Source organism: Pseudoalteromonas sp. OFAV1 (assembly GCF_021532595.1).
Classification (GTDB): domain Bacteria; phylum Pseudomonadota; class Gammaproteobacteria; order Enterobacterales; family Alteromonadaceae; genus Pseudoalteromonas; species Pseudoalteromonas lipolytica_C.
Genome location: NZ_JAKGBG010000009.1, coordinates 1 through 57,671, shown reverse-complemented (window position 1 = coordinate 57,671; position 57,671 = coordinate 1). Strand labels below are relative to the sequence as shown.

40 protein-coding genes and 1 pseudogene (1 of these 41 running past the window's edge) are annotated in these 57,671 nt (G+C 40.5%); 27 read left to right on the top strand and 14 right to left on the bottom strand.

What is annotated here, in order from left to right; translation table 11 throughout:
- The 4 genes in view from recC to L1267_RS07300 are tightly spaced (each overlapping or abutting the next) and all read left to right on the top strand, a layout consistent with a single transcriptional unit that may run on beyond the window.
- Positions 1 to 1,232: the final stretch of an exodeoxyribonuclease V subunit gamma gene (recC, locus tag L1267_RS07315; protein WP_235382478.1), read on the top strand. Its footprint begins 2,113 nt before the window's first position; only the last 1,232 of its 3,345 coding nucleotides appear in the window; the start codon falls outside the window, past its left edge; it ends in the stop codon at positions 1,230 to 1,232.
- Positions 1,219 to 4,794: an exodeoxyribonuclease V subunit beta gene (gene recB, locus L1267_RS07310; RefSeq protein WP_235382477.1), complete on the top strand. Its 3,576-nt coding sequence runs from the start codon at positions 1,219 to 1,221 to the stop codon at positions 4,792 to 4,794. The genes recC and recB overlap by 14 nt, the downstream gene beginning before the upstream one ends.
- Entirely contained in the window at positions 4,791 to 6,875 is a 2,085-nt protein-coding gene (gene recD, locus L1267_RS07305) for an exodeoxyribonuclease V subunit alpha (RefSeq protein ID WP_235382476.1), read from the top strand. The genes recB and recD overlap by 4 nt, the downstream gene beginning before the upstream one ends.
- Positions 6,862 to 7,317 carry a GNAT family N-acetyltransferase gene (locus L1267_RS07300; protein ID WP_235382475.1) on the top strand — a complete coding sequence of 152 codons (456 nt, stop codon included), beginning with the start codon at positions 6,862 to 6,864 and terminating at the stop codon, positions 7,315 to 7,317. Before recD ends, L1267_RS07300 begins: the two co-directional genes overlap by 14 nt.
- On the opposite strand, the gene L1267_RS07295 is transcribed toward L1267_RS07300, so the two are convergent.
- Positions 7,314 to 7,943, bottom strand: a complete 630-nt coding sequence (locus L1267_RS07295; RefSeq protein ID WP_062565213.1) for a trimeric intracellular cation channel family protein — start codon at positions 7,941 to 7,943, stop codon at positions 7,314 to 7,316. The genes L1267_RS07300 and L1267_RS07295 overlap by 4 nt on opposite strands.
- A 116-nt stretch (positions 7,944 to 8,059) precedes the next feature.
- Positions 8,060 to 9,349 carry an amidohydrolase gene (locus L1267_RS07290; protein ID WP_138557150.1) on the bottom strand — a complete coding sequence of 430 codons (1,290 nt, stop codon included), beginning with the start codon at positions 9,347 to 9,349 and terminating at the stop codon, positions 8,060 to 8,062.
- A gap of 56 nt (positions 9,350 to 9,405) precedes the next feature.
- Between L1267_RS07290 and L1267_RS07285 the strand changes: the two genes are divergently transcribed.
- The 6 genes and pseudogenes from L1267_RS07285 to L1267_RS07260 all read left to right on the top strand — a co-directional run bounded on the left by L1267_RS07285 (position 9,406) and on the right by L1267_RS07260 (position 15,450).
- Positions 9,406 to 10,068 (top strand): Crp/Fnr family transcriptional regulator, encoded by a 663-nt coding sequence (locus L1267_RS07285; RefSeq protein ID WP_235382474.1) that lies wholly within the window; start codon positions 9,406 to 9,408, stop codon positions 10,066 to 10,068.
- Positions 10,069 to 10,122: 54 nt separating this feature from the next.
- The gene (locus L1267_RS07280) at positions 10,123 to 10,527 is read left to right on the top strand and encodes a hypothetical protein (RefSeq protein ID WP_235382473.1); all 405 of its coding nucleotides are present in this window, start codon (positions 10,123 to 10,125) and stop codon (positions 10,525 to 10,527) included.
- Between the two features lie 105 nt (positions 10,528 to 10,632).
- A complete protein-coding gene (locus L1267_RS07275) occupies positions 10,633 to 11,136 on the top strand; it encodes an Mpo1 family 2-hydroxy fatty acid dioxygenase (RefSeq protein ID WP_235382472.1) in 504 nt (167 codons plus the stop codon).
- Between the two features lie 21 nt (positions 11,137 to 11,157).
- A complete protein-coding gene (locus tag L1267_RS07270) occupies positions 11,158 to 11,946 on the top strand; it encodes an SDR family oxidoreductase (RefSeq protein WP_138557155.1) in 789 nt (262 codons plus the stop codon).
- 177 nt (positions 11,947 to 12,123) lie between these two features.
- Positions 12,124 to 13,125 (top strand): annotated as a pseudogene (locus tag L1267_RS07265) (branched-chain amino acid aminotransferase); the annotation flags it as partial.
- A gap of 171 nt (positions 13,126 to 13,296) precedes the next feature.
- Entirely contained in the window at positions 13,297 to 15,450 is a 2,154-nt protein-coding gene (locus tag L1267_RS07260) for a prolyl oligopeptidase family serine peptidase (protein WP_235382470.1), read from the top strand.
- Between the two features lie 63 nt (positions 15,451 to 15,513).
- Here L1267_RS07260 and L1267_RS07255 read toward each other — a convergent pair whose 3' ends face one another.
- Both L1267_RS07255 and L1267_RS07250 read right to left on the bottom strand, forming a co-directional pair.
- Positions 15,514 to 16,605 (bottom strand): DUF481 domain-containing protein, encoded by a 1,092-nt coding sequence (locus L1267_RS07255; protein WP_235382469.1) that lies wholly within the window; start codon positions 16,603 to 16,605, stop codon positions 15,514 to 15,516.
- Positions 16,606 to 16,831: 226 nt separating this feature from the next.
- The gene (locus L1267_RS07250) at positions 16,832 to 18,127 is read right to left on the bottom strand and encodes an anti-phage deoxyguanosine triphosphatase (protein ID WP_235382468.1); all 1,296 of its coding nucleotides are present in this window, start codon (positions 18,125 to 18,127) and stop codon (positions 16,832 to 16,834) included.
- Between the two features lie 215 nt (positions 18,128 to 18,342).
- Between L1267_RS07250 and L1267_RS07245 the strand changes: the two genes are divergently transcribed.
- The 4 genes from L1267_RS07245 to L1267_RS07230 all read left to right on the top strand — a co-directional run bounded on the left by L1267_RS07245 (position 18,343) and on the right by L1267_RS07230 (position 21,589).
- Complete coding sequence (locus L1267_RS07245) at positions 18,343 to 19,161, top strand: glucosaminidase domain-containing protein (protein ID WP_235382467.1); 819 nt, start codon at positions 18,343 to 18,345, stop codon at positions 19,159 to 19,161.
- Positions 19,154 to 19,822: a DUF2987 domain-containing protein gene (locus tag L1267_RS07240; protein ID WP_138558903.1), complete on the top strand. Its 669-nt coding sequence runs from the start codon at positions 19,154 to 19,156 to the stop codon at positions 19,820 to 19,822. The genes L1267_RS07245 and L1267_RS07240 overlap by 8 nt, the downstream gene beginning before the upstream one ends.
- A gap of 528 nt (positions 19,823 to 20,350) precedes the next feature.
- Positions 20,351 to 21,259: a polyphosphate kinase 2 gene (ppk2, locus tag L1267_RS07235; protein ID WP_138558902.1), complete on the top strand. Its 909-nt coding sequence runs from the start codon at positions 20,351 to 20,353 to the stop codon at positions 21,257 to 21,259.
- A gap of 15 nt (positions 21,260 to 21,274) precedes the next feature.
- On the top strand, positions 21,275 to 21,589 hold the full coding sequence (locus tag L1267_RS07230; RefSeq protein ID WP_135924994.1) for a hypothetical protein: 315 nt from the start codon (positions 21,275 to 21,277) through the stop codon (positions 21,587 to 21,589).
- A 371-nt stretch (positions 21,590 to 21,960) separates the two neighbouring features.
- On the opposite strand, the gene L1267_RS07225 is transcribed toward L1267_RS07230, so the two are convergent.
- Both L1267_RS07225 and cspD read right to left on the bottom strand, forming a co-directional pair.
- Positions 21,961 to 24,183: an NADP-dependent isocitrate dehydrogenase gene (locus L1267_RS07225; protein ID WP_138558901.1), complete on the bottom strand. Its 2,223-nt coding sequence runs from the start codon at positions 24,181 to 24,183 to the stop codon at positions 21,961 to 21,963.
- A 487-nt stretch (positions 24,184 to 24,670) separates the two neighbouring features.
- Complete coding sequence (gene cspD, locus L1267_RS07220) at positions 24,671 to 24,886, bottom strand: cold shock domain-containing protein CspD (RefSeq protein ID WP_036968098.1); 216 nt, start codon at positions 24,884 to 24,886, stop codon at positions 24,671 to 24,673.
- A 208-nt stretch (positions 24,887 to 25,094) separates the two neighbouring features.
- On the opposite strand from cspD, the gene clpS reads away from it, so the two are divergent.
- The gene (gene clpS / locus L1267_RS07215; protein WP_171040478.1) at positions 25,095 to 25,403 is read left to right on the top strand and encodes an ATP-dependent Clp protease adapter ClpS; all 309 of its coding nucleotides are present in this window, start codon (positions 25,095 to 25,097) and stop codon (positions 25,401 to 25,403) included.
- 72 nt (positions 25,404 to 25,475) lie between these two features.
- Positions 25,476 to 27,740: an ATP-dependent Clp protease ATP-binding subunit ClpA gene (clpA, locus tag L1267_RS07210; protein ID WP_235382466.1), complete on the top strand. Its 2,265-nt coding sequence runs from the start codon at positions 25,476 to 25,478 to the stop codon at positions 27,738 to 27,740.
- Positions 27,741 to 27,915: 175 nt separating this feature from the next.
- On the opposite strand, the gene infA is transcribed toward clpA, so the two are convergent.
- From infA to trxB, 4 genes are all read right to left on the bottom strand, one after another.
- Positions 27,916 to 28,134, bottom strand: a complete 219-nt coding sequence (infA, locus tag L1267_RS07205; protein WP_002962494.1) for a translation initiation factor IF-1 — start codon at positions 28,132 to 28,134, stop codon at positions 27,916 to 27,918.
- A 90-nt stretch (positions 28,135 to 28,224) separates the two neighbouring features.
- Positions 28,225 to 28,929 (bottom strand): arginyltransferase, encoded by a 705-nt coding sequence (locus L1267_RS07200; RefSeq protein WP_135924983.1) that lies wholly within the window; start codon positions 28,927 to 28,929, stop codon positions 28,225 to 28,227.
- On the bottom strand, positions 28,922 to 29,638 hold the full coding sequence (gene aat / locus L1267_RS07195; RefSeq protein WP_135924981.1) for a leucyl/phenylalanyl-tRNA--protein transferase: 717 nt from the start codon (positions 29,636 to 29,638) through the stop codon (positions 28,922 to 28,924). Before aat ends, L1267_RS07200 begins: the two co-directional genes overlap by 8 nt.
- A gap of 104 nt (positions 29,639 to 29,742) precedes the next feature.
- The gene (trxB, locus tag L1267_RS07190; RefSeq protein ID WP_135924978.1) at positions 29,743 to 30,693 is read right to left on the bottom strand and encodes a thioredoxin-disulfide reductase; all 951 of its coding nucleotides are present in this window, start codon (positions 30,691 to 30,693) and stop codon (positions 29,743 to 29,745) included.
- A gap of 288 nt (positions 30,694 to 30,981) precedes the next feature.
- On the opposite strand from trxB, the gene pssA reads away from it, so the two are divergent.
- On the top strand, positions 30,982 to 32,307 hold the full coding sequence (gene pssA, locus L1267_RS07185; RefSeq protein WP_235382465.1) for a CDP-diacylglycerol--serine O-phosphatidyltransferase: 1,326 nt from the start codon (positions 30,982 to 30,984) through the stop codon (positions 32,305 to 32,307).
- A 59-nt stretch (positions 32,308 to 32,366) separates the two neighbouring features.
- Here the strand turns inward: pssA and L1267_RS07180 are convergent, their stop codons facing one another.
- Positions 32,367 to 33,110, bottom strand: coding sequence for a YciK family oxidoreductase (locus L1267_RS07180; RefSeq protein WP_135924973.1), 744 nt, complete (start codon positions 33,108 to 33,110; stop codon positions 32,367 to 32,369).
- Positions 33,111 to 33,338: 228 nt separating this feature from the next.
- Here L1267_RS07180 and L1267_RS07175 point away from each other — a divergent pair, with 228 nt between their 5' ends.
- Together L1267_RS07175 and sohB are read left to right on the top strand one after the other, a co-directional pair.
- Positions 33,339 to 35,771 carry a VolA/Pla-1 family phospholipase gene (locus L1267_RS07175; protein ID WP_235382464.1) on the top strand — a complete coding sequence of 811 codons (2,433 nt, stop codon included), beginning with the start codon at positions 33,339 to 33,341 and terminating at the stop codon, positions 35,769 to 35,771.
- Between the two features lie 114 nt (positions 35,772 to 35,885).
- Positions 35,886 to 36,902, top strand: coding sequence for a protease SohB (gene sohB / locus L1267_RS07170; protein WP_235382463.1), 1,017 nt, complete (start codon positions 35,886 to 35,888; stop codon positions 36,900 to 36,902).
- Positions 36,903 to 36,983: 81 nt separating this feature from the next.
- On the opposite strand, the gene L1267_RS07165 is transcribed toward sohB, so the two are convergent.
- The gene (locus L1267_RS07165) at positions 36,984 to 38,315 is read right to left on the bottom strand and encodes a dicarboxylate/amino acid:cation symporter (protein ID WP_135924966.1); all 1,332 of its coding nucleotides are present in this window, start codon (positions 38,313 to 38,315) and stop codon (positions 36,984 to 36,986) included.
- 193 nt (positions 38,316 to 38,508) lie between these two features.
- On the opposite strand from L1267_RS07165, the gene L1267_RS07160 reads away from it, so the two are divergent.
- Together L1267_RS07160 and topA are read left to right on the top strand one after the other, a co-directional pair.
- Positions 38,509 to 41,835, top strand: coding sequence for a hypothetical protein (locus tag L1267_RS07160; protein ID WP_235382462.1), 3,327 nt, complete (start codon positions 38,509 to 38,511; stop codon positions 41,833 to 41,835).
- Between the two features lie 303 nt (positions 41,836 to 42,138).
- Positions 42,139 to 44,805, top strand: coding sequence for a type I DNA topoisomerase (gene topA, locus L1267_RS07155; RefSeq protein ID WP_138558714.1), 2,667 nt, complete (start codon positions 42,139 to 42,141; stop codon positions 44,803 to 44,805).
- A gap of 84 nt (positions 44,806 to 44,889) precedes the next feature.
- Here the strand turns inward: topA and L1267_RS07150 are convergent, their stop codons facing one another.
- Positions 44,890 to 45,132, bottom strand: a complete 243-nt coding sequence (locus L1267_RS07150; RefSeq protein ID WP_135924959.1) for a hypothetical protein — start codon at positions 45,130 to 45,132, stop codon at positions 44,890 to 44,892.
- A 238-nt stretch (positions 45,133 to 45,370) separates the two neighbouring features.
- Here L1267_RS07150 and L1267_RS07145 point away from each other — a divergent pair, with 238 nt between their 5' ends.
- Positions 45,371 to 45,919 carry a TIGR00645 family protein gene (locus L1267_RS07145; protein ID WP_135924956.1) on the top strand — a complete coding sequence of 183 codons (549 nt, stop codon included), beginning with the start codon at positions 45,371 to 45,373 and terminating at the stop codon, positions 45,917 to 45,919.
- A gap of 60 nt (positions 45,920 to 45,979) precedes the next feature.
- Here L1267_RS07145 and L1267_RS07140 read toward each other — a convergent pair whose 3' ends face one another.
- Complete coding sequence (locus tag L1267_RS07140; protein ID WP_235382461.1) at positions 45,980 to 47,605, bottom strand: alpha-glucosidase family protein; 1,626 nt, start codon at positions 47,603 to 47,605, stop codon at positions 45,980 to 45,982.
- A 675-nt stretch (positions 47,606 to 48,280) separates the two neighbouring features.
- On the opposite strand from L1267_RS07140, the gene L1267_RS07135 reads away from it, so the two are divergent.
- The 5 genes from L1267_RS07135 to L1267_RS07115 all read left to right on the top strand — a co-directional run.
- On the top strand, positions 48,281 to 51,070 hold the full coding sequence (locus L1267_RS07135; protein WP_235382460.1) for a TonB-dependent receptor: 2,790 nt from the start codon (positions 48,281 to 48,283) through the stop codon (positions 51,068 to 51,070).
- A 104-nt stretch (positions 51,071 to 51,174) separates the two neighbouring features.
- Positions 51,175 to 52,671 carry a tryptophan halogenase family protein gene (locus L1267_RS07130; protein ID WP_235382459.1) on the top strand — a complete coding sequence of 499 codons (1,497 nt, stop codon included), beginning with the start codon at positions 51,175 to 51,177 and terminating at the stop codon, positions 52,669 to 52,671.
- A 2-nt stretch (positions 52,672 to 52,673) separates the two neighbouring features.
- Positions 52,674 to 54,524, top strand: coding sequence for a glycoside hydrolase family 13 protein (locus L1267_RS07125; protein ID WP_235382458.1), 1,851 nt, complete (start codon positions 52,674 to 52,676; stop codon positions 54,522 to 54,524).
- Positions 54,525 to 54,618: 94 nt separating this feature from the next.
- Positions 54,619 to 56,493 carry an alpha-amylase family glycosyl hydrolase gene (locus L1267_RS07120; RefSeq protein WP_442960555.1) on the top strand — a complete coding sequence of 625 codons (1,875 nt, stop codon included), beginning with the start codon at positions 54,619 to 54,621 and terminating at the stop codon, positions 56,491 to 56,493.
- The coding region (locus tag L1267_RS07115) for an MFS transporter (protein WP_235382456.1) at positions 56,486 to 57,671 on the top strand (1,186 nt) is incomplete at its 3' end. The genes L1267_RS07120 and L1267_RS07115, both read left to right, overlap by 8 nt.

Here is a 57,671-nt window from a genome sequence, read left to right as displayed (position 1 = left end):
ATCGTTACCTGTTTTTAGAAGCGATTTTAAGTGCCCGTGAGAATCTATACATCAGTTATATTGGCCGCTCTTGCTTTGATAACCAACCAAGAATGCCCTCAACTTTAGTGAGCGAGCTTTTAGAATACATAGCCCGTAGTTTTGAATTTGCTGATCAAGACACTCACTTAAAGCTACCAGAGGCGCTGATTAATTATCAGCACTTACAGCCATTTAACCCAGCTTATTATCTGACCACTAACAAAGAAGGTAATAAAATCCAAACTGATGACGAGCAAAAAGCAAACAAACCTTTAGCCACACGATTACACAGCTATAACCCTGTGTGGATGCCAACTCAAGCTGTTAACCCTGAGCCACAGCAAGCGCTTAGTGTTCAGCCAGAAAGCAGTGTTGAGTTAACTCAGTTTATTCGCAGTATTTGCCAGCCGCACGAGAGCTTTTATCAACAAAGTTTGGGTTTACGCTTACCGCAATTTAACGATATTGCTAAAGATGAAGAGCCATTTAGTTTAGATGCATTACGCCGCTACTTTTACCTTGACGAAATTCTCGAGGCTAGCATTCAAGAGTTACCGCTTAACAAAGCGCAAATAATGCAGCGCGGTGAATTACCCCAAGCCCATGTTGGCGACCTTGTGTTTGAAAGTATGCAGCACCGAGTTGATGCGCTTGCAGGGCAAGTGAAAGCGCATATTCAAGGTGATGAAGCATTACCCGTTGAAGTAAATATTAAAATAGCCAACACCACTTTAGAAGGTTGGTTAAATCATATTTATGGTCAAAAACAGGTGTTTTATCGCACCGCCAGTATTAAAGCAAAAGATGTAATTCGTGGCTTTGTGCATCATTTAGCGGCGCAAATAATGGGGCAACCTGTTGAAACCCTCATTCTTGGTTTAGACAAGCAAATTAGTTTTTCACCCTTGTCAGAAGACGATGCCCGCAAGTATTTAAACGATTGGTTTTTGCTTTATGAAACGCTTTTAACTCGTCCTGTGGCGTTCTTTCCGGTCAGTGGTTACGAGTACATAAAAACAGACAAAGACATGGTTAAAGCAAACAATAAATTCACGCCGCAATACATAGGCATAGGTGAAGGTGAGAACCCATACATTCGCTTAACCATAAAAAGCCTTAAAGACTGTGAAGAAGAGTTTATAAAATGGAGCGAGCTGCTGTTATCGCCACTCGTTGAATTAGCACAGGAGGCCGATCATGCAAACGCTTAATCCAATGAGTATGGCGCTGTGTGGGCAAAGCCTTATTGAAGCCAGTGCCGGTACAGGTAAAACCTATACAATCACAGGTTTGTATTTACGGTATTTGTTGGGCTTACAAAAAGCGACCGGGGAAGATGAAGCATTAAATACGCCGCTTAGTGTTGAGCAAATCCTAGTGGTGACCTTCACTGAGGCCGCCACCCAAGAAATTAAAGACCGTGTGCGAGCGCGTATAATCAATGCCAGAGATGCTCTGCTTGGCAAAGAGCCCGATGATGAGCTGATTGAGCAAGTAATTGACGAGGTAACTGACAAACACGCCGCATTTGATTTGCTAGACGCCGCGGCAAAGTCGATGGATGAAGCTGCCATATTCACCATTCATGGCTTTTGTCAGCGAATGCTGAAACAACATGCTTTTGAATCAGGGGTGGCGTTTAACTTAGAGTTTATTTTAGATGAGCGTGAGCTTATTCAAGAAACCCTTAATGACTTTTGGCGTGCCTTTGTTTACCCACAATCAAAAGAGCGTACGCAAGCAATTACCGATATTTTCCCAGTGCCTGCATCACTGTATTCACAGGTAGTGAGTTTACTCAATAAACAAGGGGCAACAATCACCCCCGAGTATGACCTTGATGAAATATGGCAAGCACGCGATAACTTTGTGGCAAAAGTCCCGGCATTTAAAAAGGCGTGCCGTGAGAGTGAGTTTATTAATGCTGTAAAAGCGTCTGATTTAAGTGGCTCAAAAACCCCAGGGCGAAAAAACAGCCTTGCAGCGCTTGAAGAATACTTAAACAATGACGAGTTGTTTTTTGTATTTGGTACCAATAAATACTCGTTTGAAGTGTGGAGCACAGAGAATTTAAGCGACCCTGCAAATTATAAGAAAAACGGTAGCTTACTCATTCACGAAATGTTGGCTCAGTTTGATGAAATGGCTAAACTCAGTAGCCTTATCAATAACGGATTGAATATTGCGATAGTGCAATACGCAGCTAAATGGGTGGCAAATGCATTAGTCAAACGTAAGCAAGAACAAGGTGTTATTACTCCAGATGACTTACTGAGTAACTTGCATCAGGCGCTTTTAAGTGAGCAAGGCCAAGCATTAAGTGAAAAAATTGCCGCCTTGTTTCCGGTTGCCATGATTGACGAATTCCAAGACACCGACCCAGTTCAATATGGCATTTTTAGCCGTATTTATGGCATTAAAAACACCACCCTTGCCATGATAGGTGATCCAAAACAGGCTATTTATGGCTTCCGTGGTGCTGATATTTTTACTTATATTGGCGCAAAACAAGCCGTTGAAAAAGACAAGCAATACACCCTAGATACCAACTACCGCTCAAGTGAAGGGGTTGTTGATAGCGTAAACCGCTTATTTTCTAAAAATGACAATAGCTTTATTTATAACGACGCAATCCCATTTCAAAAGGTTAATGCGAAGGGAAAACGGCAAGACAAAGCGTTTTTAATAAACGGTGAAATGCCAAGTGCATTTGAATTTTCGGTTTTTGTTGATGAATACGCCGAAGCCAACAACAAGCCAACCAGCAAAGGGGTGGCTCAACAAGCATTGGCTTTGCAATATACGAAAAAAATCACCGAGCTACTCAAGCAAGCTGATGCAGGCGCTGCAACCATTGCAGGAAAGCCTCTCACCGCCGCCGATATCTGTGTGTTAGTGCGTGACCGAAACGAAGCACAGTTGATGAAAAACGCACTAGCAGAAGCCGCCATTGCCAGCGTGTATTTGTCCCGTGACAGTGTGTTTAACCAAGAGCTTAGTCATCATTTACTGAACTTTTTAACGGCATTGCATGGACAGTATGATGAGACATTACTGCGCGGTGTACTTGCCGGCCCGTTGTTTTGTTTAAGCTACAACCGTATTTATGAGCTTCACGAAAATGAAAGTGCATGGCAAGAACATCTAAACTTTTTTGCTCAACTTGCCCACATTTGGCATAAACAAGGCGCTATGGCGATGCTTGAGCGTTTATTAAGCCATAATCAGCTCGCAGCGCGTTGGCAAGGCTTAGGCTACAACGTTGAACGCTGGCTCACCGATTTCCGTCATTTAGGGGAAATCTTGCAGCAAAAGCAAATTGAGCTTGAGGGCACCCACAGATTGCTGCGTTGGTTTGCGCAAAAAGTCAGTCAACAAGATGGCGAAGCGGTGCAAGTACGCCTAGAAAGCGATGCTAATTTGGTGAAAATTGTCACCATGCACGCCTCAAAAGGCTTAGAGTACCCGATTGTATTCATGCCGTTTGCCTGTGGCTATCGCGAAAGCAAAGAAGCCCTTTACCATAAAGACGGTAAGCTGATTTATGACCTTGCTAAAAGTGACGAGGCAATGCAAAAAGCAGAGCAAGAGCGCTTAGCTGAAGATTTACGCTTACTTTATGTGGCGCTGACCCGTGCCGTGCATTTTTGTTCTGTGGGTATGTATAACATTTCGCAAGGTCGTAGTGCTCGCCCTGGTATTCAAAGTACCAGCATTGGCCATGTATTATTTGCAGGGTTAGAGATCAAATCGGGCGATGAATGGCGCGCGTTGTTACAACAATTTTGTGAAGGCTCAGCGCACATGAACTATGAGGCGTTTAGCCAAGCAGATGAGCTTGAAAAGTTAACATTTGCTGGAGCTGACAGTGAGCAAGAATATCAAGTTAATACTGTAAAAGCAGACATTCAGCGTGATTGGCGCTCAACCAGTTTTAGTAGCTTAACGCTGAAAAAGCATACTGACCATATTGAGCTTGGTCGCAGTGATGAAGACCACGAAAAAGATGAGTTTTTAGCCCAAAATGCCAATGCTTTAACACCTTACAGCTTCCCTAAAGGGGCTAAGCCGGGTAGTTGTTTGCATGAAATATTTGAGCAATTGGACTTTACCGACCCTTATGCGTTAAAGCGCCCGGCCAGCGAACAAGATGACCATGCACTTGATAAAGTGATCAAAAAGTTATTCGAAAAATACCATATTGATGATAGCTGGCAGGAAATGACCGAGCAGTGGATCCTTGCTGCGCTGAATTGCCCATTGAACGATAAAGGGCTTAGTTTATCAGTACTTGAGCCTGATACCTGTTTAGTCGAAATGGAATTTAATTTACCGCTGTTATCGCTCTCAAGCGATAAGCTTAACCAAGTGTTGGTAAAACATTTTAACTTACCTGGGCAGCTCGACTTTAGTGAGGTACAAGGCTTACTAAAAGGCTTTATAGATTTAATATTTTGCTGGCAGGGTAAGTATTATATTCTTGATTATAAATCGAACTTTTTAGGCAACAGTGCGGCTGATTACCACCATGAGCAACTAGAACAAGCCATGACCAGTCATCAGTATCATTTGCAGTATTTAATTTATACCGTAGCACTGCACCGTTTATTAAAACAACGTATTCAAGATTACGATAGCGACACGCATTTAGGCGGTGTTTACTACACCTTCTTACGTGGTATGAGCGAAGGGCAAGGGGTGTATTTTAATCAGCTAACAAAACAGCAAATAACTGAGCTTGATAGCTTATTCGCACAAGGAGCCATGCTATGAGTCAAATGACATTCGGCTTTGATGACCATGAGCCAAACGAGCCAGTGAATAAGCAACCACAGCAGCCAGTACAACATACTGAGAGTAACTCAGTGTTACCTGCCACAGAACTTAAAACGCAGCCTTTACTGAGTTATTTGCTGGAGGCAAAACGTATTTGCTTGGTTGATGTTAAACTCGCTGAGCTATTGACTGGCACAGAAACAGTAGCAGGTTCACAATCGTTGATAGAGAATAACGATGCAGCGCACAGTGAGGTTTTTTACCTGATTTTATTGCTTGCGGCAGCGCAGCAAAGTCAGCACAGCTGTTTAGAGCTCGCGAATATAAACTGGCAAAATCCGTTTGAAATTAAACAGCAAAGCTTAGCTGATGCCAGCATCGCAGCCCCTGATGTTTTAACACCGTTTGCGGCAGAATTTGGCCTTACTGAGGCTGTTAATAAACTAATGAATGCTGAGTGTGTCGGGGACGACAAGCCACTGCTATTGTTTGCGAATAAACTTTACTTTGCCCGCTTGGCAGAATACGAAACCACTCTGGCATCGCGTTTACATCATTTAGCAACGAAAGAGCTCACACTTGATGAAGCCGCATTAACGGCATTACTTGAGGTGTATTTTCCTAGCAGTGAACATACACCCTACCCAAGCGATCCTATTAAAACATTAAACTGGCAAAAAGTAGCCTGTGCGATTGCTGCAACAAAAGGTTTTAGTGTGATCACCGGTGGCCCGGGTACCGGTAAAACCACCACGGTAACTAAGCTACTGGCCATATTACAATCCTTGTATGCCAGTGCACCGCTAACAATAAAGCTGGTTGCACCGACAGGTAAAGCGGCAGCTCGTTTAACCGAGTCGATTTTAGGGGCAAAGCAAAAGCTTAGTATGATCCCTGATAATATCGCGCCGCTTATCCCTGAGAGCGCACAAACGATTCACCGTTTACTGGGCGTTATTCCGCATACCAATAAGTTTCGCCATAATAAGCGTAACCCACTGCATTTAGATGTACTGATCATTGATGAAGCATCGATGGTTGATTTGTCACTTATGGCAAAACTCATCGAGGCATTACCGAGCCATGCAAGGCTTATTTTACTGGGTGATAAAGACCAATTAGCCTCGGTTGATACGGGCAGTATTCTTAGCGACCTCTGCCAAGGCTTAGAGCTTGGCAAAATGCCAGATTACAGCAGTGAAAGAGCAGCGCAGCTTAATCGCGTTTGTTTTAATAATCAGAGCGAGATACCTGCGGCGAGCAGTCATTTTGTACTTAACGATTGTATTGCGTTTTTACAGCAAAGTTATCGTTTTGATGGCAGCAGCGGCATTGGTCAATTAGCACAAGCTGTAAATACCAATAACACAGGCTTACTGGGCTATGTAGAGCAAACGATTAATCAAGGTGGCTTTAAAGACCTTAAACTTAATTACAGCGTAATTAGTAAACCGATTGAGCAATTTGTGCAACAAGCGGCGTTGCAATACCACGATTATTTGCAACTTATACAGCAAGGGGCAAGTGTTGCCAGTGTGCATAAAGCATTTGCGCATTATCAGTTACTAGCAGCCGTCAGAGAGGGTGATTACGGTGTAAATAGTCTTAATCAACGTATTGAAAAAGCACTGGCTCAACAAGGTTTAATCTCGCCATATCAAAGGCATTACGTGGGTATGCCAATTATGATCAGCCAAAACGACTACCAGCTAAAACTGTTTAATGGCGACATCGGTATTTTAATGCACGATGAGCAAGGTCAGTTAAAAGCCATGTTTGTTGATGAACAAGAAAATATTCGTGCCTTTTCGCCCGCACGTTTACCTGCTCACGATAAAGTGTATGCCATGACAATTCATAAGTCGCAAGGCTCTGAATTTGCTTACACAGCAATGATTTTACCGCCAATAAAACAGGCTAATCAGGGCATTAACAGACAATTGGTTTACACGGGGATCACCCGCGCGAAAACCACATTTGAGTTGGTGGCCGATAAAAATGTATTGCTCATGGCAATGAATAAATCTGTTACTCGTGCTTCAGGTTTATACGATAGGTTAAAACATGAAGCTAGTTAAAGTAACGAGTGACCAACTCAACGATTTAATGGGTTGGTTTAACTCAGAGGCTGAACTGCGTATTTGGTCTGGGCCATTTTTTAATTACCCATTTGATACGCAAAGCTTTAGAAAAGATTTAAACCTAGATGCGCTGAATTCCTTCGCGTTGAGTAATGACGAAGGCCGCATGTTAGGGTTTGGGCAATATTATTTACGTGAAGGTCGTTGCCATTTAGGGCGGCTAGTTATCGCGCCAAGTGAACGTGGTAAAGGTCTAGCAAAAGTGTTGATAAATTTACTAGGAGAGCAGGGCAAACAGCAATTGAACTGCGATAGTTTGTCGTTGTTTGTGTATAGCCATAATACCCTTGCTAAAACAGCCTATGAAAAACTGGGTTTTATACAAACCCAGTATCCAGCGGACATGCCACTCGATGGCTGTATTTATATGACTTGCTAAGAGCGTTTAAAGCTGCTTTTACGAAACAGGTTAGGTTGCCAACCAAAGTGTATGGCGCCTAATCTTAAACATACCGTCACAGCAAATGCGCCAAGAATGCACCAAATATAACTCACCTCTAGGGTGAATAAAGCCGCGTAAGTTAACCCGCCAGATAAGCAAGCGGTTGAATAAAGTTCTTCGCCCATTACTAAAGGCACTTCTCGGCAGATCACATCACGCATCAGGCCACCAAAAATACCTGTGGTCATACCCATGGTGATGGCTACAACCATATCTGCGCCGCCAATCAGAGCCTTTTCGATACCAATAATGTTGAAAATAGCCATCCCTACGGCATCCATTAATAACATGGTGGTGTTACTTAAATCGGGTAAGTGACGAATAGATAAAATAGAGGCGAATATGGCAATGTAAGTTGCGTACAAATAATCGGGCTGGGCTATCCAAAATACTGGTTTGTTGAGCAATATGTCTCGAAGTGTGCCACCACCCAGAGCTGTGACTGTGGCAACAACCACCACACCAAAACCACCGACACTTTTTTCATGGCCCAGCAAGGTGCCAGAAATAGCAAAAAACGCTACACCGATAATGCTTAAAAAATGAAAGTATTCTGATGTCATGGGGCTTCCTTACCTGTTTATAGTAACTAAACCCTAGCAAAATGAACTTTATTGATGCTGAACAGCTAAGAAAATAGGGCGGGTAGTGATGTCACCCGCCGGTAAGAAAATTATTATTATTTTAGGTAATCAACCACTAATTGCGTCATTGCATTTACGCCAAGCTGTAAAGCTTTTTCGTCTGCAAAAAAGTGTGGTGAATGGTTACTAGGTGCTGTAACTGCATCTTGACCTTTTGGTGTAACACCTAAGAAAAAGAACATGCCTGGTGTTTCTAAGGCGTAGTAACTAAAGTCTTCGGCACCTGTGATAAGTGGCGTTGTGATCAGGTTTTCTTTGCCAACCACACCAGCAAGAGTTGGTGTCATTTTCTTGGTTAATTCAACATTGTTCACTGTTACTGGGTAACCATGATCAATGTGAACATGTGCTTCTGCGCCACCTGATTCAGCTACCATCTCAGCGGTTTTAGCTAAACGTTTTTTAATGTCAGCACGCATTTCTTGGTCAAAGGTACGGATTGTGCCAACCATTTCAACTTGATCAGGGATGATGTTGTTACGCACACCGCCATTAATGGCACCAAATGAAACTACCGATGGCGCTTTGGTCACATCAACTTGGCGTGAAGCGATGGTTTGTGTTGCCATAATGATTTGTGATGACGCCACAATTGGGTCAACCCCATTCCAAGGGCGTGAGCCGTGAGTTTGGCGGCCTTTTACTGTGATTGTAAACTTGTCGGCGCTGGCCATTAGCGGCCCTTCACGAAAACCAATTTGTCCGGTATTAAGTGAGCTGGTTACGTGTAAACCAAATACGGCTTCTGGCTTTTCTTTAAATAAGCCTTCTTTAAGCATCAGCTCAGCACCACCTTCTTCGCCATCAGGAGCACCTTCTTCAGCAGGTTGGAAGACAAACAGAATATCACCCGCTAATTGGTCTTTAATTTTTACTAAAGACTCAGCTGCTGCCATTAAAATAGCCACATGGTTATCATGACCACAGGCATGCATTACGCCAACGGTATTACCTTTGTACTCTGTTGTTTGCGTTGACGCGAAAGGTAAGTCTACTTGCTCTTTTACAGGTAGTGCATCCATATCAGCACGCAGCGCAATAAGCGGACCTTTTTTGCCCCCTTTAAGTTTGGCAACCACACCGGTATGAGCCACACCTGTTTGAACCTCAAGGCCTAACGAACGTAAATGCTTAGCTACGTATTTGGCTGTTTCAAACTCACGGTTACTAAGCTCTGGATATTGGTGTAAATGACGGCGCCATTTAATGACCTTTTCGCTGACGCTTTTATTGGCAGACTTAAGTTCAGTATTAATATCACTAGCAAATGCAGGGGTCGAAATCGCACTGAGAAGTAGGCTGGTCGAAAGTAGTTTGTTTAACATCCCATATCCTTTTATTATTAGTTACTAATTATTTAATCAATGTAAAGTATAACCACTTGAATGAACAAGACCTTTCGGTAATTAACCAAGACAAATGGTTTAAAAATCGCACACAATTATTTAAAGACAAGCTAGTTAAACATGCTAAATTAATCACCTTAAAGGCAGGTGATGCATTGTTTTTGCGTGGTGATGAAAATACCGGTCTGTATTGTGTTATTAATGGCGTGCTTAGAGTTTCTGGGGTTAATAGCCAAGGCAAAGAAGCGGTGCTTAGTTTTGTAACCAGTGCGATGTGGTTCGGTGAGGTTGCTTTGTTTGATGGCGGTCGACGCACCCACGATGTGTATGCACAAACTGCGGTACGGCTACTACACGTGCCTGAGCGGGCATTAACTCAGTTATTACAAGAGCATCCCGCTTATTGGCATGATTTTGGGCTGTTGCTTACCGATAAAGTGCGAAGCCTGTTTGACTCCTTAGAAGATCACGCACTCCTTACAGCAAAGCAAAAGGTGAGTAAGCGGTTATGTATGCTTTATCAGTCGTCACTCCAAAGCTGTTTGCCGCTTACCCAGCAACAACTTGCCGATATGACCTATTTAACACGGCAAACCATTAATCAAATATTACAATCCCTACAAGCTGATTCAATTATTAATCTTAAATATCAATCAATTGAAGTAATTGACATCGATAAATTACAATCTCAATGCTAGTTTGGAACTAAAATTGCTACAAAGTTGTAATCAAGCTTAAACGGAAGACAACTTGTGGCAATAACATTTCATAATCAATATAACCCTTATCACGCTTCGGCTGCTGCTAAGCTGTCGCAAACAACCCGCCTCGATGATATGAAGGCCATGCATACGCCTGCATCTTCAGCACAGCAACTTTTACAAAAGCAGTCTGAGCCCAGTTCTTTTTTAGCACAGGCGCAAGAAGCCTTGGTTTATCAGCGACTCGGGGTTGATAAAGAGAAAATTGACGAAATAAAAGCGCAAATAGAAAAACTTGCCGAACAAATGCAGCAACAAGGTGCCGACACCAAAGCGCTGCAAGAAAAAATGAATGAGCTGCAAGCGATGCTTGATGAAGAATATCAAAAAGGACGCGAACGCATGGATATGCAACCAGAAGCTGAAAAAGGCAAAGTTATTGATGCGCTGGTTTAATGTGTGAGTTTAATATAGCCATTTTGAAATGTCGGTTAGTTGACATTCTTGACGGTGAATTTTCTGCTAATCTGAATTTTGAACACAGTTTTGGCAGGAAAAATAATGAAAACATTAAAACAACAACTGACAAATTACGCTCTCTATCACCGCTCTAAACGTAATATTTACACCCATTTTATTGGCATCCCATTAATTGTATTTGCGATTATTTGTTTATTGCAACGAGTCACGCTTATTTCAGAGCCTGCTGTTATCTCCTTGGCAACCGTGGTGATTGTACTTAGCTGTCTTTATTACTTGATGCTAAGTTTATCAATGGGGTTAATTATGGCTGTATGCTTAAGTTTGTTGAGCATTGCCGCTGAGCCCGTGGTGTCACTTGACGTGGAATTATGGCTAGCGGTAAGTATTGGTAGTTTTGTTGTAGGTTGGGTATTTCAGTTTGTTGGCCATTATTTTGAAGGTAAAAAGCCAGCCTTTGTTGATGATTTAATTGGTTTAGTAATAGGGCCTTTATTTGTATTAGCTGAGTTATTGATTATGCTTGGTTTTTATAAAGATATTGCTGAACATATCGAACAACATGCAGGCCCTAACAAAGCATAACAACAATAAAAAGGAACACATATGCAATTAAATGGTAAAACAGTTTGGGTAACTGGGGCATCTTCTGGAATTGGTGAAGCACTTTGTGAGCAATTAGCTGCAAAGGGCGCAGTGCTGATATTGTCTGCTCGTAATGAAGAAAAACTCAACGCTCTAAATACAAGGCTCGGTGGCAATCATCATGTGGTTGCCCTAGATTTGGCAAAACCCGAAGCCTTACTTGAAGATATGCCCGCAGTGATTGAGCGAATTGGCCGCATTGATGTGCTTATCAATAACGGTGGGGTGTCGCAGCGTAGTTTATTTTTAGAGAATGAATTTACGGTTTATCGCCAACTGATGGAAGTGAACTATTTTGGTTTAATAGCTTTAACCAAAGCGGTAGTACCGCAAATGGTTGAACAGGGTATGGGCATGGTCGTTTCAATTAGCAGTGTAGCGGGTAAAGTCGGTTCAAAGTTCAGAACAGGTTATTCGGGTTCTAAATACGCGGTAGTGGGTTTTATGGATTGCTTAAGAGCAGAGTTAGCCGACAAAAATATAAAATGTTTAACCATTTGCCCAGGTTCAATTAAAACTGCAATTGCGCATAATTCGTTAGATGGCCAAGGTAAACCGCAAAATAAGCCAGAGGAATCAATCGAAAACGGCATGGATGTGGCAAAAGCGGCTGCAAAAATGATTAAAGCCATTGAAGCCGAGAAAGATGAAGTTGTTATTGGTGAAGGAATAAGTGGTTTAGCACCTACTATAAAGCGTTTTTTCCCGGGCTTTTTTAATCGCCTCACAGCAAAAATGAACTACAGGTAATTTCGCTTAGTAAGTGTATAAATAATTATCATTAAACAATGCGCACATGAGTTGCGCATTTTTTATACCAGGCGAACGTTTTTTTATCGTTTTTATCGAGAAAAGGCACTAGTTTGCTATGGTTAAACAGGGATGGATTAGCATACAATGGGGCAAAAGTAGTCCAAACAAGAGAGAACAACAATGGCCGCATTTGGTACTGTATTTATGCCACAAATGATCCAAGCACGTTTTGCTGATAACTCATGGAGTGAAAGCGCGCTGGTCCCATCTGATAAAATCGAATTACATGCGGGTGCACACGTATTACATTACTCAAGCACCTGTTTTGAAGGATTAAAAGCGTTTCGTCACGAAGATGGCTCGGTCTATATCTTTCGTATGGATGCTAACATTGCTCGTATGAAGCAAAGCTCTAAATTACTAAACTTACCTGACTTTGACGAAAGCATGCTTGAGCAAATGATCAAAGACATTGTTAAAGAGTATGCAGACGAAACACCAGCACCGCCGGGGTCTATGTATATTCGCCCAACTCACATTGGTACAGAAGCCGCAATTGGTAAAGCCGCTGCGCCGTCAATGAGTTCCTTGCTTTATGTATTACTTTCGCCAGTGGGTGATTACTTTGCAGGTGGTGCTACAGCACTGCGTGTATTACTTGAAGAAGACGGCATGCGCTGTGCACCTCACATGGGTATGGTTAAAAGTGGTGGTAACTATGCAAGTGCATTAGGTCCAATCTTACAAGCTCGCTCTGAGCATCAAGCTGACCAAATTTTATTCTGCCCAGGTGGCGATGTTCAAGAAACCGGTGCTGCGAACTTTATTCTAATCGATGGTGATGAAATCATCACAAAAGCTCTTGATAGCACATTCTTACACGGTGTGACCCGTAATAGTATTTTAACGATTGCGAAAGATTTAGGTATGACCGTATCTGAGCGTAACTTTACTGTGTCTGAGCTACTTGAAAGAGTTGCTAAGCCGGGCACTGAAGCTGCATTATCAGGTACCGCTGCGGTACTGACGTCGGTTGGCACGCTTATTCATAACGACCAAGAGTTTAAAGTGGGGTCGGGTGAACCAGGTGAAAAAGTCGCTAAATTACGCCAAGCATTGAATGATATTCAATGGGGCAAATCAGCAGATACTCATGGCTGGTTAACAAAAGTATAATTACGCAAACAGTGTTTACTATTGCGAAAAATTAAAGGCCACGCTATTGCGTGGTTTTTTGTTTTTACATTGGTTTACAGCGCTTCCTGTGTTTGACCGCAAATAACTAGACATTCTTTTGTATTAACTTTACTTTCATTTTGTTAACAATAACTAAAAAGTAAAATTATTATGATTAAAAAAGCGCTTGCTTGTGCAATTGTGGTTGCACTGACGGGGTGTGGTGAATCTATCCCAACAAAAACAGAACAAACTATAAAAACTGCAGAGGTTAAAGCTGCTGTGAATTATCCAGAAACGAAAAAAGGCAATGTTGTTGATGAGTACTTCGGCCAGAAGGTAGCCGATCCGTATCGTTGGCTAGAAGACGACATGAGCGAAGAAACGGCGCAATGGGTAAAAGCCGAAAATGACGTTACCTTTTCTTATCTTAAAAATATTCCTTATCGCGATGAGCTTAAAACCACTCTTGAAAAGCTGATGAACTATGAAAAAGTCACAGCGCCATTTAAAGAGGGTGAGTACACTTACTTTTATAAAAACGATGGCTTGCAAAATCAGTATGTGGTTTACCGTAAAAAAGGTGACTCTGAAGCTGAAGTGTTTTTAGATCCAAATACTTTCAGCGCCGATGGCACAACCTCAATGTCGGGCTTAACTTTTACTGAAGATGGAAGTTTAGCTGCTTATCAAATTTCTGAAGGTGGTAGTGACTGGCGTAAAATTATCGTTATTGATACAGCGACTAAACAGCCTATTGAAGAGGCATTAGTCGATGTTAAGTTTAGCGGTATTTCGTGGTTTGGTAACGATGGCTTTTATTATTCAAGCTACGATAAGCCAAAAGGGAGTGAGCTGTCAGCAAAAACAGATCAACATAAGGTCTATTATCACAAATTAGGCACAGCACAAGCTGATGACCAATTAGTCTATGGCGGTACAGAAGCACAGAAACATCGTTATATTGGCGCTGAGGTAACGCGTGATAATCGATACCTAATAATTGCTGCAAGTACTTCAACATCAGGTAATAAACTGTTTATCAAAGATTTAACTAAGCCTGACAGCAAGTTAGTAACCATTCTAGATAACACAGATTCAGATACATCAATTATTGATAATGATGGCTCGAAACTGTATTTAGTGACTAACTTAAATGCGCCAAATATGCGTGTAGTGACAGTTGATGCCGCTGATCCAAGCCCAGAAAATTGGCAATATTTAATTCATGAAACTGACAATGTACTTAGTATTTCAAAAGGCGGTGACTATTTCTTTGCTAAGTATATGGTTGATGCGATTTCGCAAGTAAAACAGTACGATAAGTCAGGTAAACTAGTGCGTGACATTAGTTTACCAGGTGTGGGCACCGCATACGGCTTTAGCGGTAAGCACGACGCTGAAACGCTTTATTATTCATTTACCAATTACACCACACCAGGCAACATTTATTCATTTAATGTTGATTCTGGCCAGTCTGATGTATATCGCAAGTCGGGCGCTCAATTTAATAGCGAACAATACACATCTGAACAAGTGTTCTACACATCTAAAGATGGCACTAAAGTTCCGATGATTATTTCATACAAAAAAGGCACTGAGCTTAACGGTAAAAACCCAACAATTTTATATGGCTATGGTGGCTTTAATGTAAGTTTAACACCAAGCTATAGCCCAACTGTTGCCGCTTGGCTTGAGCATGGTGGCGTGTATGCTGTTGCTAATATTCGTGGTGGTGGTGAATACGGGAAAGAGTGGCATGTAAATGGTACACAGCTTAAAAAGCAAAATGTTTTTGACGATTTTATTGCTGCTGCAGAATACCTTAATGAAAAACAATTCAGCTCACCTGATTACCTTGCGGTACGTGGTGGCTCTAATGGTGGCTTATTAGTTGGTGCGGTTATGACGCAGCGCCCTGAGCTATTTAAAGTAGCACTGCCTGCTGTAGGTGTATTAGATATGTTGCGTTATCACACCTTTACTGCCGGTGCTGGTTGGGCGTATGACTACGGCACCAGTGAGCAAAGTAAAGAAATGTTCGAGTACTTAAAAGGCTACTCGCCAGTTCACAATGTTAAAGAAGGTGTTAGCTACCCTGCAACGTTAGTGACAACAGGGGATCATGACGACCGTGTTGTGCCTGCGCATTCATTTAAGTTTGCGGCTGAGCTACAAGAAAAAGGTGCGAAACAAAATCCGTATCTAATTCGTATTGAAACAAATGCAGGTCATGGTGCAGGAACACCAACCAGTAAAATTATTGATCAATACGCTGATATTTATGGCTTTACCTTATACAACATGGGTGTTAAATCGCTATAAGATAATATTTACTCGACTAAAATAAAAACGCCGAGCTTAAGCTCGGCGTTTTTATAGCAATTGCTATAAATCTATACCCAGTGCGAAAATCATTTTGTAATCTTCTTTTTCGGGGACTACACCATTTTCATCGGCTATCGGGTCGGATAGATAATCCCAGACTAATGAAATATCAAAATCAATGTCATCAGTAACGTCTATTTCAAAGCTTGCCATTGCATACTGTGAATCGCCACCAGTGTCTTCACTGGCTGTCAAATATCGATAGTTAAAACTAAAATCGATATTTTTGGTTACTTCCAGTTCGTAATTAGTGCCAACAAAATAAGACATTGAAGAATTTGATTTATCTTCACCATTTGCAACGGTATCAAACTCTGTTTTTTGATAAGCAGGACCTGTTGAAAAGTCCCACTCAATTTTGTCGGTATCCATTACGTAATAACCTACACCGGCACCTACAGTGTATTTATTGGCAATGTTTTGAAATGGGTCACGATAGTATTCAAAGAAAATAGGGCGAAAATACATTTTTTGCGTATAAAACCAGTCGAAGGTTCCATTTGCTCGTATGTTATTTTTAGTGACTTGCTCATCGCTGGTGGTGCGATACCCTAAAAATTCAGCTAAAAAGCGACTCGACGCTGTTCTGCGTTTGATATCAGCTCTGGCTGAATATTCAGTTTGATCAGTATTACCTCGAGATAGGTCGGCGCCCAATGATATTTTTACTGTCCAAGCACTAAGCTCACTATCAATTGACGGAGCGATAGAGACTAAATCACGATAACGATACTTAGCAGGAGCATCACCTACTTTTACATAACCACCCGATATATTTAGTGTGCCGCTGAGTTCTTCACCATCATTAAAACGAACTGTGTGATGACGTTCAGAAATAATCATGTAGATATCTTCGCGGTCGATCATCAGGGTATCGAGTACGTCGCTATCGAATTCGAGCTCCTTATCGTACATTGAAACGAGCTCACCTTTGAGCCATTCACCAGAGTTAAGTCGGATCCAATCAAAATGAGTGGCATCTTTTATGATTATGCCGCGTTCTTCAAGTAGTGGATCAGGAAGTGATTCTGCTGCATAGCCTGTAAATGGGCTAGCAACTAATAAACCAAGAAGCAGGTGTTTTTTGAGCATTATTTCAATCCATGTTTAATAAAACCAGCCCACGTTACTATAGGCTCAAATTGAGCGGGAATACCTACAAAGCTCTGACAGGATGTACAAAGCTCATCAAAGTATTCGTGTCTCAAGCTGCCCATAAGGTAAGCAGATTGGCTAAAATCCATAAAGAATTAGTAGGTTATTTGCTAAAATAACCTACTTAATTTTAGAACATAATATTTAGCTGTTCAAAAAATAGTTAGGCTGAGGGTAAAAATAATCGTTGATAGGTTTTATATGCATACTCGTCACTCATACCTGATAAGTAATCACAGATCACCCGCATTGCATTACCATTATTGTTGTGTGCGTTTAACCACATCTCTTGAGTTGTTTCTGGTAATAAACGCATCGGGTCGCTAGCAAAAGCGCTAAATAATTCTATAAGCAGGTTTTGCCCTTTAAATTCAACCTGTTGCATTTTAGGTTCACGAATTAAACGCTTGAATACAAATTGTTTGAGCACATTGAGTATTTTTGAAAACTCATCAGGCAGGCTAACGGTATATTGTAAAATCTCTGATTCGAATTCGTTATTTTGTATCTCTAAAGAGGCATGGATAATAAATGTATTTACTAACTCACCAATGGCGTCTTTGCGTTCATATTCATGATGTGAGAAAAGCCTTGCAGTAATTGCACTTAAATGAGTTGTTAACCAAGGTGAATTGAGTTCTTGTAACTGAATAAGTGCATGGTTTTGCCAATCAGCAAACGTTAGTACTTCAGTGGCAATCGCATCTTCTAGGTCATGAACTGCATAGGCAATATCATCTGCCAATTCCATTATTGCAGAGTCAATAGACTTATAATGAGTTTTAGACCTAAACTCATCCACCTTGTAGTGGCTAGTCAATAATGCTTTGTCGTTTTGTGATAGCGGCGCAATAATCCAATTAAAAACATCGTTATCATCTTTGTAAAGCCCTTTAGCCGGTCGCCAGTGATCGGCTTTTATGAAACTTCGCGTATCAGATAGTGGTGGGATGGTATGCCATACATCATCAATAAACGCAGGGTACTTGATAAATCCCAACAAAGTCCGGCGCGTTAGGTTCATACCATAACCGTTGCTGTAGGGTTCAAGTTTAGAAACAATGCGTAAAGTTTGCGCATTGCCTTCAAATCCACCATGCTCGCGCATCATGTAGTTTAAAGCTATTTCACCACCATGACCAAAAGGTGGATGGCCAATGTCGTGAGCAAGACATAAGGTTTCGAGCAAGCTGCCACTCGGGAAGTGTTCAAATTCAGGGTGCTGTTTTTTTAAATGGCGCAGCAAACCACTGCCGATTTGTGCAACTTCAAGAGAGTGGGTTAGGCGAGTGCGGTAAAAGTCGTTTAGGCCAATACCCATAATTTGAGTCTTTGCTTGTAAACGTCTGAAAGCAGCGGCATGGATTATACGAGAGCGGTCAACTTGCCATGGTGAGCGGTTGTCATTGGGACGATATTTTTGTTGATCTATAATTCGTGCTTGCCAAGGTTGGCACATAATAAAAAAGCCTATGGTTTCGCGACTGAGTTAATGAAAGTATACGCAACCGCTTGAAAATTGCGAGTATATTGAATGTATTATGAGACTTTTTAAATACGATTGAAGTGAAAAAATAGCGCCGAATTCGCCAAAGATTGGCTTGTTTGATATACTCCGCCTTTGTATGTGTGTGATGTTACCGCACATGAGTAGTAGTTTACTTGAGAGAATACATGCTTAAATACGTTTTTCAAATTTTACTAGCTGCCTTTTTTATTTGGGCACTGTTGTCACCTTTTATAGATAATGAAAGTGATGTTGACGTATCTTCACAAGACCTTGCAACTAGCAAGGGCAGCCAGCAAACTATAAAAAAAGAGAAGCCATTACATAATGTTAAACTCCCTGATTTTGCTGCGTTCAGTGATGTAAAAGAGAAGAAACATGCATTTTTTGATTTTATACGCCCGCATGTTGAGGCTGAAAATAAGAAAATTTTGCAGCAAAGAGCAACATTAGAAATAGCTCGCATGATGCTGGAATATAATGAGCCTTTAACAGTTAAACAAAAATCAGATATAAAGAAAATCCTCACCAGTTATAAACTGCCGACGACGATTGATGTACTGTCACTATCTCAGGCATTACGCCGTGTTGATATTATTCCAAAAGAACTTGCTTTGATGCAGGCTGCGAATGAATCGGCTTGGGGAACATCGCGATTTGCGCGAATTGGCCTTAACTTTTTTGGTCAGTGGTGCTACAAAAAAGGTTGCGGTATGGTACCACGCCGTCGTGCAGATGAAGCTGCTCATGAAGTAACGGCTTTTAAGTCTGTAAGAGCTGCTGTAAGCTCTTACTTTAAAAACATTAATACTCATGCGGCATACAAAGATTTACGTTCAATCCGAGCAGATTTACGCCGTCAACAAAAGCCTATTGAAGCCACAGTTTTAACGCAGGGTTTGTTATCTTATTCTGAGCGACGAGAAGCTTACATTGAAGAGTTAAACACAATGATAAATCAAAACAGAGCATATTTTGATGAATAAAGTTATGTCATGTTTCAAGGCGGTAGTGTTAGCCGCTACCTTAGGTGCTTCTGTAGGAACAGCAACCGCAGGCGAGTTTGTTGTTGCATACGATGGCTTTTATGACCGCCTTAAAGTGGTTAACAAAGGTGACTTTCAGTACGCGCAAGTAAACTTTTATTTATCTGACATTGCTACAAATGATGTATGCAAAATTAAGTCAGGGAAAATAATAACAGAACAACAAGAATTTGATCTTACCTATACAGATCAAGCCCAGTTGTTGCTACCGTTTGATAAACAACTCGATACAGATAAGGCTGTAATTGTCGTACAACCTGAGAATCCTCAGCATGATTGCCAATTAAAGCTACAAATTGAAGCAACCAACCTGAGTGACTTTGCACTGACAAAAGCAAACCTATATGAGTTAAATGAAGAGTTTGATGAATTGCTATCTGATTTATCAGGATTCTTCGTCAGTAAATTAATGTGGTTTTTGTTGCCAGAGCAACAGGGAGTTGTGCTTAAATTTGCGGATGAAAATGTGGCAATATCAGAGGCTGATAATTGCAAGCAAAGCCGTTGTGCAATAATGGTGACTGATGATTGGCAAGACAATCAAACAAAACTGCAAACAAGTGCTCGGTTGATCAGCGCAACCCCATGGATTGTTAAATAACTGCATCAACAACACGCCTTGTGCGTATGTAAACTGTGCCATATGAGGGAGCTTTTTATGCTCCCTCAATTATTTTAGCCTGTTTTTATATTTAATTAACCCTTTCATCAACAAGTATTGTTCTAATACTATCTTCTCTATTTTTATTTTCTTTACTACTCTTATTTTATTGGTTTTAAGTTAGGTAAGATAAAAATAATGAGTCAAAAAATATAGCTTCAACTAATTTAGTTAGTCTTCTTTCAATAAAAGATCTTAAGGTGTGAAATTTAATTATTATTTATCAATTGCTTATGTTCTTGACTATTTAATGTTAGTAATTTTGTTTGCTAATTTAAAACTAACTAAAATTTATTAAATATACTCCTTGGTGTTGTTAGTAAAAAATAACTAAATTAAATATTTTTAAGAGTTTTCTATATCGATAAATAATAGATGTAGATCAATAAATAATGCTGCAACTGGCATAAAGTAAAAATATACAGTTCTTAATGAAGGTACGTAAATATTTACTAAAAAGGAGTTGCCATGCAGACAGTAAACGTCGAATCAGTATTAATTAAGCCTACAAAAGTAAGTAAGCCTACAAAAGTAAGTAAGGGAAAAACTAAACAGGATGTTGTATTTGACTTAAATGTAAAGAACCCAAATTTAAAATGGAATGCTGATGGCCTATATCCATACAAGCGTAAAATGGATGTTGTAGAGTATGAGCGCCATAAACATGAGCTTCAAATTGAGCTATTAAAAATGCAAGGTTGGGTGAAAGAGACTAACCAACAAATTGTTATTTTATTTGAAGGCCGTGACGCAGCAGGAAAGGGTGGAACAATAAAGCGCTTTATGGAGCACTTAAATCCGCGTGGGGCGCATGTTGTAGCACTTGAAAAACCCACTACCCGTGAACGTGATCAATGGTATTTTCAACGTTATATCAATCATCTACCTGCAAAGGGAGAAATAATTCTGTTTGACCGTTCTTGGTATAATCGCGCTGGCGTAGAGAAGGTCATGGGGTTTTGTGAAGACCAAGAATACCTCGAATTTATGCGGCAAACACCTCAGCTTGAACGCATGTTAGTTAACAGTGGTATTAAATTATTTAAATATTGGTTTTCTGTGAGTAGAGAAGAGCAATTTAGACGCTTTAAATCACGCCAAAACGATCCTCTAAAGCAATGGAAACTGAGCCCGGTTGATATGGCATCATTAGCCAAATGGCATGACTACAGTGCAGCAAAAGACGCCATGATGTTTCATACCCATACTAAAGACGCACCGTGGACTCAAATTCGTTCTGATGACAAAAAACGTGGTCGTATTAACTGCATGCGTCACTTTTTAAGTTGTTTAGATTATCCAGGCAAAGACCATGAAATTGTTGATCAAGTTGACCCATTAATTGTTGGTGAACCAACAAAAATGTCTCAACGTTAAGATTAGGAGAGTGAAATGGAAATTACAGATCCAATGTATGACGAGCGCCTAGCAAAGTTAGAGAAGAGCCTCGCTAAAAGTAAAAAAGAAGTTCAAAGAACCGCTGCGATTGCAAAAGAGGCCGCTGAACAAGCCCAAGCAGCCGTTGATAAAGCAAACGAAGCTGAAAGTCTTGCTAAAAATGCTCAAAAACGTCTTAAAGCAGCTAAAAAGCAACTAAAAGAGGCCATAGTGCTAAAGATAGCGCAAAAGAAAGCATCAAAAAAATCTGCCATTAAACGCGCTAAACGTATGGCTAAAAACAAAAAGGCGAAAACAGCAAACGCTTAGTTATAAGTTAAAACTGAATCGTAGCCATTGTTATATGTTGTGGTTTATGAACAGCTGACTAGGTGTAAGGAATAATATCAGTTGGCAGTCATGCTTAATCATTTAAGAGATTAAAGCTTTTTAACAGCTTTAAAAATTACTTATTTATGACTGTATGGATGTAGTAATTAGCGCAATGTTGAGGCAATTTTCGAGAACAAGTAGATAACGAAGTTTGTGTCTTGTTATCAGCCAGTTTATTGCATCAAAGTAGACGGTTTAATTAAGCGAATTGGTATAAAAAAGAGAGTTGCTCTTTTGCTAAGGCTCATAGAGCCTCAGCAATCGAGATAACTCTCTTATTTTTTAGAAGATTAGCGAGTTCTAACGAATTACACTAATTTTGCTAAAATATCGTTAAATGTTGTGCTTGGGCGCATTGCTTTGAATGCAAGCTCATCATTTGGTTGGAAATAACCACCCACATCCATTGCTGAACCTTGTGCATCGTTCAACTCAGTGATGATTTGCTCTTTTTGAGCTTCTAAATCAGTAGCGATTTGCGTGAATTGCGCTTTTAATTCCGCGTCATCATTTTGTGCAGCAAGTTCTTGTGCCCAGAATAATGAAAGGAAGAAGTGCGAACCACGGTTATCAATCTCTTTCACTTTACGTGAAGGTGATTTGTTTTCAGCTAAGAAAGTACCTGTAGCTTTGTCTAGTGTATCAGCAAGTACTTGAGCTTTCTTGTTACCTGTATTAACCGCTAGATGCTCTAAAGAAGCTGCAAGCGCTAAGAACTCACCTAAAGAATCCCAACGTAAGTGGTTTTCTTTTTCGAATTGTTGAACGTGCTTAGGCGCTGAACCACCTGCACCTGTTTCGAATAAACCACCACCATTCATAAGTGGTACGATTGAAAGCATTTTAGCACTTGTACCAAGCTCAAGAATCGGGAATAAGTCAGTTAGGTAGTCACGTAAAACGTTACCAGTTACTGAAATTGTGTCTTTACCTTCTTTGATGCGCTCTAATGAGAATTTAGTCGCTTCAATCGGTGCTAAAATGTGGATCTCAAGACCATCAGTATCATGTTGTGGCAGATACGCGTTTACTTTTTTGATTAATTCAGCATCGTGTGCACGGTTTTCGTCTAACCAGAAAACTGCCGGTGTGTTAGTTGCGCGAGCGCGGTTAACAGCAAGTTTAACCCAATCTTGAATTGGTGCATCTTTTACCTGACACATACGCCAGATATCGCCTTGCTCAACAGCATGCTCAAGTAATGTTGTGCCAGCTGTGTCTACTACACGGATTTTACCAGCTGCTGTAACTTCAAACGTTTTGTCGTGTGAACCGTACTCTTCAGCTTTTTGCGCCATAAGACCAACGTTAGGTACGCTACCCATTGTTGTTGGATCGAATGCACCGTTTTCTTTACAGAAATCGATAGTTGCTTGGTAAACACCTGAGTAACAACGATCTGGAATTACAAAGCTTGTGTCTTGTAATTTACCTTCGCTGTTCCACATTTGACCGCTAGAACGAATTGCAGCAGGCATTGATGCATCGATGATTACATCGCTTGGAACGTGAAGGTTTGTGATACCACGGTCAGAATCAACCATAGCAATAGCTGGGTTGTTGTCGTATACAGCTTGGATATCAGCTTCGATTTCAGCTTTTTTAGCTGCGTCTAGGCTTTCGATTTTTGAGAATACATCGCCAAAGCCGTTGTTTACGTCAACATCTAGTTCTTTGAAAAGATCAGCGTGTTTTGTAAATACGTCTTTGAAGAATACTTTTACAGCATGACCGAAGATGATTGGATCAGACACTTTCATCATGGTTGCTTTCATATGTAACGAGAACAACACGCCTTTGTCTTTCGCAGCTTGAATTTCTTTAGCAAGGAAAGCTTGAAGTTTAGCGGCACTCATACAAGAAGCATCAATAACTTCGCCAGCTAATAGTGGCGTGCTTGCTTTAAGAACCGTAATATCGCCGTTTTCAGCAACATGTTCGATACGCACGTCAGTTGCTTCAGCTACCGTTACTGATTGCTCAGAACCGAAGAAGTCACCTTCTTCCATGCTTGCAACGTAAGATTGAGAATCTTTGCTCCACGCACCCATTGAGTGTGGATTGTTGCGAGCGTATTCTTTAACTGAACTAGGTGCACGACGGTCAGAGTTACCTTCACGAAGAACCGGGTTTACAGCAGAACCTTTGATTTTGTCGTAAGTTGCTTTGATTTTCTTTTCTTCATCAGTTTTTGGCTCTGATGGATAATCAGGTAAAGCGTAGCCTTTCGCTTGCAACTCTTTGATTACAGCACGTAACTGAGGAATAGACGCACTGATGTTTGGTAGTTTGATAATGTTAGCTTCAGGTGTTTTAGCCATATCACCTAATTCAGCAAGTGCATCATCAATTCGTTGTTCTTCAGTTAAATACTCAGGGAAGTTGGCAATTACACGGCCCGCTAATGAAATATCGCGAGTTTCAACTTCAACACCTGCAGCGTTTGTGTACGCTTGGATGATTGGTAACAATGAATACGTAGCAAGAGCTGGCGCTTCATCTGTTTTAGTATAGATAATTTTTGATGTCATCATCATTCCTAGATAGTTGGCGTAATGTTTGATTGTAACTGCGCTAACAGTAACCCTTAATTAGCCATATTCAACAATGCAATTATACTGCTATGGTATATCAAGTCTTAAATATAAGTATTTCGATATAACGACAGCAAGCAGTCTGTTAGCTGTTGCAACTTAATACAGAGTATCAAAATAACCACAGCTGACAGACTGTAATACCAATTTGCAAAATAGATCTTTTAATTGTGCAAAAAGGCATAAAATTCTTATAGCTCAAATAAGCTAGCTTTGAAATTAGCCAAAAGCCTTACGTCAAAATGACGAAAAAGCTAAATTTAAGCAACAAGAGTGTAACAAGCTTGGCTCTAAAGGGCTAATAACAATTAAACTATTGGGGTAAAGAAATGGAATTTCAAGTTGAAAATAAAAATCAGTGGGAGATAGGGAAGTAAGCGAGGATCTTAACAAGGTCGCTCGCTTGGTACTCGAATAGGTTCACCTAAGAGATCTCATCGTTAGGCGCAATATTCGTTGCGTGTAACCCTTTAGGACCTTGTTGCAATTCGAATGTTACATCTTGACCAGCTTTAAGTGTTTTATAACCGTCCATTACAATCGTTGAGTAATGAGCGAATATATCAGTCTCGCTGCCGTCTTCTACGATAAAACCAAAACCTTTGGCATTGTTGAACCATTTGACTTTTCCACAAGCCATACTTCTACATCCTTCTATAAGTTGACTAATTTAGTTATTCTAAACCGTGTAATTTGCTAGACTGACTAATGATTAATCAATCTATCTTTGACTGTAGTTTATTTGGCCAATCAGTCAAGTGTTTTGGGCTATTTTTTAACAATTTATTTATTTTTTTATTCAAGTTTGCTTGAGTTCTAAAGACAAGACTATATTTATTATGAGTGGTATGAAAGATTCTGGTGTTATTGATACAGTTCGCGATAGTGAAAAGCAAAAATTGCAGCCGCCGCGAAAATATAAAGTCATTTTAAACAATGATGATTACACGCCTATGGACTTTGTGATAGAAGTACTTATGACGTTTTTTAATATGGATAGCGATAGAGCAACAGATGTGATGCTTCAAGTTCATCATAACGGTAAAGCAATATGCGGTGTTTACAGTGCCGATGTAGCCCATACCAAAGCTGAGCAAGTTAATCGTTACGCACGAGATAACGAGCATCCACTGCTTTGTAGTTGTGAGCAGGAATAAATACCAAGGTAGGGTGAACCGATTAACCCGTCACAACGGTATATAAAATATTATCTCAGTAAGGGGTTGCCAATGCTAAACAAAGACTTAGAACTAACTCTGAATGCGGCGTTTCGCGAAGCGAGAACGCGTCGGCATGAATTTATGACCGTCGAGCATCTTTTACTTGCGCTGCTCGATAACCCTTCTGCTGGAGAAGCGCTAAACGCCTGTGGTGTTGATATGGGCGCATTAAAAGTTGAATTATCAGAATTCATTGATGAAACCACGCCTGTGATTCCTGATCTTGAAGAAGACAGAGAAACACAGCCAACATTAGGTTTTCAGCGAGTATTACAGCGCGCTGTATTTCATGTGCAATCATCAGGCAAAAATGAAGTTACTGGCGTGAACGTGCTGGTTGCTATTTTTTCTGAGCAAGAAAGCCAAGCGGTTTATTTACTTAAAAAAGCCGACATTAACCGTTTGGATATTGTGAATTTCATTTCGCATGGTATTTCTAAAACTGATGACGATCTTGGTGGTGAAGACCATGATGATATCCATGAAGAAGTGCAAGAAGTGCAGGGTGAAGAGCCAACAAAACTCGAAAACTTTACAACGAACCTTAACCAACAAGCTATCGACGGTAACATCGACCCATTAGTAGGCCGCGATAACGAAGTTGAAAGAACAGTTCAGGTATTATGCCGTCGTAAGAAAAATAACCCACTACTGGTTGGTGAAGCAGGGGTTGGTAAAACAGCGATTGCCGAAGGCCTTGCTTATCGCATTGCCAATAAAGAAGTGCCAGAAGTTATCGCTGACGCAGTGGTTTATTCACTTGATATGGGGGCGTTGCTTGCCGGTACTAAATACCGAGGTGATTTTGAAAAACGTTTCAAATCACTATTGAAAGAGCTACAAGCAAAGCCTGGCTCAATTTTATTCATTGATGAAATCCACACTATCATTGGTGCAGGTGCTGCATCGGGTGGGGTAATGGATGCATCAAACCTTATTAAACCGCTGCTTTCAAGCGGTAAGCTTCGCTGTATGGGTTCTACAACCTATAACGAGTTTAAAAATATCTTTGAAAAAGACCGTGCTTTAGTACGTCGTTTTCAGAAGATTGATGTGCTTGAACCAAGCGTGGCTGATACCACAAAAATTCTTAACGGCTTAAAAGAACGTTACGAAGAGCATCATGGTATTCGTTACACGCAAAAAGCGCTTAAAGCGGCTGCTGAGTTAAGTGCAAAGTACATTAATGAGCGTCATTTACCCGATAAGGCAATTGATGTCATCGATGAAGCTGGTGCAAATCAACGTTTGCAACCAGCATCGAAACGTAAAAAAACCATTGGTGTGGCAGATATTGAGTTGATTGTATCTAAAATGGCTCGTATTCCGCAGCAAAGTGTTTCGTCAAGTGATAAAGAAACGCTGAAAAATCTTGATCGCAACTTAAAGATGCTGGTGTTTGGTCAAGACCAATCTATTGATGCACTGACATCTGCTATCCGCTTATCTCGTTCTGGTCTTGCCAATGAAGACAAACCGATTGGCTCGTTCTTGTTTGCTGGCCCAACAGGGGTTGGTAAAACAGAGGTTACTAAGCAGCTTGCTAAGTGCATGGGCGTTGAGTTCATACGGTTTGATATGTCTGAGTATGTTGAGCGTCATGCGGTGAGCCGTTTGATTGGTGCGCCTCCTGGCTATGTAGGTTTTGAACAAGGCGGCCTACTGACAGAAGCAGTGATTAAAAACCCGCATGCGGTTGTGCTTTTGGATGAAATTGAGAAAGCTCATTCCGATATTTACAACATTCTACTGCAGGTTATGGATCATGGCACATTAACCGATAACAATGGCCGTAAAGCAGACTTCAGAAATGTTGTACTGGTTATGACAACCAATGCTGGTGTACAAGAGACTGTTCGTAAATCAATCGGGTTTACTGAGCAAGATCACTCTCATGATGCGATGAGTGAAATTAATAAGGTATTTTCGCCTGAGTTTAGAAACCGTTTAGATAATATCATTTGGTTTAACCACCTTGAGAAAGAGGTTATCTTGCAAGTGGTTGATAAATTCATTGTTGAATTACAAGCGCAACTTGATAAGAAGTCAGTTAATCTTGAGCTTACCTCTAAAGCTAGAGAGTGGTTGGCAGATAAAGGCTACGATAAGGCAATGGGGGCACGTCCGATGGCACGTGTTATCCAAGATGAGCTTAAAAAGCCACTGGCAAATGCAATCTTATTTGGTGAATTAGCCGATGGTGGTTCGGTTAAGGTCTCGGTGAAGGATAAAAAGATTCACTTTGACTTTGAGACTAGCCTAGAAACAGCTTAAGTTGATTCTTAGCTGAAAACAAAAAGCCCAGCAATTGCTGGGCTTTTTGTTTATTAAATGGAATTAAAACTAAGTTAGTTTTAACACCATTTAACAAACGCTTTTAGCTCTTTGTAATAAACACACCTGCTCACTCAAAGCAGCAAAAAGCTAAATTTCTCGTTATCGCACTAACTTAGCGAGCACGGAATACGATGCGACCTTTCGATAAATCGTAAGGAGTCATTTCTACGGTTACTTTGTCGCCAGTTAAAATGCGGATGTAGTTTTTGCGCATTTTACCAGAGATATGAGCCACAACTACGTGACCGTTTTCTAGCTCAACTCGGAACATTGTATTTGGTAAAGTATCAAGGACCGTACCTTGCATTTCGATTACGTCTTCTTTCGCCATGTTTAGCGTAACACCTCTTTAATAGTTAAACGCTGCAGATTTTGCCGAAAATACGGCAATAAGTAAAGCTACAGGGCTCAAATTTGTCAATTAAATCGCCAACCACTGATCGCCAATATGCTTTTGTGCCGGCAAAAATTGAGTTTTATATTTCATTTTGTTGCATTCATCGATTTGATAACCCAAATAGACAAATTCTTTTGCTTGTTGTTTTGCAAACTCAATTTGTTCCATGATCATTATACTGCCGATACTGTATTGTTCATAATCTGGGTCAAAAAAAGTATAGATAGCTGAAAGTGAATTCTTCATACAATCGGTAACCGCGACTGCGACTAACCGATCCTCATCACGCAACTCAATAAAAGTCACAGGAAGCCATTTGCAAAATAAAAAGCTCGCGTATTGATTTTGCTCGGGAGGATACATAGAGCCATCTTGGTGTCTTTGCGTGATGTACTTACTGTACAGTGGGTAATACTCAGCACGTTCATGATCACTATAGCTAACAGTAAAGCGCTTTTTGGCTTTATTCATTTTACGCTTTTGCGATTTTGAAGGAGTAAATTGCTGTGCAAGCACCCGCACTGAGTTACAAGCATTACAACTTGGGCAGTGGGGACGATAAATCTGATCACCACTTCGCCTAAACCCTAAAGCAAGTAGTTCCTCAAACCTATCAGGGCCATAACAACTTGGATCAAGAATAACCAATAGTTGTTCTTGGCGATTTGGTAAATAACTACAATCAAATTGTTGGCTTAAACCTAGTCTTGCGGGTAAATGCTCAGTCATAAATATCAATCAACTCTTGCGGTTGCCACATACTTGCTGTGGGGATATAGCTATGGGCTAATTTAAGTCTAGTTAAAAATTCTCTACGTGGAATAACTTTTGCGCCTAAAGTGATCAAATAGGGGTTTTCTAATTGACAATCGATAAAATGGGCGTGGTGTTTTTTTAGCCAGTTAACTAATGCCCACATCGCAAGTTTAGAACCATTGCTGATGGTATGAAACATGGATTCACCACAAAATATACCGTTTTGCATGATGCCATACAAACCAGCAACTAGTTCGTTTTCTTGCCATATTTCTACACTGTGAGCAATATTTTGATGATGTGCTTCGATATAAGCATGCATCATTTGCTCTGTGATCCAGGTACCTTCGGCGTCGAGTCGTTGCTCACGGCAAGCATTGATAACGTGCGAAAAAGCGTGATTAACAGTGACTCGAACCGGAGCACGTTTTAAGTGCTTTTTTAAACTACGACTGACATGAAATTCATTTAACTCAATAATACCGCGCATGCTAGGTGACCACCACATAATTGGTTCGTAATCACTAAACCATGGGAAAATACCATTTTTATAAGCATGTTTAATGCGGTTAACTGATAAATCACCGCCAATAGCTAATAAACCATCAGGCTCATCGAGGGCATATTCAGGATTTGGGAAATCTACACTCTCGGGTGAGAGCTGATAAAGTTGCTTGATCATATCAGCATTATCGTTGTTATTTATTATGATTCTAGCAAAATTTTAGCCATAAAAAAGGGGCTGTTCTTCGACAACCCCTTATAAAGCTAGTATTTAGCAATAGATTATAGATTATCTAAAAAGCGCTCAGCATCTAGGGCAGCCATACAACCTGTACCTGCTGATGTGATTGCTTGACGATAAATGTGATCACACACGTCACCTGCAGCGAATACACCTGGTACGCTTGTTTGTGTCGCATTACCGTTTAAGCCTGATTCAACTACTAAGTAGCCATCTTTCATTTCTAGCTGACCTTCGAACATGTCAGTGTTTGGCTTATGGCCAATTGCGATGAATACACCTGCAAGGTCAAGGTTTTCAGTCTCTTCTGAGTCAGTTGCTTTAATGCGGATGCCAGTAACACCCATTTCATCACCAAGAACTTCATCTAAAGTACGATTGTAATGTAAAACAACATTACCGTTTGCCGCTTTTTCATTTAAACGATCAGCCAGAATCTTCTCGCTACGGAAGCTATCGCGACGATGGATCACGTGTACTTCGTCGGCGATGTTAGATAAGTAAAGAGCTTCTTCAACTGCCGTATTACCACCACCTACAACGGCAACTTTTTGACCGCGATAGAAGAAACCATCACAGGTTGCACAAGCAGAGACACCACGACCTTGGAAGTTTGTTTCAGATTCTAAACCTAAGTACTTAGCAGACGCACCTGTTGCAATGATTAATGCATCACAAGTATATGTACCTGAATCACCTGTTAAAGTGAAAGGGCGCTTAGTTACATCAACTTTGTTAATGTGATCGAAGATAATTTCAGTTTCGAAACGCTCAGCGTGCTCTTTCATACGTTCCATTAATGCAGGGCCAGTTAAGCCATGCGCATCACCAGGCCAGTTTTCAACTTCGGTCGTTGTTGTTAATTGACCACCTTGTTGAATTCCTGTGATTAGAACAGGGTTAAGGTTGGCACGTGCTGCGTATACCGCCGCCGTATAGCCCGCAGGGCCAGAACCCAAAATTAATAGTTTACAGTGTTTAGCGTCACTCATGGTTTTTCCTAAAAACGTTTCAATACGATGTCTATGCGACCGATTCTAAGAAAAACAAGGCGGATGTAAACAAAAGGCTCGATTATTTTTTTTGGTAAATCGCAAAGCTGTCAAATAATCCTTACTCATTATGATTTAAGCTGCTCTTTTTGCTTGTTAAATGAACTATTTCTCAATTGTTATGCCTTCAAAGTACGTTTATTCATGACCAAGCAATATTTTTTTGGTATGTTTTAGCTAATTTTGATATTAGCTTTAGTTATGAGCTAAATAAATGAACAGGCAATTATGGTATTTTGGCAGGAAAAGCCCGCATTCGGGCTGACTACGGAAGACTTACAGGTCTTAACCAATGCAAAAGAGTATCGCATTGAACTATTGCGTTTAATTCGTTCAGCGACAACAAGAATTTATATAACTGCTTTGTATCTTCAAGATGATGAAGCAGGTCGAGAAATTTTAACGGCATTACACGAAGCCTCATTAGCTAATCCTGATCTAGAGGTAAAAGTACTGGTTGATTTTCATCGCGCTCAGCGAGGTTTAATTGGCGCTGCAAAATCTGATGGCAATGCCAGTATGTATTGTGACTTTCAGGAAAAGTACCAGTCTAATGTAAAGGTTTATGGTGTTCCTGTTAAAGCGAAAGAGCTTTTTGGCGTGTTACATTTAAAAGGCTTTGTGATTGACGATACTTTATTGTACAGCGGTGCAAGTCTTAACAATGTCTATTTGCAGCAGGACGATCGTTATCGTTTAGATCGCTACTTTTTAGTGCATCAAGCTGGTTTGTGTAACTCAGTGGTAGAGTTTATTGAATCACAATTATTAAGTTCTGAGGCTGTTCCTCGTATTGATAAGCGACCTCTAGTTAACTTCAACGATATTAAAAATGCGCAAAAGCAGTTAATGCGTGATCTTAAATCAGCAAGTTATGAAAGTGCAGTAGAGGCGAGTGCGGGTGAATTAGGGGTTCGGCTTTTCTTAGGCTTAGGTCGTCGTAGTAATAAACTAAATCGTTTGATTAAGTCATTATTTGATACCACAGAAGAAGAATTAGTACTTTATACGCCTTACTTTAATTTCCCAGCACCATTAATGCGCTCTTTACGTCGCTTACTAAAACAAGGTAAGCAAGTAACAATTGTGGTAGGTGATAAAACTGCGAACGATTTTTATCTGCCTCCTAGTGAGCCGTTTAGTAAGATTGGTGCACTCCCTTATTTATATGAAACAATCCTACTTAAATTTTTAAAGTCTCAGAAGCGTCATATCGCAAATGGCAATTTAAATGTTTATCTTTGGAAGCATGAAAGCAACTCTTTCCATTTAAAAGGAATTTGTTCAGATAAACGTTTACATTTGCTTAGTGGGCATAATTTGAATCCACGAGCATGGGGTTTAGATATCGAAAACGGGATTTTAATTGACGATCCGAAGCAAAATATTCTTGAGCAAATAGAAAACGAAAAACACGCTATTTTGCAGCATTGTCGTCGTTTAAATGGCCCGCAAGACTTAGAGACAATGGATGATTATCCTGCGCCTGTTAAGAAACTTTTGGGTCAGGCAAAGCGTGTGAAAGTAGATTTTATTATCAAACGCTTTATTTAGTGGGCTTAAAGATTAAAAAAAGCAGCGAGAGCTGCTTTTTTTGTGTTTAGCTATTAGCTTTACTTCTGTTGAGCATCTAAAGATTGGCCGTTCACCTCTTTAGAGTCGTCGCTCATCAAGTATAAATAAGTTGGCATTAAATCTTCTGGCGTTGCTAATTTATCTCTATCTTCACCAGGGTATGCAGAAGCACGCATAGATGTGCGAGTTGCACCAGGGTTGATACAGTTCACGCGAATATTGGTTTTGCCCACTTCACAGGCCCAAGTTTGCATCATGCCTTCAACAGCAAATTTTGAGATTGCATATGCACCCCAATGCTCACGACCTTTGCGACCAACACCAGAGGATGTAAAAATAACAGATGCACTTGGTGACTTTCGCAATAATGGAAACATAAATTTAGTGATCATGGCTTGCGCAGTCACATTCACTTTCATAATGTTTTCAAAGGTAGAAACACAGAAATGTTCAAGCGGCCCTAATGAACCCAAAATACCTGCATTGTTTAATAAACCATCTAACTTGCCAAACTGCATTTCTATAGTTGCGGCTAAATCACGGTAGTTTTGTTTTGTTGCACCTTTTAAATCCATCGGCACGATAGCCGGCTGTGGGTAGCCTGCGTTCACGATTTCATCATAGACACATTCGAGTTTATTAGTTGTTTTACCAAGTAATATAACAGTGGCACCATGCTTGGCATAAGTTAATGCGGCTACGCGACCAATGCCATCACCCGCACCTGTTATTAGAATTACTTTGTCTTTTAGCGCATTCTCTGCGGCTTTATAAGTGTGCATAAAAGTACCATCAATTAGATTTTTTGCTATTTTAACATAGCAAAAAGCCAAGTTATCGAATTTATTGCAAATTAAGGTGGCGAAAATTGAAACTTTACGTTAACTTTAACTGGTCTAATGTCTTATTAATAATCTAATTACATTAATTTAACTTAGAATAAAGGTAGTAGAACAACTACGTTTAACTTTGAACACACAATAACAATAAGATTTGCGCGGAGCGAAATTATGAAAAAAATGCTACTCTCACTAGCCATTGCGTCAGTCATTACCGGCTGTGGTGGAGGAGAAACATTAGAAGATGTTAAAAATGACACCCCACCTGTCATCCCAACCGCGACCGTTAAATTTGACCCTGCAAATAGCGTTATCTCGGTACCTAATGACTTACTGATGAGTGGTACACTTGATGGCACTTTAAATATGCCGGGTGAATTAGACGACAACAATGTTAGTGTTGAACGCGCAGCCTATGCTGATCCTCAGCTTGCACTAGGTGCCCTTGATGGCTGGTCAACACAAACTCCGTTTAAAATCGATTTAGCATTCCCTGCGGGTATCTCACTTGATATGGCTTCTGCCGGTTCACCTGGTGCAGTTCGTATTTTTGAAGTAGTGATGGGCGCAAGTCAAACAGATGAAACCTGTTCGCAAGTACCTGCAGGCATTGCCTGTAAGTTGGTTTCTGAGCTTACCTTTGGTGTTGACTTCATTACACAAGGTTCTGGTGATGCGGTTGCTGTGATCCCACTTAAACCTTTTAAAGCGGGTAGCACCTACATAAACGTTTTAACAACGTCTTTAATGGACTCAGAAGGGCGTTCAATCGAACCATCTTCAACTTATGCACTTGTTAGTGAAGAAACACCGCTAATTACTGATTCACAAAAATCTCTGCAAGCGGTGATTAATAGCTACGAAAATGCAGTCACCTCAGATGGCGCAATTACAAAAGATGAAATTATTTACTCTGCTGCGATGACAATGCAATCAGCAGGTCAAGTACTAGGTACTGTTAAGCAGCTTTTAGCAGCTAGCCTTTCGCAACCTGCCTTACCAACACCGATGGTTCAAATTCCTGAGCAACCTGTAATTACAGTTGAGCAAGTATTCGCATCACAAGGTATTACAGGTGTTTCACCAGTATTTGGTGGTGTGCAATATCAAAAGGGTAACGTGATGTTACCTATGTATTTAGCAACGCCTACAGGCAAAACGGTTGATGATTTATCAGCAACTTATTGGCAAGGGCTATGCGACAGTGGTGTTGCTGTACTTGGCTATGCATCTACTGCAGGTGACTCATTCCCAACAGACCCAATCAGCGAAACTGATGGTTTATGTATGGCGTTAAGTGGTGGAAAACTGCGTGATTTAGGTTTAGATCAAACTAAACACTTAACCAAATACAACACAATTCCAAAAACACAAAGCATTGCTAATGTGCCAGTGCAAGTTACTAAACCAATTTTACCTGTGATCAACGCAATACGTGGTCAGTTAGGGTTGGATCCTCTGGTAATGCCTGAAGGTGGTTGGCCAGTAGTGATTCTTCAGCACGGTATTACTTCTAAAAAAGAAGATATGCTAGCAATTACAGCACAATTAACAATGCAAGGTTTTGCAACGGCTGCAATCGACCACCCAATGCACGGTGAGCGTGGTGTAGATGTAGACGGCGATGGTACTGATGACTTTAATGCTTCTACAGGTTCAGTTTTAAGCTACATGAACTTACAGTCATTATTAGTTGCGCGTGATAGCTTACGTCAATCAGTTGCTGATTTACTGGGGTTACGTTTAGGTCTTAACTTTACTGGTGCTGCTGATTTAAATGCCCAAGATGTTTCATTCTTAGGCCATTCATTAGGCTCTGTAGTTGCTCCAGCATTTGTTGCTGTGACTAATGCACCGCTAGCTGACCAAGTTGATCCAATGTTCAACGTGAAGAGTGTTGCACTTGCCAGTGGTGGCGGTGGTATCGCTAGTTTCTTAATTGAGTCAAATACATTTGGTCCTTTTGTGCAAGGCTCTGTTTTACTTGCAGCAGGCACAGCTGAATCTGCAGAGTTTGGTGCTTATGCACAAAATGAAGCGCTGTCTAACTGTGGTTCACTTGCTTCTAACCAAACAGCTTTTGTTACATGTGCTTATAAAGAATACATTGGTTCGCTAACTATGGCTGGTGAAACTGTCAAACTTGCTAATATTCAAAGCATTATTACTCAGTTTGCTTTTGCTGCACAAACGGCCCTTGATAGTGGTGATCCTTCAAACTACGCCGCATCAGTTGCAGCGCTTGGCACACCAGTCTACATGAGTGTTGTCGTGGGAGACGGTGAAAATAACAATGCTGATATGGTTATCCCACCAATGGTGACGAGTAATCCAATTGCTGGTAGTTTACCTCTTGCCAACTTAATGGGCTTATCAACGGTTGCTGAGACACAAGGTCCAACTGCTGATGCGATGAGCTATGTGGTTAAATTCACTAAAGGTCATCACAGCTCAGTGTTAACGCCTGTAGCTACTGCTGACTCAGGTGCTACAGCACAAGAAAGTGCAGCAGCTACAGCTGAGATGCAACTGCAAATTGCGACTTTCTTAGCAAGCCGTGGTCAGTATCTTCAGGTTACAAACTCAGATGTTGTCACTGAATAACTGAAACCTATTAATTAAGTAATAACCAATTAAGTAAAAAGCCACATCATGTGGCTTTTTTTTGCTTTAAAGCATGGTAAATTGTGGCGAATAATTAATAAGTGGAGAGTTTGATTGGAATTTTTATATGAGTACGGGTTATTTTTCGCAAAAACCCTCACATTTGTCATCGCTATTGCTGTCATTGTTGCCATTATCATGGGAGCTGCAGTAAAACCTAAAGCGAAGAAGGGCGAGATAACCATTGATGATTTAAGTGAACAGCTTGATGATTTAAAACAAAGCTTTATCGAAAACACACTTTCAAAGAAAGAGTTAAAAGCTCACCAGAAACAACAAAAAGCAGACGCAAAAAAACAACACAGTGAAGACCCTAAGTCACGTCTATATGTAATTGACTTTAATGGCAGTGTAGATGCGCACGAAGTAGAAAGCTTACGTGAAGAGATCACAGCTATTTTAACTATTGCAGATAAAGAAAAAGATCGTGTTCTTGTTCGTTTAGAAAGTGGCGGAGGTGTAGTGCATGGTTACGGACTTGCTGCGTCTCAGCTACAACGCTTACGTAATGCAGGTGTGCATTTGACTGTAGCCATTGATAAAGTAGCGGCGAGTGGTGGCTATATGATGGCATGTGTTGCTGATGAAATCGTAGCTGCACCATTTGCAATTGTTGGCTCAATTGGGGTTATTGCGCAGATTCCTAATTTTAATAAAATTTTGAAAAAGAATGATGTGGACTTTGAGCAAATTACTGCAGGCGAATACAAGCGAACATTAACCTTGTTTGGTGAAAATACAGACAAAGGTCGTGAAAAATTCAAACAGGAAATAGAAGAAACGCATGGCTTATTCAAAACATTTGTTAGTGAACAACGCCCTTCACTTGATATAGATATGGTTGCAACAGGTGAGCACTGGTTTGCTACTCAAGCCTTTGATAAAGGCTTAGTTGATAAAATTGACACAAGCGATGATATTTTATTGAGCCAAGCAAAAGAGCGTCAAATCTTCAAAGTGAAATACCGTATTAAGAAGAATTTGAGCGATAAATTAGCGGTGGGCTTAAGCTCTGGTTTGAGTAAAGCAGGTGTGAGTTTAATGTCGCGTTTTAAAGGCTTAAACCCTTAAGCTTCAGTTTTAAAAAGTATATAGGCAATAAAAAACCCGCTATTTAAGCGGGTTTTTTATGAGTCGTTCATAAGTAGATTATTACTTAATCGACTTATGATAGTCTTCTAAATCTTTAGCGGCATTTGGATCGTTAAATACGTCCTCATCAAATTCACCTTCAGATTTTGCAACCACACAGGTCACCATACAATCACCTGTAACGTTTACAGCGGTACGTGTCATATCAAGTAAACGGTCAACACCAATGATGATAGCAATACCCTCTACAGGTAAGCCTACTTGGTTTAACACCATCGCTAACATGATAAGGCCAACACCTGGCACACCGGCAGTACCAACAGATGCTAGTGTCGCGGTCAAAATAACCATTAAATAATCAGAAATTGTTAAATCAACTGAAAAGACCTGAGCAATGAACACGGTAGCAACACCTTGCATAATTGCTGTGCCGTCCATGTTAATAGTTGCGCCTAAAGGTACCGTAAATGAAGCAACTGAGTTGTGAGCACCAAGTTTTTTGCTAGCAGTTTCAAGGGTAATAGGCATTGTTGCACTTGAACTTGAAGTACTAAACGCAAACAAACAGGCGTTTTTCATTTTCTTTAAAAACGTCACTGGATTTAAACCAGTTAATACTTTTAATAAGATACTATAGTTTACAAAGCCATGAATTAAGAGCGCGAAGACCACCACGCCAAAGTATAAGGCAAGGCTAGTGATGAGTTTAAAGTCTATAGTTGTGAATAACTTAGCCATTAAAAAGAATACACCGTAAGGGGCGATATTCATCAGTAGGGTAACAAGTTTTAAAATAACGGTGTTTAAGTCTTCGAACACGGTTGCAACACGTTTACCTGCTTTACCGCTTAAAGCCATCGCCACACCAAATAACAAAGCAAAAACAATAACTTGTAGCATATTGCCATTTGCCATTGCATCAATTGGGTTGGTAGGAAACATTCCAATAATGACTTGTGCAAGGGTAGGTGCTTCTTTAGCACTGTAGGTCGCATCTGATGGTAGGTTGATACCTTCACCAGGATTAACTAATAGCGCTAGTGTAATAGCAACGGTGATAGCTATTGCTGTTGTTACTAGATAGAGTAAGATTGATTTTCCACCCAGTCGACCTAGTTTTTTAGGGTCACTTAAGCTACATGTACCACACACCAGCGATACGAAAACCAATGGAACAACCAGCATCTTTAAACTTGCGATGAATATTTGCCCACCTACATGGAAGATACCATCCACAAAAAATGCTTTAATTGGTAAAGAGAATAATCCTAGTGGAATTAGGAAATCGTCTTCACCCGCTAAAATCGCTTGAAAGATAAAACCAACAAGCACACCCAGTACCATACCTACCATGATACGAGACGTAAGGCTTAAAGATCGTACTTTTGACATATACCTAGTCTATATTTTTATAAATTTCGCCATAGCCTACCAGCCTGAAGATTTTTATACAGGAAAATTCGACAAATATTTTAAATTAATTCGCTGTAAATCTGATAAAAAAATTATGATATTCGTTCAATTTTTAGGTTAATATTAGGTAAATATATAAATAAATTTAAAATAGCTAACTAGGGAGAGGTCAATGCCTTTATTGCGATGGCTAAGTATTATAGTTTTCAGCTCATTGTTAGTTGCCTGTGGCGGCGGTGGGTCGTTAGAGAACGATAGCGGTTCACTTGATGGAGGGGATGGTGGTACGACTGATACCCCAAGCTACTCTGTATCTGTGAAAGGTTATACAGCGGGCACAAATGAAGAGTCGAGTTCTGTAACGGTCGAATCACCATTAACTATTTCAGCAACTCTGACCAATCAGGGGGTTGCTGTATCTGGTGAAGTGATAACTTTTAGTCTTGATGGTAGTATTGGCTTGATAACACCTGCTTCTGGTACGAGCTTGACCGATTCAAATGGTGTTGCATCAATTACTGTCACTGCAGGTGATACGGCAGGAGCTGGTATCATTACTGCATCCTACATAGTTGGTGAAGAGACTTTTAGTGATACTTTTGGTTTCACATCCGATGGTTCACAAACGGGTGATAGCAGTGGCACAATTTCATTAGGGCTTTCGATTGTTGACAGTTCTGGTTTACCTTTCTCTTCAGACAACCCGGTTAGTAAAAACAACAAAGGAACGGTTACAGCTACTTTACTTGATGAAAGCACTCCAATTGCTGGCCAATTGATTTCGTTTACTACAAACTTCACAGGTAAAATTACACCCGTACTAGGTACTGCGCTAACAGATGAAAATGGCCAAGCAAATGTCACTTTAAGTAGTGGCGATTCAAAAGGCGCTGGTCAAGTTATCGCAACATATACAGATGAAAATGATAACACCATTACGAAAACGGTAGGTTTTATATCAAATGGTGATGATGCTTCTTCTGATGCTGCCCAATACTCAGTGTCTGTTCTAATGCTAACAGGCTGCAACCCTTCGTGGGATCAAAATCGAAATAATGTGAAGCTTGATCCAACTTCGCAAGCTTCTGGCTGTACTATTACTAATTCAATTTCATCAACCGAGTTAGGTGATTTATTTGTAGAAGTAATAAATGACCAAGGCGGTGATGGTGTTGCTAACTCATTGGTTGATGTAACAACTGATCTTGGTTCTGTATTACCTTCTTCAGGTCGAGCTCTGACTGATAACTTTGGTGTTGCACTTTTAAAATTACAGCCAGGAAATACAGGCGGTGCTGGTACTATTTCGGTGTCATCGTTAGGTGAAAGTGCAGATCTTAACTTTGCTGTTGGTATCGCTGATCTAGTGTTAGAAGTTGATAATGGACTAAACACAGATAGTGAAGGCAATACAATTCCTTTGAAAGCGGGTGGTAGTACTATTATTGAAGTTACCCTTCGCGACGAGCAAGGTAATTTATTTACCACGCCTACAGAAGTAGAATTTAACTCTACGTGTGTTTCAAATAATGACTCGACAATTGATGCATCGGTACAATCGTCAGCAGGTATTGCAAGCTCAACATACCGTGCTAACGGCTGTTCAATCAATGATGTGGTTAATATTACAGTTGAAACGGGCGGCAAAAATTTTACGGCGTCTACTGTTATACCTGTTGAAGTATCGGCTGTTCAATCAATACAATTTCTTGATGTTTCGGAGCCAGTGATTGCGCTTCCACCTGGTGAAGGTGGCTTACCAACACAATCAGTCGTTCGTTTCAGATTACTTGATGCGGATGGTATTGTTTCTGCACAGCAACGTATTGATTTTAAATTGACGGACTCAGTAGGTTTAGCAAAATTAACGCAAAGAACTGCTAATACAGACAACAATGGTGTTGTACAAACAACAGTGACTTCAGGCATCGTTCCTGGACCACTTGTCGTTAAAGCATGTTTTGTTTCTAAAGAAGATGTTGCTGCCTTGCCTGAAGGTGATGATTTATCTTGTTGGACAGATGAAGTTGAACTATGTGAAGCTGAACCAAGCAATGAAATTTGCCCTGCAGGGACACTTCACTTAGTGCCTTTAACTGAGCAAATTAACGCAGTGTCATCTCAACTTGCTTTATACTCTGGTGTTACAGATCAAAACAGTTTTGACTTAAGCCCAGAAGTCTTGAATCCAAATGCATTAAATTATAATGGCGTCACTAATAACCTGACAGTTTATTTTGGTGACCAATTTAATCAATTCAATAGTGATGGTGTTGAATCAACCGTTTTAACTGAGTCAGGTGTTATAGGTTCACAAAGTAATGAAGCAGTATGTCGTACTACTGATGCATCATGTGTTGTTACATGGCGCTCGCAGGGTGAACGACCTTTCTATGACTACAAATGGGGTAATAGAATTGGTGAAATTGATGGTAATACTGCAACTACTGAAGGAATAAACCCTAAAACTGGTGAAGTAAACTGCGACCCTTATTTTGGTATTGCAGCCCCATGTATTGGCACCTTAGTTCGCGCTAAAAATGATCCAAATGGTGTAATTCGAGGTGGACGAACTAGCATACTAGCGGTAGCGAAAGGTCAAGAGAGCTACGAGGATGAGGAATCATCAGATGGTGTTACTCGTCGAAACGGGTTATTTGATGTTGGTGAATATTATACGTTATATGATCTACCTGAAGCATTTAATGACCACAATGAAAATAATACCTTTGACAAAGCAAACTGTAGCGATGCAACCAGAGATTCTTACGATGCTGATTCAGACCCATGCTCGGAGAAAAATTCACGAGGTGGTCATAATGAAACATGGCGAGATCTTGATAATGATGGTGTATATGACGGCCCTGATGGTAAATATAACGGATTGTTATGTAGTGAAGCTGCCTTTAATGCTGGGCAATGTACGCGTGATTTAATTGAAGTTCGTAAGCAGATTGAAGTAGTTATGTCTGGTGATGAACCCTATGTACGATTCGCAGTATTAAAATCAGATGAAGTAGTGACTGCTCCTTACGAAGTAGTTGTGCCAGCTGATTGTAGTTCGACATTTGCAGGTGGCTTTGAAGAATCAGATAATGCAAGCTGGTGTGATGTTCAATCGATTGATTTGTCGAGTGTTATACGCCCTAACCCGAATTACGATGAGGATGATCCTGATTCAGGCCCAGAAAATATTGATATAGGTTTAACGGGTATCAATATCCAAATTTTCTACAGTGATGAATTTGGTAATCCATTACCTGCAGGTACAGAGGTAACAATTACTGCAGACAATGGTGATTTTTCTATACTGCAACATCAAGATATTATCGGAAGCACAAATAGAGACTCAACAATGTCTTCAAGTGTACGTATAGCTCGAGAGGTTGACGGTAACCAAGACGCAGATGGTGTGCTGACCATTACATTTAATTTCGAGAATCAATTTGGTACTACAAAAACAGTAAGTAAATCAATTGCTATACTTGATGATAAATAAATTTAAGCACAATTAAATTTAAAAAATGCCAACCAGAAGGTTGGCATTTTTGTTGCTGTTCTATATATTCCCCTTGAAATTACCGCAAAACACCACATTGACTAAATTAGCAACAAAAATTGTTTAATTATTCAGTCAATGAAGAAAAGTTTCGATTAAAAGCTTGTAACAATTGGTGTTTGTAGATATACCTATAAATATTCGTGCTCCAATGTTAAAAAATCATACTTATTTGTTTAATGTGATGGATATACATTTATAAGGGCAAAAAACTTTAAAACTTTCGGTCAGAAATAGGCAACTATGGGCAAATCACTAGTAATTGTAGAGTCTCCGGCAAAGGCAAAAACAATTAACAAATACTTAGGAAAGGATTTTATCGTCAAGTCCAGTGTTGGGCATGTGCGTGATCTTCCAACTTCAGGTTCAGGCAAAACGAAAACAGCGGCGACCAAAACGCCTGCTGAAGTTCGTAAAATGTCACCAGAAGAAAAAGCTGCCTATAAAAAGCAACGAGATTATAAGAATCTTGTTGCCCGCATGGGGATAGACCCTGAAAAAGGTTGGGAACCACATTACGAAATACTGCCAGGCAAAGAAAAAGTTGTTCAAGAATTAAAAAAGCTTGCTGAAAACGCCGATAAAATCTATCTCGCAACCGATTTGGATAGAGAAGGGGAAGCAATTGCATGGCACCTCGAACAGATTATTGGTGGCGAGCCTGAAAAGTATAAGCGAGTTGTTTTTAACGAAATTACTAAAAATGCAATTCAACAAGCATTCGAAACACCGGGTGAACTAAACACTGATATGGTTTACGCACAACAAGCGCGTCGTTTTCTTGACCGTGTAGTGGGCTTTATGGTGTCTCCATTACTTTGGGCAAAAGTTGCTCGTGGTTTATCAGCCGGTCGTGTGCAATCTGTTGCGGTGCGTTTACTCGTTGAGCGTGAGCGTGAAATCAAAGCATTTATCCCTGAAGAGTTTTGGGATGTACACGCTGATGTTAAAAATAGTGAAGCTGCATTACGTTTAGAAGTTACGAAACACGCTGACAAAGCATTTAAGCCTGTTAATGAGGCGCAGGCAATGGCTGCGGTTACTGACCTAGAGAAAGCTCAGTACAAGGTTGTTAGCGTTGAAGAAAAGCCAAGCAAGAGTAAGCCTAGTGCACCATTCATTACCTCAACCATGCAACAGGCTGCTAGTACACGTTTAGGCTATGGTGTTAAAAAGACTATGATGCTGGCTCAACGCTTATATGAAGCGGGTCACATTACTTATATGCGTACCGACTCAACCAACTTATCAAAAGATGCGGTTGAAATGTGTCGTGATTACGTAACCGAGCAATTTGGTGAAAAGTATTTACCAAAAGCACCGATCAGTTACAGCTCTAAAGGCAATGCACAAGAGGCGCACGAGGCGATACGTCCATCAAGTGTCTCGGTATTATCAGGCCATTTAGATGGTGTTGAAGCCGATGCGAAAAAGCTCTACGAATTAATTTGGCGTCAGTTTGTTGCTTGTCAAATGGTACCTGCTGAATATGACCTAACAACTTTAACCGTAGGTGCGGGTGATTATCAGCTAAAAGCAAAAGGCCGTGTACTTCGCTTTGATGGTTGGACAAAAGTTCAGCCAGCTGTTCGTAAAAAGAATGAAGAAGATCAGTCATTACCAGCTGTAAAAGAGGGTGATGTACTAACGCTTGTTGAGTTAGATCCTAAGCAACACTTTACCAAGCCACCTGCGCGCTTTAGTGAAGCAAGCTTAGTTAAAGAGCTTGAAAAGCGTGGTATTGGTCGCCCTTCAACTTATGCATCAATTATCTCAACGATTCAGGACCGTGGTTATGTGCGCGTTGAAAACCGCCGTTTCTTCGCTGAAAAAATGGGTGAGATAGTTACTGACCGCTTAGTGGAAAATTTTGAAGATCTGATGAACTTTGATTTTACCGCTAAAATGGAAGGTCGTCTGGATGATATCGCAGAAGGTGAGCGCGTTTGGACACAAGTACTAGACAAATTTTACGCAGACTTTTCAACTCAGCTTGAAATTGCTTCAGGTGATGAAGAGCAAGGTGGTATGCGCCAAAATCAAATGGTTGAAACAGACATCGATTGTCCAACCTGTGGCCGTAAAATGGGGATTCGTACTGCGTCAACTGGTGTATTCTTAGGCTGTACAGGTTACAACCTGCCACCTAAAGAGCGTTGTACAACAACCATGAATTTGGTGCCTGGTGATGAAGCGATTGCCGCAGATGTTGAAGATGTTGAAACAGAATCACTAATGCAAATGAAGCGTTGCCCAATCTGTGAAACGGCAATGGATTCATACTTGATAGACGAAACACGTAAACTGCATGTCTGTGGTAATAACCCAGCCTGTAAGGGTTATATCGTTGAACAAGGTACCTTTAAAATTAAAGGCTACGATGGCCCAATTATCGAATGTGATAAATGTGGCTCAGATATGCAGTTAAAATCAGGCCGTTTTGGCAAGTATTTTGGCTGTAGTAATGAAGAGTGTAAGAATACGCGTAAATTACTCAAAAATGGTGAAGCTGCGCCACCGAAAGAAGATCCGGTTCATTTACCAGAACTAGAATGTGAAAAATCAGAAGCTTACTTTGTACTTCGTGATGGTGCTTCAGGTATTTTCTTGGCGGCGAATACTTTTCCTAAGTCTCGTGAAACTCGTGCACCTAAAGTTGAAGAGTTAAAACGTTTTAGAGATCGTATTTCTGAGAAGTTTTACTATTTAGCTGATGCGCCTACGCAAGACCCAGATGGCAACCCAGCAATTGTTCGTTATAGCCGTAAAAATAAAGAACAATATGTGATGAGTGAAGTCGATGGTAAAGCGACAGGTTGGACTGCTCACTACCAAAATGGCAAGTGGGTTGAAGAAAGTAAAAAGAAAGCGCCTGCAAAAAAGAAAACATCGACAAAAGCTAAGGAATAATTCCTTAGCTTTTCAAGGCAATAAAAAACCGGAGCGCACGTCTTTGTGTCATTCCGGTTTTTTTATATCTGGTTTAACGACAAATTAAATTTGTACGTCTTTTACTTTCTTAAAGCCTTCAGCTTCAAGCTCATCGTTCACACATTTTAGTACGTATGGCTTTAATTCTTCGTTGCTGATGTCATCATCTTTAGCCCAGTTTAAACACATCTCAGTGTATTCTTTGATCATTTCAGCTGATGCTTCAGGTGCTTCGTTAGCGATTGCGTTAGACGCTGACACGCTTAATACAGGTGCCAAAATTAGTGCTAGCAATGCTTTGTTCATTTAATTATTCCTAATCAACATAATTAATAATTACTGGCTTAAAGTGCTCAGTAAAGGTGCGCAAAGGGCATACCGCTTTGCTTAAGTGAATTTATAAACGAAATCTGTAAAAAAGATAACGAAATATTTTTATCGTAAAGATAAACAAAAAATAGTCACAGTAGTGCGCTGCAAATATAGAAATTACTAATAAAAACCGCGTATTATCAAACTAATATTTATGAGAGTGATTTTAGAAATGTCAGAACAGATTAATCAAACTAAAAACAAAAAAGTGCCTTCTACATTAGAGAGAGTCGTCGAAAAATTTATTTTTCGTTCTCGATGGCTGTTAGCGCCATTTTTTATAGGTTTATTAGTCGCTGTAGTCTTATTGTTGTTAAAGTTTTTCAAATATCTTTACAGCATGGCCTTAAATACGTTTTCGGCAACTAATCAAGAGTTATTGGTGGGAATATTAACTTTGGTTGATACCGCGCTTTTAGCTGGGCTTTTGCTTATCATTATTTTTAGTGGTTACGAAAACTTTGTTTCAAAGTTGAATATAGACAATCACGAAGACAGACCTGTATGGATGGGAAAGGTTGGTTTTTCAGGGCTTAAGATGAAATTAATAAGCGCCATTGTCGCTATCTCTGCTGTAGAGCTTTTAAAGGTGTTTATCAGCTCAAACAACCATTCAACGGATGAGTTACTTTGGAAGGTGTTAATTCATGTGACGTTTGTGGTGTCGGGAGTGTTATTTGCACTAACTGACTACATTAATAGTAAAACCATGAATCACTAATCGTGTTATTAGTAATAAAAAAGCCCTGCATTGCAGGGCTTGGTGTTTAACAACTGATAATTAATTCAGGGTTGCATAAAAGCAACCGAACCCGGGCAGAGTGACTGTATTATTGTTTAACTCAGCTGTGTGATGCGATAGCTCCGTATGCAGTGAAGACACTGTATCAGAGATTGTTAACTCGCTACTTTGTGCGCCTAAGTTGAATGCACACAGCATTTTGACGCCTTCAAAGGTTCTATAAAAAGCAAGTACAGGCTCTTGAGTGTTTAAAAACTCAATGTCGCCTTCTAACAGAACATTTTTATCTTTACGCCATGCCATAAATTCACGGTAGGCATTCAAAATCGAATTTTTGTCTTGATCTTGCGCATTAACAGCAACGGCTTTGTGAGCATTGCCTACAGGTAGCCATGGCTTAGCTGTTGAGAAGCCAGCCTGTTCAGTATCGCTTGCGTCCCATGGCATTGGAGTACGGCATCCATCACGGCCTTTAAAGTTTGGCCAGAAAGTAATGCCGTATGGGTCTTGTAAGTCTTCAAAAGCGACTTCAGCTTCACCTAAACCAAGCTCTTCACCTTGATACATACATACGCTGCCGCGTAATGAAGCAAGCAGGGCGGTCAGCATTTTACATTGCTGCGGATTGATCGTGTTATCTTTACTCCAGCGACTAGCAACACGTTCAACATCGTGGTTACTAAATGCCCAACATGGCCAGCCTTCAGTCATACGCTCTTCTAATGTACTCACAGTATTACGAATATATTCTGCACTGTAATCATTAGTAAGTAATTCAAAGCTATAACCCATGTGGAGTTTGTCACCACCTGATGTGTACTCAGCCATAGTAGCTAATGAGTCTTCTGATGAGATTTCACCTAAAGCAACCGTGCCAGGGTATTTATTTAATAGGGCACGAATGTCCTGCATAAAGCTTAAGTTTTCTGGTTGCGTATTATTGTAGTAGTGATACTGGAACGCATACGGGTTATCTTCGCTAAAGCCACGACCCTGACGCTTTTCAGGCGGCTTAGCAGGATTGTCACGTAATTGTGCATCGTGATAACAGAAATTGATCGCATCTAAGCGGAAACCATCAACACCTTTTTTAAGCCAAAACTCCACATTATCTAATACGGCTTTGCGAACTTCAGGATTATGGAAGTTTAAATCAGGCTGTTCTGCAAAGAAGTTATGCAAGTAATATTGACCACGACGCGGTTCCCATTGCCATGCTGGACCACCAAAAATAGATAACCAGTTATTTGGTTGTGTGCCATCCGGCTTCGCATCTGCCCAAACGTACCAGTCAGCTTTATCATTGGTTTTATCTTCACGACTATCGAGGAACCACTGATGTTGATCTGAGGTATGGCTCAATACCTGATCAATAATAATTTTAATATCACGTTGGTGAGCTTGTGCAATTAAATCATCAAAATCAGCAAGGTTACCAAAAATAGGGTCGATATCACGATAATCACTTATGTCATAACCAAAATCTTTCATTGGTGATTTAAAGAAAGGTGAAATCCAAATAGCATCAACACCCAAGCTCTTAATATAATCGATGCGATCAATGATACCTTTGATATCACCAATGCCATCGCCATTGGTGTCTTGGAAACTGCGCGGATAAACTTGATAGATAACCGCACCTTTATACCACTGCTTTTGAGCCATGTTTTTCTCCATCGTGACACTCAGTGTTTGTAAACTGTTGGGCAACTAACCAGATGTTGCCGGAATGTCAAAAGCATACGTGAAGGCTGGGATAGTGTAAAAACTCTGCATACGTATGCACGCTAAATTCATATTTTAATTACTGAAAAAATATCCGTCGTTGCACCAGTTCAATTGGCTATTTCATCTATGAAAAAATTTACCAATTGGCTTTGCTTGTTATTTGTAAAAACAATAAACCCCAGCTTGGTGCATAAAACAGTTGCTTCTGGCCAAAGTAGTGCAAATAAAATTTGGTAAGACCAATTTCCAGTTTGTCGAACTTTTTCTGTTTATTAACATTGCTTCTTTTGCTAACACCCTGTTGAGGAGGCTTTTGTGTTTCTACTGGAGAGTTAAGGTTCAAAATTATGGCGAAAATGTTTCATTCTTATTAAATTGTGCTGGCATCATACTAAAGTTAACAATTACAATGGGTTAAGTCTTTATTGTGTAAATGTATTGTTAATTTTTGAATGGTTGAACTACGCTGAATACGTATGCATAAATTTGTTAAGGAAATAATCTCGGCGTTAATATTCATTCCGACAACAAAATCAGTCAACGACTTCAGCTATTAGATAATAAATATCTGCATCGCGTTGGCATTACAATTTGGGTAATGGGAAAAGCATCATGTCTATGTTCAAACCAAGTATATTAACTCTGGCTTTAACAGCCGCAGGTTTAAATAGCTTTGTAGCGTATGCTGCAGAAGAAGACCAAAAAGCAAAAAACGATAACGTTGAAGTTATCGAAGTAAAAGGTTTTCGTGGCAGTGTTGTAGAATCTATTAATACTAAACGCTTCACTCCTGAAGTTGTTGAGTCAATCTCAGCAGAAGATATCGGTAAGCTACCAGATTCATCAATTGCAGAATCAATTGCACGCCTTCCTGGTTTAACTGCTCAACGTCTAGATGGTCGAGCTAGCCGCGTAAGTGTTCGTGGTTTCAGTGAAAACGAAAGTGCTACTACTTTTAATGGCCGTGAGCAAGTATCAATCGGTGACAACCGTGGCGTAGAATTTGACCTTTACCCATCAGAAATTATGAGTGGCGTAACGGTATATAAAACACCAAGCGCTAGTATTGATGCAGAAGGTATTGCTGGCGTAATCGACATGCAAACTGTTAAACCTTTAAGCAAAGGTGAGCAAGTTATCATGTTCAATGGCCAATATGAGCAAACTGGTTTTGATAAATTAAACCCAGACGGTGACGATAAAGGTTTCCGCGGTACTGTTTCATACATTGATCAGTTTGCAGATGACACAATTGGTGTTGCATTTGCTTACAATACAATGAGCTCACCTAACCAAGAAAAACGTTGGAATTCATGGGGCTACCCTGAGTTTACCGGTGGAGATGGTAACACTTATTCAATTCTAGGTGGTGCTAAACCATTCGTACGTTCATCGACTCTTGAGCGTGACACAGCGATGCTTGTTATTGAAGCTGCGCCGACAGATCGTCTTAACATGACATTCGATGCCTTATACGTTGATTTTTCGGATGAAAAAATCTTACGTGGTATTGAAGTGCCATTTGCTTGGGGCCAAGGTTCAATCGACCCAAGCTCAGCTGTAATTGATGCTGACTCTGGTTTTATCACAAGTGCAGTAACTGAAGGTCAACGTGTTGTTGTTCGTAACGACTACGAAGAGCGTAACGCTGAGCTAACTCAGTTTGGTTTTAATGCAAAATACGACATCAGTGATGACTGGTCAGTAGAATTTGACGTAAGCCGTTCTGAAGTTGAACGTCAAATCTGGAGTATCGAAAGCTACTCAGGTACAGGTCGTGGTGACGCAAATGGTGTTGCTGATACGATTGGTTACGAGTTTGACGGTGGTAACACTGGCGCGCAATTCAGCCACAACCTTGATTACAGCGACTACGACTTAATCCAACTTGGTGGCCCATTATCTTGGGGTGCAAGTGCTGCACTTAACGATAAGTATGGTTTAACAGGTACTGAATACCAAAATACAGCGCAAGATGGCTTTATCAACGCGCCAGAAATCAATGATGAATTAAGCACATTAAAACTTGCTGCAAGCAAAGTACTTGATAACGCTTACATCAGCCGTGTGTCATTTGGTATGTCTTACCGTGACCGTGAAAAGAGCAAAGTGTCTGAAGGTTACTTCATGACATTAAAAGATTTCTCTTTATCAAATCCAGGTATGTTATCAATCCCTGAGCAATACCGTTTAGGTACAGCGAGCCTTGACTTCATTGGTATGGGCAACATGGTTGCATACGATACCAACGGTTTAGTAAACGACGGTTATTATAACCTTCTTCAAGAAAGCTTAACTGATTCAAAACACAAGACACAATCTTGGACTGTACAAGAAGAAGTAACAGCGTTTTTTGCTCAAGCTGACATTAATGCTGAAATTGGTTCAATCCCTGTAACAGGTAACGTTGGTGTTCGTTATGTGAAAACTGAACAGTCTTCACAAGGCTTTGCCGCTAACACAGTGAATGGTTTAGTTGTTGTATCACCAACTGATGTAAGCCACGATTACAGCCACTTCTTACCAAGCATCAATTTATCGTTTGCAATTGATGAAGAGCAAACTGTACGTTTTGGCGCGGCGAAAACGATTTCTCGTGCTCGCTTAGATGAAATGAACTCATCAGTTAATGCTTCTTACAATCAACAACCTGATGAAAATGGTAACTACTGGAGTGTATCAGGTGGTAACCCTGAACTTGAACCAAAAGAAGCTACAGGTTTTGATGTAAGCTACGAAAACTACTTCCATGAAGAAGGTTACTTTGCAGCTGCTGTATTCTATAAAGATATCACTCAGTGGATTTTCGATGGTACTTATGAAATCGACATGAGTGGTGTAGCTGACCCGTCTACCGGTGAAATCCCTGCAACTTCAACCGGTACTGGTTCTGGTAAAGTAAATGGTGGTTCTGGTGACCTATGGGGTTATGAGCTTTCATTAACACTACCGTTCACTATGTTCAGTGAATCACTAGACGGTTTTGGTTTAATCGCAAGCCATACAGGTGTTGAGCAAGACTTAACTGACCAAAATGGTAACGAATATGAGCTACCTGGTTTATCTGACCAAATCGATAGCTTAACAGTTTACTTTGAGCGTAACGGATTCCAAGCACGTACAAGCATGCGTAAACGTAGTGACTTTAAAGGTGACGTATACGGTTTAGGTTTTGCTACTACACAAGTTGATATTAAAGGCGAAACAATTTGGGATGCACAAATTGGTTATGACTTTAGTGAAGGCGGTGTAGAGAGTCTTGACGGTTTATCTGTAACTTTCCAAGTTCAGAACATCACAGAAGAGCCGTTCACATCACTACAAGGTGATAACTCACTTCAAGTACGTGATTATCAAGACTACGGTCGTACATTCCTGTTAGGCTTCAGCTACAAGCTGTAATGAGCTAAACAGAGATATGAAATTGCCCTTGTGATTTGTTTTACAAGGGCTTTTTTATATCAGTGAGCTACACTCAATGAATTGAAATTGGCGTTAGGTGTACTATGGAATCAAAAAAAATAACCAAAGTAGTGATTGCTGGCGGTGGTACCGCAGGGTGGATAACTGCAGCATTACTCAATAAAGTGCTGGGTAAAGTGCTTGATATAACCCTGATAGAGTCAGCAGAAATTGGCACTGTCGGTGTAGGCGAGGCCAGTATTCCACCTATTTTGCATCTAAATGGTGCGCTAGGTATAACCGAAAAAGAATTTATTAAGGCCACTGGCGCAACGATTAAACTGGGTATTGAGTTTGAAAATTGGCGCAGTCAAGGTCACAGCTATATGCACGCCTTTGGTGAGATTGGTAAAGACTTCCCGTTTTGTGAGTTTTACCACTTTTGGTTAAAAGCAAATCAAGCTAATAATGCACCTGATTTTTGGGATTTTTCACTTAACTACCAAGCTGCCAAAGCACATAAATTTGCCCACCTTAAACAAATACCAAATACTCAGTTAGCGGGCTTACATTATGCCTATCATTTTGATGCCACACGATACGGCGAGTTCTTAAAAGAATTAGCACAATCACGGGGCGTAAAACGGATTGAAGGCAAAATTGAATCGGTTAATCAATGTCACCAAAGCGGGCATATTACCTCTTTATTGCTTAAAAATGGCGAGCAAATAGACGGCGACTTATTTATTGATTGCACAGGTTTACGTGCATTATTAATAGAGCAAACACTTAATGCAGGCTTTGAGGATTGGTCACATTGGTTACCTTGTGATAGTGCTGTTGCAGTGCAAAGTGAATCAGCTAACGATGCAATTCCATATACACGTTCAATTGCAAGAGACTCGGGTTGGCAGTGGCAAATTCCATTACAGCATCGTGTAGGCAACGGCCTTGTCTATTCTTCTCGTTTCTTATCAGACGAAGCGGCAAAGCAACAGCTCTTGGATAACTTACCTGCTAAAGCACTGACAGAGCCCCGCGTTATTAAATTTAAAACAGGCCGCCGTTTAAAGCAGTGGCATAAAAATGTGGTATCGGTTGGCTTATCGAGCGGGTTTTTAGAGCCATTGGAATCGACCAGTATTCATTTAATTCAAAGTGCAGCAATTCGTTTAATTAAGTTTTTTCCTCATCAAGGTATTAAACAAAGCCTTGTGGATGAATTTAATCAACAAAGTAAAACAGAATTTGAGCGAATTCGTGACTTTATTATTCTTCATTACAAGATTACTGAGCGTGATGACAGTGCGTTTTGGCGTTTTTGTAAAGGCATGGATATTCCAAGTAGTCTTAAAAAGAAAATTGAGCTATTTAAAACCAGTGGCAAGCTCGTAAGAGAAGACGATGAGCTATTTGCCGAAGTTGCATGGCAACAAGTGATGATAGGGCAAGGTCTTATTGCAGAAGATCACCATCCATTAACTAATGCGTTATCAGATGAGCAGTTAAATGAGCTATTTAGTAATTTAAAAACCCTGATTAATAGCACTGTAGAGCAACTGCCAAGCCACAGTCAATTCTTAGAAAAAGTACAAAATTAACTATGAAAACAACACGAACATTTTTAGCGTTAACGACCGCATTTACGCTTTTCAACTCGACAGCCAGCTTTGCAATTACTGCGTCACCAGAAAACTGGTGGGTAGGAATGCAAAATGACTCGTTACAAGTCATGCTTTACGATAACAATATTGCTAGCAAAACGTGGCAAATGATGCCTTATAAAGGTGTTGAGTTTAAAGGGGTGACAACAACGAATAACCCTAACTACGCGTTTTTAGATTTAACCATTAGCGATAATGCAAAGGCAGGAATACTAACCTTTAAAGCTGAAGATGGCACAGAATTTACTTACCCGTTAAATGCCCGTGATAAACAAAGTGCCAATCGTCATGGCTTTACAAATAAAGATACGCTTTATTTAATCAATCCTGATCGCTTTGTAAATGGTGATCCAAGCAATGACACCGTTGCTGGTATGAAGGAGGCTGCAAACCCAAGCTTTAAAGGTGGCCGACATGGCGGTGATATTCAAGGTGTTATTAATAGCCTAGATTATCTTGAGGACTTAGGTGTGACGCAACTTTGGTTAACACCGGTGCTTGAAAATGACATGCCAAGTTACTCTTATCATGGTTATGCCATTACTGACTTTTATAAAGTTGATCCGCGTATGGGTAGTAATGCACTTTACAAAACCTTATCAGCAGAAGCGAAAGAGCATGGCATCGGCTTAGTGATGGACATGGTACTTAACCACTTTGGTTCATCGCATCAGTGGATGGCTGATATGCCAACAGCAGATTGGGTTAACTTTGATGGCAAGTTTGAAAACGGCAAAAATGCCACAAGTCACGCCAGACAAACAATTCAAGACCCACATGCGAGCCAATACGATAAACGTCAATTTAATGATGGTTGGTTTGTTGAGTCTATGCCTGATTTAAATCAGCGTCAGCCGTTACTGTCTACTTATTTGATTCAAAATGCCATTTGGTGGATTGAATACGCCAACTTAAGCGGCATTCGTGTTGATACCTATTCATACTCAGATAAAGCATTTTTAGCCGATTGGACTAAAGCCATTATGACCGAGTATCCGAACTTTAATATTGTTGGTGAAGAGTGGACAACCAACCCAGCAATTGCTTCTTATTGGCAGCGCGGCAAAGTAAATCAAGATGGTTATACCTCTGACTTACCGAGTGTGATGGACTTTTCATTACAAGAAGCGCTGATCCAAGCACTCAACGAAGAAGAAAGCTGGAATACAGGTTGGGTAAAAGTGTATCAATCGCTAGCGAATGACTTTTTATATGCTGATACAGATAACATTTTAGTTTTTGCTGATAATCATGACATGAGCCGTGTTTACACTGAGCTTGGTCAAGACCTAGCAAAAACAAAATTAGCCATGACGCTACTGTTAACGACTCGCGGTATTCCACAAATTTATTACGGCACAGAACTGTTACTTGATAACACGCCAAGTAATGACCACGGTGATATTCGCATTGACTTCCCGGGTGGGTTTCATGGTCAAAAAGCGAATGCCTTCACAGGCGAAGGACTTTCAGCTGATCAGCAAGAGATGTTAACTAGCATTAAAAAGCTGCTTCGACTGCGCCAAGAAAAACCAGCGCTAAGCGAAGGCCGTTTAATGCATTTTTCACCGAAGCAAGGCGTGTATAGCTATGTGAGAGAACACAATGAGCAAACTGTATTAGTTATTCTTAACAAAAACCAACAAGCCATTGATTGGGACTTAAGCTACATGCAAGAAGTGCTGAAAGGCAACAATAAAGGACGTGATTTAATCAGCGAAAAACCTGTTGATCTTGCAGCGCCAATCCGCTTAAAAGCTATGCAAGCACGCTTAATCGAGCTTGAATAATTGCAACTAATAAGCTGAATACGTATGCATTTACTGTCCGTATGCAGCCCTTAACATTAGTATGAACTGATATTTACAGAAAAATGAAGTAATGATGACAACATACAAACTAACTGCGCTAGTAGTGGCTTCGGTTTTAGGTTTAACTGCCTGTGGTAACGATGCGCCAGTACAGCAGAACACGCAAAAGCAACAATCAGAATCTAGCCAAGCAGCTATCTCTAAGCCTGTGGTTTATCAAGTATTCACTCGATTATTTGGTAACACAAACACCACGAATAAACCGTGGGGCACATTAGAAGAAAATGGGGTAGGCAAATTCGCTGATTTTAATGATGCAGCATTACAAGGTATTAAAGAGCTAGGCACGACACATGTTTGGTATACCGGTGTGCCGCGTCATGCATTAGTAACTGATTATACTGAATACGGTTTGTCTCAAGATGACCCTGATGTTGTAAAAGGGCGTGCAGGCTCGCCTTATGCGGTGAAAGATTATTACGATGTTAATCCTGATTTAGCAATTAACCCTGAGCGCCGCTTAGAGGAGTTTGTTGAGCTTATCAATCGTACTCATGAGCACGGTATGAAAGTTGTTATTGATATTGTGCCAAATCATGTAGCGCGTAACTACGAGTCGGTTGCCAAGCCTGAAGGTGTTAAAGATTTCGGCGCTGATGATGACACGACGAAAACCTATGCTCGCGATAATAATTTTTATTATGTAACAGGGCAGTCATTTCAAGTGCCAACAAGCGATAGCTACCAAGTATTAGGTGGCAACCCGCATCCACTTGCAGATAATCAGTTTGATGAAACACCTGCAAAATGGACGGGAAATGGGGCACGCGCTGCTAAACCCGACATCAATGATTGGTACGAAACAGTTAAAATCAATTACGGAGTGAAACCAGACGGCAGCTACGATTTCCCAACGCTACCAGCTGATTACGCTGAAAAAGATTACCGTGCGCACTATGCCTTTTGGCAGGATAAAGAGCTGCCAAATAGCTGGTATAAATTCCGCGATATCGCACTATATTGGTTAGATAAAGGTGTTGATGGTTTCCGTTATGACATGGCAGAAATGGTGCCTGTTGAGTTTTGGAGCTTTTTAAACTCATCAATCAAAATGCAAAAAAGTGATGCCTTTATTCTGGCAGAGGTTTATAACCCAACACTTTATCGCCCTTATATTCAGCAGGGTAAGATGGATTATCTGTACGACAAAGTCGGCTTTTACGACACAGTTAAAGCTGTGATGCAAGGTAAACAACCAGCAGAAACTATTTTTGAAATCCAAAGCCAAGTGGCTGATATTGAAGAGCACATGCTGCATTTTTTAGAAAACCATGATGAGCAACGCATTGCTAGCCCGGATTTCGCTGGTAGCAGTGAAAAAGGTAAGCCAGCTATGGTGGTTTCTACATTAATGTCGCGTTCGCCAACCTTACTTTATTTTGGTCAAGCTGTTGGTGAAGATGGCTCTGAAGACGGTGGTTTTGGTGACCCAACGCGTACAAGTATCTTCGACTACATGGGTGTACCTGCACATCAAGCGTGGATGAATAATGGTAAATTCGATGGCGGTGCGCTTTCAAAGCAGCAAGCTGATCTTCGCGCTTACTACACGAAGTTAATGTCATTAAACACACTTCCTGCAATTGTTGGCGGTGACATGCAAGCGGTTGAATTGACTGGCTCAGAGCAAGTAATTGCCTTTACGCGTAAGCTAGGTCAACAGCTGGTGCTTGTAGTAAGTAACTTTTCAGAAAATCCACAGAATGTTGAGCTTACTCTTAACCAAGCGTTATTACCTAAACTTAACCACAGTGGTTTAACGTTAACTGACAATCTAGAAAATCATGCCGACATTGTGATTTCTGAGGCAGCATCGAAGGCGCCAATTCAATTACAACTAAACGGCTTAAGCAGTGCAGTATTTACCTTAAAGGCTGACTATGAATAATAACAAACCAACGCTAAGCTTTTGGCAAATATGGAATATGTGTTTTGGATTCCTTGGCATCCAATTTGGCTTTGCATTACAAAACGGTAATGTGAGTCGTATATTTCAAACTTTAGGTGCCAATGTTGATGACATTCCAATCCTTTGGGTTGCAGCGCCGCTTACAGGTCTTATCGTACAACCTATCATTGGTTACTGGAGCGATAAAACATGGAATAAGTTAGGTCGCCGTCGTCCGTTCTTTTTCTATGGGGCTATTTTAACGACGTTATCGTTATTCATAATGCCTAACTCACCAAGCCTGTGGATTGCGGCGGGTATGTTATGGATCATGGATGCGTCAATTAACGTGACTATGGAACCTTTCCGTGCACTTGTCAGTGATAATCTGCCGAAAAAACAACGTGCAACTGGTTATGCAATGCAAAGCTTCTTCATTGGTATCGGTGCGGTTGTCGCGTCTGCTTTACCTTGGATGATGACTAACTGGTTCGATATTGCTAATACAGCACCTGCTGGGCAAATCCCGGATTCTGTAAAATTCTCGTTTTATTTTGGTGCCGTTGTTTTAATTATTGCTGTGTTTTGGACCGTCTTTACAACTAAAGAATATTCACCTGAAGAGCTTGAAAGCTTTCATGAACAAGAGCAAAGCGATGACTCGGCTGATGTTCAAAGTGATGTCAACTTTAACAAAGGCGCTGCAATCTTTACGGTGCTTGGCCTTGTTGTACTTGGTATCGTTACCGGTCTTTCTCTTGAGAAAGAGCTGTATTTGCTTGCAGGTGGTTTGATTAGCTTTGGTGTTATTCAATTTATTGCCGGTGCTTTAAAAGCTAAAAACGCAACCAGTGGTGGCTTTTATCAAGTTGTGAATGATGTATTCACTATGCCAGAAACGATGAAACAATTGGCTTGGGTACAATTTTTTAGCTGGTTCTCATTGTTTGCAATGTGGATTTATACCACCTCGGCAGTAACTAGCTTCCACTACGGCAGCAGTGACACAAGCTCTCTTGCTTACAACAACGGTGCTGACTGGGTTGGTGTATTATTTGCCGCTTATAACGGTTTTGCAGCTATTGCAGCACTGTGTATTCCAATAATCGTTAAAAAAGTAGGGCTAAAAATAGCTCACGCTATCAACCTAGTGTTAGGTGCATTGGGCTTGGTGAGCT

What these genes read in the sequence shown, in the direction of transcription:
- recB (WP_235382477.1), top strand. Translation starts at nt 1,219, where the DNA reads ATGCAAACGCTTAATCCAATGAGTATGGCGCTGTGTGGGCAAAGCCTT.
- recD (WP_235382476.1), top strand. Translation starts at nt 4,791, where the DNA reads ATGAGTCAAATGACATTCGGCTTTGATGACCATGAGCCAAACGAGCCA.
- L1267_RS07300 (WP_235382475.1), top strand. Translation starts at nt 6,862, where the DNA reads ATGAAGCTAGTTAAAGTAACGAGTGACCAACTCAACGATTTAATGGGT.
- L1267_RS07295 (WP_062565213.1), bottom strand. Translation starts at nt 7,943, where the DNA reads ATGACATCAGAATACTTTCATTTTTTAAGCATTATCGGTGTAGCGTTT.
- L1267_RS07290 (WP_138557150.1), bottom strand. Translation starts at nt 9,349, where the DNA reads ATGTTAAACAAACTACTTTCGACCAGCCTACTTCTCAGTGCGATTTCG.
- L1267_RS07275 (WP_235382472.1), top strand. Translation starts at nt 10,633, where the DNA reads ATGAAAACATTAAAACAACAACTGACAAATTACGCTCTCTATCACCGC.
- L1267_RS07270 (WP_138557155.1), top strand. Translation starts at nt 11,158, where the DNA reads ATGCAATTAAATGGTAAAACAGTTTGGGTAACTGGGGCATCTTCTGGA.
- L1267_RS07260 (WP_235382470.1), top strand. Translation starts at nt 13,297, where the DNA reads ATGATTAAAAAAGCGCTTGCTTGTGCAATTGTGGTTGCACTGACGGGG.
- L1267_RS07255 (WP_235382469.1), bottom strand. Translation starts at nt 16,605, where the DNA reads ATGCTCAAAAAACACCTGCTTCTTGGTTTATTAGTTGCTAGCCCATTT.
- L1267_RS07250 (WP_235382468.1), bottom strand. Translation starts at nt 18,127, where the DNA reads ATGTGCCAACCTTGGCAAGCACGAATTATAGATCAACAAAAATATCGT.
- L1267_RS07245 (WP_235382467.1), top strand. Translation starts at nt 18,343, where the DNA reads ATGCTTAAATACGTTTTTCAAATTTTACTAGCTGCCTTTTTTATTTGG.
- L1267_RS07240 (WP_138558903.1), top strand. Translation starts at nt 19,154, where the DNA reads ATGAATAAAGTTATGTCATGTTTCAAGGCGGTAGTGTTAGCCGCTACC.
- ppk2 (WP_138558902.1), top strand. Translation starts at nt 20,351, where the DNA reads ATGCAGACAGTAAACGTCGAATCAGTATTAATTAAGCCTACAAAAGTA.
- L1267_RS07230 (WP_135924994.1), top strand. Translation starts at nt 21,275, where the DNA reads ATGGAAATTACAGATCCAATGTATGACGAGCGCCTAGCAAAGTTAGAG.
- L1267_RS07225 (WP_138558901.1), bottom strand. Translation starts at nt 24,183, where the DNA reads ATGACATCAAAAATTATCTATACTAAAACAGATGAAGCGCCAGCTCTT.
- cspD (WP_036968098.1), bottom strand. Translation starts at nt 24,886, where the DNA reads ATGGCTTGTGGAAAAGTCAAATGGTTCAACAATGCCAAAGGTTTTGGT.
- clpS (WP_171040478.1), top strand. Translation starts at nt 25,095, where the DNA reads ATGAAAGATTCTGGTGTTATTGATACAGTTCGCGATAGTGAAAAGCAA.
- clpA (WP_235382466.1), top strand. Translation starts at nt 25,476, where the DNA reads ATGCTAAACAAAGACTTAGAACTAACTCTGAATGCGGCGTTTCGCGAA.
- infA (WP_002962494.1), bottom strand. Translation starts at nt 28,134, where the DNA reads ATGGCGAAAGAAGACGTAATCGAAATGCAAGGTACGGTCCTTGATACT.
- L1267_RS07200 (WP_135924983.1), bottom strand. Translation starts at nt 28,929, where the DNA reads ATGACTGAGCATTTACCCGCAAGACTAGGTTTAAGCCAACAATTTGAT.
- aat (WP_135924981.1), bottom strand. Translation starts at nt 29,638, where the DNA reads ATGATCAAGCAACTTTATCAGCTCTCACCCGAGAGTGTAGATTTCCCA.
- trxB (WP_135924978.1), bottom strand. Translation starts at nt 30,693, where the DNA reads ATGAGTGACGCTAAACACTGTAAACTATTAATTTTGGGTTCTGGCCCT.
- pssA (WP_235382465.1), top strand. Translation starts at nt 30,982, where the DNA reads ATGGTATTTTGGCAGGAAAAGCCCGCATTCGGGCTGACTACGGAAGAC.
- L1267_RS07180 (WP_135924973.1), bottom strand. Translation starts at nt 33,110, where the DNA reads ATGCACACTTATAAAGCCGCAGAGAATGCGCTAAAAGACAAAGTAATT.
- L1267_RS07175 (WP_235382464.1), top strand. Translation starts at nt 33,339, where the DNA reads ATGAAAAAAATGCTACTCTCACTAGCCATTGCGTCAGTCATTACCGGC.
- L1267_RS07165 (WP_135924966.1), bottom strand. Translation starts at nt 38,315, where the DNA reads ATGTCAAAAGTACGATCTTTAAGCCTTACGTCTCGTATCATGGTAGGT.
- L1267_RS07160 (WP_235382462.1), top strand. Translation starts at nt 38,509, where the DNA reads ATGCCTTTATTGCGATGGCTAAGTATTATAGTTTTCAGCTCATTGTTA.
- topA (WP_138558714.1), top strand. Translation starts at nt 42,139, where the DNA reads ATGGGCAAATCACTAGTAATTGTAGAGTCTCCGGCAAAGGCAAAAACA.
- L1267_RS07150 (WP_135924959.1), bottom strand. Translation starts at nt 45,132, where the DNA reads ATGAACAAAGCATTGCTAGCACTAATTTTGGCACCTGTATTAAGCGTG.
- L1267_RS07145 (WP_135924956.1), top strand. Translation starts at nt 45,371, where the DNA reads ATGTCAGAACAGATTAATCAAACTAAAAACAAAAAAGTGCCTTCTACA.
- L1267_RS07140 (WP_235382461.1), bottom strand. Translation starts at nt 47,605, where the DNA reads ATGGCTCAAAAGCAGTGGTATAAAGGTGCGGTTATCTATCAAGTTTAT.
- L1267_RS07135 (WP_235382460.1), top strand. Translation starts at nt 48,281, where the DNA reads ATGTCTATGTTCAAACCAAGTATATTAACTCTGGCTTTAACAGCCGCA.
- L1267_RS07130 (WP_235382459.1), top strand. Translation starts at nt 51,175, where the DNA reads ATGGAATCAAAAAAAATAACCAAAGTAGTGATTGCTGGCGGTGGTACC.
- L1267_RS07125 (WP_235382458.1), top strand. Translation starts at nt 52,674, where the DNA reads ATGAAAACAACACGAACATTTTTAGCGTTAACGACCGCATTTACGCTT.
- L1267_RS07120 (WP_442960555.1), top strand. Translation starts at nt 54,619, where the DNA reads ATGACAACATACAAACTAACTGCGCTAGTAGTGGCTTCGGTTTTAGGT.